At 74.7% G+C, this 44,887-nt stretch carries 30 protein-coding genes, 2 pseudogenes and 1 riboswitch; of the genes and pseudogenes, 23 read left to right on the top strand and 9 right to left on the bottom strand.

From position 1 onward, the window contains the following. Window positions 1–2,427, bottom strand: a 2,427-nt coding sequence (locus tag PUR56_RS04535; RefSeq protein ID WP_443034434.1) for a phosphoenolpyruvate carboxylase, incomplete at its 3' end; no start/stop codon positions are given. Between the two features lie 263 nt (window positions 2,428–2,690). On the opposite strand from PUR56_RS04535, the gene PUR56_RS04530 reads away from it, so the two are divergent. After that, complete coding sequence (locus tag PUR56_RS04530; protein ID WP_329947934.1) at window positions 2,691–3,953, top strand: sensor histidine kinase; 1,263 nt, start codon at window positions 2,691–2,693, stop codon at window positions 3,951–3,953. A 122-nt stretch (window positions 3,954–4,075) separates the two neighbouring features. On the opposite strand, the gene PUR56_RS04525 is transcribed toward PUR56_RS04530, so the two are convergent. Then, the gene (locus tag PUR56_RS04525; protein ID WP_329947935.1) at window positions 4,076–4,621 is read right to left on the bottom strand and encodes an SUKH-3 domain-containing protein; all 546 of its coding nucleotides are present in this window, start codon (window positions 4,619–4,621) and stop codon (window positions 4,076–4,078) included. A gap of 68 nt (window positions 4,622–4,689) precedes the next feature. Continuing rightward, a complete protein-coding gene (locus PUR56_RS04520; protein ID WP_329947933.1) occupies window positions 4,690–5,154 on the bottom strand; it encodes a YwqJ-related putative deaminase in 465 nt (154 codons plus the stop codon). Window positions 5,155–5,547: 393 nt separating this feature from the next. Here PUR56_RS04520 and PUR56_RS04515 point away from each other — a divergent pair, with 393 nt between their 5' ends. From PUR56_RS04515 to PUR56_RS04485, 7 genes are all read left to right on the top strand, one after another. After that, window positions 5,548–6,762: a Gfo/Idh/MocA family protein gene (locus tag PUR56_RS04515; protein ID WP_329947932.1), complete on the top strand. Its 1,215-nt coding sequence runs from the start codon at window positions 5,548–5,550 to the stop codon at window positions 6,760–6,762. Beyond that, on the top strand, window positions 6,759–7,739 hold the full coding sequence (locus PUR56_RS04510; protein WP_329880016.1) for an NAD-dependent epimerase/dehydratase family protein: 981 nt from the start codon (window positions 6,759–6,761) through the stop codon (window positions 7,737–7,739). The genes PUR56_RS04515 and PUR56_RS04510 overlap by 4 nt, the downstream gene beginning before the upstream one ends. Window positions 7,740–7,891: 152 nt before the next feature. Continuing rightward, window positions 7,892–9,004, top strand: coding sequence for a DegT/DnrJ/EryC1/StrS family aminotransferase (locus tag PUR56_RS04505; RefSeq protein ID WP_329947931.1), 1,113 nt, complete (start codon window positions 7,892–7,894; stop codon window positions 9,002–9,004). 183 nt (window positions 9,005–9,187) lie between these two features. Then, window positions 9,188–10,300 carry a DegT/DnrJ/EryC1/StrS family aminotransferase gene (locus PUR56_RS04500; protein WP_329880014.1) on the top strand — a complete coding sequence of 371 codons (1,113 nt, stop codon included), beginning with the start codon at window positions 9,188–9,190 and terminating at the stop codon, window positions 10,298–10,300. Window positions 10,301–10,434: 134 nt separating this feature from the next. Further along, the gene (locus tag PUR56_RS04495) at window positions 10,435–11,436 is read left to right on the top strand and encodes an SMI1/KNR4 family protein (RefSeq protein WP_329947930.1); all 1,002 of its coding nucleotides are present in this window, start codon (window positions 10,435–10,437) and stop codon (window positions 11,434–11,436) included. Window positions 11,437–11,529: 93 nt separating this feature from the next. Then, window positions 11,530–14,262, top strand: a complete 2,733-nt coding sequence (locus tag PUR56_RS04490) for an SUKH-4 family immunity protein (protein ID WP_329947929.1) — start codon at window positions 11,530–11,532, stop codon at window positions 14,260–14,262. Between the two features lie 264 nt (window positions 14,263–14,526). Next, entirely contained in the window at window positions 14,527–15,921 is a 1,395-nt protein-coding gene (locus PUR56_RS04485) for a hypothetical protein (protein ID WP_329947928.1), read from the top strand. A gap of 208 nt (window positions 15,922–16,129) precedes the next feature. Here the strand turns inward: PUR56_RS04485 and PUR56_RS04480 are convergent, their stop codons facing one another. Continuing rightward, a complete protein-coding gene (locus PUR56_RS04480; protein ID WP_329947927.1) occupies window positions 16,130–17,443 on the bottom strand; it encodes a nucleotide sugar dehydrogenase in 1,314 nt (437 codons plus the stop codon). Between the two features lie 862 nt (window positions 17,444–18,305). Here PUR56_RS04480 and mfd point away from each other — a divergent pair. Beyond that, complete coding sequence (gene mfd, locus PUR56_RS04475) at window positions 18,306–21,938, top strand: transcription-repair coupling factor (RefSeq protein WP_329947926.1); 3,633 nt, start codon at window positions 18,306–18,308, stop codon at window positions 21,936–21,938. A 116-nt stretch (window positions 21,939–22,054) separates the two neighbouring features. Here the strand turns inward: mfd and PUR56_RS04470 are convergent, their stop codons facing one another. Next, window positions 22,055–22,708, bottom strand: a complete 654-nt coding sequence (locus tag PUR56_RS04470) for a DUF4352 domain-containing protein (protein WP_329947925.1) — start codon at window positions 22,706–22,708, stop codon at window positions 22,055–22,057. Window positions 22,709–22,986: 278 nt separating this feature from the next. Between PUR56_RS04470 and PUR56_RS04465 the strand changes: the two genes are divergently transcribed. From PUR56_RS04465 to PUR56_RS04445, 5 genes are all read left to right on the top strand, one after another. Then, window positions 22,987–25,188 carry an N-6 DNA methylase gene (locus PUR56_RS04465; RefSeq protein WP_329947924.1) on the top strand — a complete coding sequence of 734 codons (2,202 nt, stop codon included), beginning with the start codon at window positions 22,987–22,989 and terminating at the stop codon, window positions 25,186–25,188. A 168-nt stretch (window positions 25,189–25,356) separates the two neighbouring features. After that, a complete protein-coding gene (locus tag PUR56_RS04460; RefSeq protein WP_329947923.1) occupies window positions 25,357–26,142 on the top strand; it encodes a hypothetical protein in 786 nt (261 codons plus the stop codon). Beyond that, a complete protein-coding gene (locus tag PUR56_RS04455) occupies window positions 26,139–27,860 on the top strand; it encodes a protein kinase domain-containing protein (protein ID WP_329947922.1) in 1,722 nt (573 codons plus the stop codon). The genes PUR56_RS04460 and PUR56_RS04455 overlap by 4 nt, the downstream gene beginning before the upstream one ends. A gap of 94 nt (window positions 27,861–27,954) precedes the next feature. Further along, window positions 27,955–29,436, top strand: coding sequence for a sensor histidine kinase (locus PUR56_RS04450; RefSeq protein ID WP_329947921.1), 1,482 nt, complete (start codon window positions 27,955–27,957; stop codon window positions 29,434–29,436). A 7-nt stretch (window positions 29,437–29,443) separates the two neighbouring features. Continuing rightward, window positions 29,444–30,169, top strand: coding sequence for a response regulator transcription factor (locus PUR56_RS04445; RefSeq protein ID WP_329947920.1), 726 nt, complete (start codon window positions 29,444–29,446; stop codon window positions 30,167–30,169). Window positions 30,170–30,358: 189 nt separating this feature from the next. On the opposite strand, the pseudogene PUR56_RS04440 reads toward PUR56_RS04445, so the two are convergent. Then, a pseudogene (locus PUR56_RS04440) lies at window positions 30,359–31,057 on the bottom strand (phosphatase PAP2 family protein); the annotation flags it as partial. A 302-nt stretch (window positions 31,058–31,359) separates the two neighbouring features. Here PUR56_RS04440 and PUR56_RS04435 point away from each other — a divergent pair. Beyond that, window positions 31,360–31,959, top strand: coding sequence for a hypothetical protein (locus tag PUR56_RS04435; RefSeq protein ID WP_329947919.1), 600 nt, complete (start codon window positions 31,360–31,362; stop codon window positions 31,957–31,959). A 116-nt stretch (window positions 31,960–32,075) separates the two neighbouring features. Next, complete coding sequence (locus PUR56_RS04430; RefSeq protein ID WP_329947918.1) at window positions 32,076–33,125, top strand: MazG family protein; 1,050 nt, start codon at window positions 32,076–32,078, stop codon at window positions 33,123–33,125. Window positions 33,126–33,183: 58 nt separating this feature from the next. Here the strand turns inward: PUR56_RS04430 and PUR56_RS04425 are convergent, their stop codons facing one another. Beyond that, the gene (locus PUR56_RS04425; RefSeq protein WP_329947917.1) at window positions 33,184–33,606 is read right to left on the bottom strand and encodes an SDR family NAD(P)-dependent oxidoreductase; all 423 of its coding nucleotides are present in this window, start codon (window positions 33,604–33,606) and stop codon (window positions 33,184–33,186) included. 157 nt (window positions 33,607–33,763) lie between these two features. Between PUR56_RS04425 and PUR56_RS04420 the strand changes: the two genes are divergently transcribed. From PUR56_RS04420 to PUR56_RS04390, 7 genes are all read left to right on the top strand, one after another. Then, entirely contained in the window at window positions 33,764–35,062 is a 1,299-nt protein-coding gene (locus PUR56_RS04420; RefSeq protein WP_329947916.1) for a cytochrome P450 family protein, read from the top strand. Between the two features lie 230 nt (window positions 35,063–35,292). Then, window positions 35,293–35,439: riboswitch (cyclic di-AMP (ydaO/yuaA leader) on the top strand. A 5-nt stretch (window positions 35,440–35,444) separates the two neighbouring features. Further along, window positions 35,445–36,398 carry a LysM peptidoglycan-binding domain-containing protein gene (locus PUR56_RS04415; RefSeq protein ID WP_329947915.1) on the top strand — a complete coding sequence of 318 codons (954 nt, stop codon included), beginning with the start codon at window positions 35,445–35,447 and terminating at the stop codon, window positions 36,396–36,398. 251 nt (window positions 36,399–36,649) lie between these two features. Next, window positions 36,650–37,936 (top strand): phosphopyruvate hydratase, encoded by a 1,287-nt coding sequence (eno, locus tag PUR56_RS04410; RefSeq protein WP_329879994.1) that lies wholly within the window; start codon window positions 36,650–36,652, stop codon window positions 37,934–37,936. 110 nt (window positions 37,937–38,046) lie between these two features. Next, a complete protein-coding gene (locus tag PUR56_RS04405) occupies window positions 38,047–38,538 on the top strand; it encodes an FtsB family cell division protein (RefSeq protein WP_329879993.1) in 492 nt (163 codons plus the stop codon). Next, window positions 38,510–39,172: a DUF501 domain-containing protein gene (locus PUR56_RS04400; protein ID WP_380355576.1), complete on the top strand. Its 663-nt coding sequence runs from the start codon at window positions 38,510–38,512 to the stop codon at window positions 39,170–39,172. Before PUR56_RS04405 ends, PUR56_RS04400 begins: the two co-directional genes overlap by 29 nt. Further along, window positions 39,169–40,110, top strand: a complete 942-nt coding sequence (locus PUR56_RS04395) for a Ppx/GppA phosphatase family protein (protein ID WP_329947913.1) — start codon at window positions 39,169–39,171, stop codon at window positions 40,108–40,110. Before PUR56_RS04400 ends, PUR56_RS04395 begins: the two co-directional genes overlap by 4 nt. A gap of 439 nt (window positions 40,111–40,549) precedes the next feature. Beyond that, entirely contained in the window at window positions 40,550–41,941 is a 1,392-nt protein-coding gene (locus tag PUR56_RS04390) for an NAD(P)/FAD-dependent oxidoreductase (RefSeq protein WP_329879990.1), read from the top strand. Window positions 41,942–42,134: 193 nt separating this feature from the next. Here PUR56_RS04390 and PUR56_RS04385 read toward each other — a convergent pair whose 3' ends face one another. Beyond that, on the bottom strand, window positions 42,135–44,693 hold the full coding sequence (locus PUR56_RS04385) for an ABC transporter permease (protein ID WP_329947912.1): 2,559 nt from the start codon (window positions 44,691–44,693) through the stop codon (window positions 42,135–42,137). Between the two features lie 53 nt (window positions 44,694–44,746). Then, window positions 44,747–44,887: pseudogene (locus PUR56_RS04380) on the bottom strand (ABC transporter ATP-binding protein); the annotation flags it as partial.

Raw genomic sequence — 44,887 nt, 5'->3', positions numbered from 1 at the left:
GCCGTACATCTCGTCGAGCACGTCGCCGAGACCGGCCTCGCGGGCGGCGGCGAGGCCGGCGCCGACGCCGTACCAGCCGGGGACGATCTGGCGGGACTGGGTCCAGCCGAACACCCACGGGATGGCGCGCAGGCCGTCCAGACCGGCGCCCGAGTCGGGGCGGCGGGACGGACGGGAGCCCAGGTGCAGCGAGGCGAGCTGGTCGACCGGGGTCGCGGCGAAGAAGTACTTCGGCAGGTCCTCCTGCTCGACCAGGGCCCGGTAGGAGGTGTGCGCGGCCTCGGAGACGCGGTCCATGGCGGCGTCCCAGCGGGCCAGTTCCTCGGGGGCCTGGCGCGGGGCGGTGTGCAGCGCGGAGGCCGCCAGGGTGGCGGAGATGGTCAGTTCGAGGTTCTCGCGGGCCAGCGAGGGCAGCAGGTACTTGTCGGAGATCACCTCGCCCTGCTCGGTGACCTTGATCTCGCCCTCCAGGGTGCCCCAGGGCTGCGCGAGGATCGCCTCGTGCGAGGGGCCGCCGCCGCGGCCGACGGTGCCGCCGCGGCCGTGGAAGAGCCGCAGCCGGATGCCGTACCGGTGCGCGACGTCGCGCAGCCGGCGCTGGGCGCGGTGGATCTCCCACTGGGAGGTGGTGATGCCGCCGAACTTGGAGGAGTCGGAGTAGCCGAGCATGACCTCCTGGACGTCGCCGCGCAGCGAGACGAGCAGCCGGTAGGAGGGGTCGGAGAGCATCTCGTCGAGGATCCGGTCGGCCTGCTGGAGCTCGTCGGTGGTCTCCAGCAGCGGCACGATGCCGATCTTGGCGATCCCGGCGTGCAGGTCGATCAGGCCGGCCTCGCGGGCGAGCACGGTGGCGGCGAAGACGTCGTCGGCGCCCTGGCACATCGAGATGATGTAGGACTCGACGATCTCGTCGCCGAAGCGCTCGAAGCCCTCGCGGATGGTGGTGAAGACGCCCAGGGTCTTGGCGCCGGCGGGGTCCAGCGGGGCCGGCGTCGGGGCGAGCGGGCGCCGCGAGCGCAGCTCCTTGGCGAGCAGCCGCTGGCGGTACTCCCGCGGCATGTCGGCGTAGCGCCAGGCCTCCTCGCCGAGCCGGTCGAAGAGCTGGCCGAGCGCGTGGTGGTGGGCCTCGGCGTGCTCGCGGACGTCCATGGTGGCGAGCTGGAGGCCGAAGGCCTCGACGGTGCGGATGGCGCGGGCGAGCCGGCCGTCGGCGATCAGCTCGCCGCGGTGGGCGCGCAGCGAGTCCTGGATCAGCCGGAGGTCGGCGATCAGCTCGCGGGTGCCGAGGTAGTCGCGGCCCTTGACGTGCGGGGTGCCGTTGGCGAGCCGCTCGCGGGTGTTCTCCAGCTTGAGCCGGACACAGGTGGCCTTGAGGCGGTACGGCTCCTCGGCGTTCATCCGCTTGTAGCGCGGGCTCAGCTCGGGGAGCAGCTGCAGATCGGCGTTGAGCGAGGCGAGCAGCTCGACCGAGGCGCCGGCCAGCCGCTCGGAGGTGGAGAGCGAGTTGCGCAGGTCGTCGACGGCGGCGAGGGCGTCCTTGATGCCGTACTCGTGCTGGAGGTTGAGGACGTCCCAGGTGACCTGCGGGGTGACGTTGGGGTTGCCGTCGCGGTCGCCGCCGATCCAGCTGCCGAAGGTCAGCGGACGGACGCCGTCGGGGAGGGCGAGGCCGACCCGGGCCAGCTCCTCGTGCAGCTCCTCCAGGACCGCGGGGACGGCTTCGCGGTACAGCTCGTCCAGGTAGTAGACGGCGTTGCGGGCCTCGTCGGTGGGCTCGGGGCGGGCGATCCGCAGCTCGTCGGTCTGCCAGAGCAGGTCGATGACCTCGGCGAGGCGGCGGTCGGCCTGGCGCCGGGCCGAGGAGGTGCGCGCCGGGTCGGCGTGCGAGAGGCCGGCGGCGATCTCCTCGCGGTGGATCCGGTCGAGCAGTTCGCCGATCCGGCGGAGCTTGTTGAGGACGCTGCGGCGGGCCGCCTCGGTGGGGTGCGCGGTGAAGACCGGGCGGACCGCGAGGTGGGCCAGGGTGTTCTGGAGGTGCTTGGGGTCCGCCTCGGCGAGCTGGTCGGCGGTCTGCTCCAGCAGCGAGCCCTCGCGGGCGCGCCGGGTGGCCAGCTCGCGGCCGCGGTGCACCTGCTCGGTGACGTTGGCGAGGTGGAAGTAGGTGGAGAAGGCGCGCACCAGCTTGGCGGCGGTCTCCAGGTCGATGTCGGAGAGCAGTTCGGCGGTGGCCTCGCCGTTGGTGCGGCTCAGCAGACGGACCTGTTCGACCAGGCCCAGCAGCTGGGGGCCCTCCTGGCGGACCAGAGTCTCGCCGAGCAGGTCGCCGAGGCGGCGGATGTCCGCGCGCAGGGCTGAGTTGTCGGCGACCGGGCCGGCTGCGCCGACTGCGGTTTGGCTGTCCGCCGGGGTGGGGACCGGAGCGGTCACGGCTGGCTCCCTCGGGGTGGTGGGGTGTTCGGCAACGGCTCATCGTCACAGGTCCGCCCGCGTGTGGCGGGTGTGACGCGTGCGGACCGCGCTGTCCGACGCGACCAGCATAGGTGTCGGGAGGGTCGCTGTCCGCGAGGTGGCCGGATGGCGGACACGGATGCCCCGGGCCCGTATGTGGTCTGGACCACTTGGGGCGCGGTCGAGGTGTCGGGGCGGAACCGGGTGGGGAAGGGGCGGTGATGCGCCGTAGTCTGTGAGCCATGAGCAAGTCGCCTGGGGAGCGCGCGCGGGACCGGTCGTTCTTGTGGTGGCGGCGTCGGCGCAGCGCCCTCCTGGACGCCGGGCTGGCCGCCCTCGCGGCACTGGAGTGTGCGGCCAGTTCGGTCGCCTTCCTGGGCGCCCGGTTCCACCTGGGAACCGCGACGATGTTCGGGGTCGCGCTGTTCGGCGCGCTGGCCGGCGCCACCCTGGTGCTGCGCCGCCGCTGGCCGGCCGTACCGGTGCTGGTCGCCCTGATGGTGATGCCCGGGATCCCCGGCATGGTGCTGCTGATGGTGGCGCTGTACACGCTGGCCGAGACGTGGGAGTGGCCCTCGCGCCGACGGCGGGTGGTGGCGCTCTCCGCGCTCGCCTACGCCGAGGTCGCCGGGGTGATCCTGCTGTCGATGCTGACCCCCGGCGACGTCGAGCAGCCGCCGTTCTGGGGCCAGCTGGTGCTGGCGCTGCTGGTGTCCGTCGGCCTGACCGTGGCCCCGGTGGTGACCGGCCTCTATGTCGGGGCGCGCCGGCGGCTGATCGAGTCGCTCAAGGACCGCGCGCACGGCCTGGAGACCGAGCTGGACCTGCTGGCCGAACAGGCCCGGGAGCGGGCCCGCCGGGCCCGGCTGGAGGAACGGACCCGGATCGCCCGCGAGATGCACGACGTGGTGGCGCACCGCGTGTCGCTGATGGTGGTGCACGCCGGGGCCCTGGAGCGGATCGTGGCCAAGGACCCGGACCGGGCGGCGCAGAGCGCCAAGCTGATGGGCGAGGTCGGCCGGCAGGCGCTCAACGAGCTGCGCGAGATCCTCGGGGTGCTGCGGATGTCCGACGAGGCGGCGATCGAGCCCGACTCGCTGGCCGCGCTGCCCCGGCTGGTCGACCAGTCGCGCGCGGCCGGGATGGCCGTCACCCTCACGGTCAGCGGCGGCCGGCAGGAGTTCACCGCCGAGGCCGAGCAGACCGCGTACCGGGTGGTCCAGGAGGGGCTGACCAACGCGCACAAGCACGCCGGCGGGGCGCAGGTCTCGGTGCTGCTCGCGTACGCGCCGAACGGGGTACGGGTCAGCGTGGTGAACGCCTGCCCGGGGGGCGAGCGGGCCGCGGCCGCGCTGCCCAGCGGCGGCAACGGGCTGGTCGGGATGCGGGAGCGGGTGGTCGCGCTGGGCGGCACCTTCTCGTCGGGACCGGAGCGGGACGGCGGGTTCCGGGTGGAGGCGGTGCTGCCGTCGCGGCTGGCGGTCCGGAGCGACCGGTTGGTCTGAGCCCCGACGCCCGTCCGCCCTCCCGCTGCCGGTCCCGGCCGGGCGCCGGTGCGGTCGGGTGCCGGGCGCGGTGGGTTGCGGTCCGGGGCGAGCCCGGGGAGGTGGCCGGGACCGGCCCCGGTCTACGGCTCGTCGGGCGCGCGCAGCCGCTCGGGGGCGGTGCCGAGTACCAGCGCGGTGATCGCCTGGTCGACGCCGTGACCGAGGAACCACTCGCCGGTGTGGTCCAGGCTGTAGACCCGGCCCTCCTCGTCGACCGCCAGCAGCGCCTGTCCGTACGCCTCCTCGCCGAGCGGGGCGAGCCGGGTGTCCAGGGCGCGGCCGAGGTCGGCCAGGGTGCGCGGCTGGTGCAGCCCGCACAGGGGGTCGACCAGGAACGGGGTCCGGGCCAGCTGCCGTCCGGGGCCGGCCAGGTCGAAGGCGAGGCCGCCGAACTCGGCCCAGGCCTCCACCGCTGCCGGGAACACCGAGTGCTGGACGCCGGCCGGGCTGCCGTACCCGACCAGGGCGTCGGCCCACTCCTCGGCCTGCCGGATCTGCCAGCGGCCGGGGTGCCAGCCGGCCGTCTTGAGCTCGGCGGCGACGTCGGCGGGGAAGCGCGGACGCGTCCGCGGGGGCGGTCCGGTGAGGGTGGACGGCGGGGGCGGGGGCGGACTGGGCGGATTCAGGACGGGCTCCGGCGGGTCGGGGACGGGGGACGGTGCGGGTGCGCGGTCGGGGACCGGGCGGTGGCCGGTCAGCTGCCGGCGGCCGGGCCGACGGCGACGCTCTGCACGGTGAAGTGCTCCAGCAGCGGCGAGCAGGAGCGGCACGGCGGGGCGTGGGTACCGTGCGCCGGGTCGTGCTCCTCCCGGATCCGTACGGTCGTCAGCCGCGCGCCCTTGAGCGCCTTGCGGGCCTCGGGCAGGCTCATCGGCTTCCGGGAGGCGCGCTTGGAGCGCCTGCCGTCCACCGCCACCAGGTACTGGGACAGCAGGACCGCCTCCGGGCAGCGTCCGGTGAACCGCTCCCGGTGCTCCGGCGGCAGCGCGTCCAGGAAGTCGCCGACCAGCGGGTGCAGCACGGGCCGGCGGGCGGACTTGTCGCCCGCCAGGGTGTGCACCTCGCCGCCCTTCAGCGACAGGGCGGCGGCGACGGCGGGCAGCAGGCTGTCGCGGTGATGGCGCAGCGGCGGCGTGCCGGCCGGTTCCCCGGTGGTCATGGCGTCGTCCTCCCTCTCGCTCCCCGGTGCTGTCGGTACCAGTGGGGCTGGCGGGGCCGGCCCGGAGCAAGCCTGTCAAATGGCACTGACAACCTCACAACCGGGGTGCGGCGCCGGGCCGGGCCGGCCCGTCGACCCTCCGGCAGGGCCCTGCGCCCGGGCGGACGGACACGCGACGTTGGCCGGATCCGCACGGCATCGTCACGACTCGTCCCCGGGTTTCCCGAATCCACCCCCGGGCGGTGGTGGCGGCCGGTAGCGTTCCAGCAGCGAGCCGAGGGGTCGTTCGGCCGGTGGGGAACCCCGTGGGGTACTGGCAACTCCTTTGCCTGCCATGATCGTTGAGGGCGCCGGGGCGGGGGAGTCGCGGCGCCGAGCAAGGGGGGTCCTGCGATGACGGCGGAATCCGCCAGCGAGGCGCCCGGCGAACACGTGCCCACACCGGGCGCGCCGCCGGAGACCGTGCCGGTGAACCGGATCGGGATCGCGGTGGTCGGGGCCGGCTACTGGGGACCGAACCTCGTCCGCAACGCACAGCAGACGCCGGCACTGAGACTGCACTGGCTCTGCGACCTGGACGAGGCGAAGTCCCGCCGGGTGCTGGGCGAGTACAGCACCGTCCGGTCCACCGCCTCGTTCGAGGAGGTGCTGGCCGACGAACGGGTCGCCGCGGTGGCGGTGGCCACTCCGGCCGCCGCCCACTACCGGCTGGTCCGGGCCGCGCTGGAGGCGGGCAAGCACGTCCTGGTGGAGAAGCCCATCACCACCTCCGCCGCGGAGGCCGCCGAACTGGTGGCGCTCGCCGAGGAACGCGGGCTGGTGCTGATGTGCGACCACACCTTCTGCTACACCCCCGTGGTGCGCCGGATCCGCGAACTCGTGCACGGCGGGGAGATCGGCGACGTCCAGTTCTTCGACTCGGTGCGGATCAACCTCGGGCTCGTCCAGCCGGACGTCGACGTGCTCTGGGACCTCGCCCCGCACGACCTGTCCATCCTCGACTTCGTCCTGCCGCCGGGCGTCGAACCGGTCGGCGTCTCCGCCCAGGGCGCCGACCCGATCGGTGCCGGACGGGCCTGCGTCGCGTACCTGACCGTCCGGCTGAGCAACGGCGCGCTCGCCCACTGCCACGTCAACTGGCTCTCGCCGACCAAGGTCCGCACCACGCTGATCGGCGGGTCGCGGCGCACCCTGGTCTGGGACGACCTCAACCCGCAGGCCCGACTCGCGGTGCACGACCGCGGCGTCGACCTCACCCCGCCCGACGAGCTGACCGACGCGATCCGGCACCAGACGCAGATCTCCTACCGGGTCGGCTCGATGGTCGCCCCCGCGCTGGTCGAGCAGGAGGCGCTGCGCAACGTGATGGCCGAGTTCGCCGCCGCCATCACCGAGGGCCGGGACCCGCTCACCGACGGCCGGTCCGGCCTGCGGGTGCTCCAGCTGCTGGAGGCGGCCTCGCTCAGTCTCGAACTCGGCGGTGCCACCGTCCCGGTGGGCGCCGGCCTCGACGGCGCACTGCCCGAAGACGGCGCACTGCCCCAAGACGGCGCACTGCCCCAAGACGACGTACTGTCCGAAGCTCAGGAAAGGGCCGCCACGCGGTGAACGCTGTAGAGATCGAGGGCTCCCGCTGCCTGGTCACCGGTGGAGCCGGCACCATCGGCTCCACCGTGGTCGACCAGCTGATCGAGGCGGGTGCCCGCGAGGTCGTGGTGCTCGACAACTTCGTCCGCGGCCGGAAGGCCAACCTCGCGTACGCCCGGGAGGCGGCCGCGCCCGGCCGGCTGCGGGTGGTGGACGGCGACATCCGCGACCGCGCCCTGCTGCGCGAGCTGCTCCGCCCCGGCACCGACCTGCTCTTCCACCTGGCCGCGATCCGGATCACCCAGTGCGCCACCGAACCCAGGCTGGCCCTGGAGGTCATGGTGGACGGCACCTTCGACGTGGTCGAGGCCGCCGCCGAGGTGGGCGTCGGCAAGGTGGTCGCCTCCTCCACCGCCTCCGTCTACGGCCTCGCCGACGTCTTCCCGACGCCCGAGACCCAGCACCCCTACAACAACGACACGCTGTACGGGGCCGCCAAGGTCTTCAACGAGGGCCTGCTCCGTTCCTTCCACGCCATGTACGGCCTGGACTACGTGGCGCTGCGCTACTTCAACGTGTACGGCCCCCGGATGGACGTGCACGGCCGGTACACCGAGGTGTTCATCCGCTGGATGGAGCGGATCGTCGCCGGACAGCAGCCGCTGATCTTCGGTGACGGCGCGCAGACCATGGACTTCGTCTACACCGAGGACATCGCCCGGGCCAACCTGCTGGCCGCCGCCGCGCCCGTCACCGACCGGGTCTACAACATCGCCAGCGCCGGTGAGGTCTCGCTGCGCGGCCTCGCCGACGCGCTGCTCGCCGCGATGGACCGGACCGACCTGGGCGTCGAGCACGGCCCGGCGCGGGACACCGCCGGCGGCGTGGTCCGGCGGCTCGCGGACATCGCCGCCGCCGAACGCGACCTCGGGTGGAAGCCCGAGCTGGGCCTCGACGAGGGCCTGCGCCGGCTGGTCGCCTGGTGGCGCGAGCAGTAGCCACCGGGCCGCCGCGTCACCGGGCCGCTTCGCCGCGGCCCGCCCGCCGCCCGCCGGGGCCCGCCGCCGGGGCCGCTCCACCGCTCCTGCGGGCTCCTCCCCGCCGTGACCGCACGGCAGTTCGGAGTACACCTGTGTCCACCATCCCCGTCATGATCCCCTGGCTCGGCGAGGAGGAGGCCGAGGCCGCCGCCGAGGCCGTCCGCTCCGGCTGGGTGGCCCAGGGCCCCCGGGTCGCCGAGTTCGAGCGGGCCTTCGCGGAGCACCTCGGGGTCGAGCACGCCGTCGCGGTCTCGTCCTGCACCACCGCCCTCCACCTGGCGCTGACCGGCGCCGGCGTCGGGCCGGGGGACGAGGTGGTCGTTCCGTCGCTCTCCTTCGTCGCCACCGCCAACGCCGTCACCTACGTCGGTGCGGTGCCGGTCTTCGCCGACGTCGACCCGGCCACCGGCAACCTCACCGCCGCCACCGTCGAACCGTTGCTCACCCCGCGGACCAGGGCGGTGGTCGTGGTCGACCAGGGCGGCGTCCCGGTCGACCTGGACGCCGTCCGGGCCGTCGCCGGACCGCGCGGCATCACCGTGGTCGAGGACGCCGCCTGCGGGGCCGGCTCGGTGTACCGGGACCGGCCCGTCGGCAGCACGGCCGCGATCGCCGCGTACTCGTTCCACCCGCGCAAGCTGCTCACCACCGGCGAGGGCGGCATGGTCACCTGCCGGGACGGCGAACTGGCCGCCCGGCTGCGGCGGCTGCGCGAGCACGGGATGAGCGTCTCCGCCGCCGACCGGCACGCGGCGGCCGGCGGGGCGAACCTGCTGGAGACCTACGACGAGATCGGCTTCAACTACCGGATGACCGACATCCAGGCCGCCGTCGGCCTGGTGCAGCTGCGCAAGCTGCCGGCCATGGTCGCGCGGCGGCGCGAACTCGCCGGGCGCTACCGGGAGCTGCTGGCCGGGACCGGACTCCGGCTGGTCGACGACCCGCCGCACGGCACCACCAACTACCAGTCCTGCTGGGTGCTGCCGCCGGACGGCGCCCCCGACCGTGCCGAGCTGCTCGCCCGGCTCGCCGAGGCCGGCGTCTCCGCCCGGCGCGGCATCATGGCGGCCCACCTGGAGGCCCCGTACGAGGGCACCGCCCGGGTGCCGCTGCCCGCCACCGAACTGCTCACCCGGCGCTCGCTGATCCTGCCGCTCTACCACGCGCTGACCGAGGAGCAGCAGGACCGGGTGGTCGGGGCCCTGCGGACCGCGCTCGGCTGAGCGGGCCGGGCGAGCGGCTCGTGGGCCCGGACGCCCGCCCGCCGTTCCACCGGGCCGGTTCCACGGCGCCCGCCCGACGGCGCCCTCCCGACGCCGCCCGCTCCGGCCAGGCCCGTTCCCGTGTCCAGGCCCGTTCCCGCGTTCCGACCGTTCCCATGTCCGACCGGCCCAGGGGAGACCACGATGACCACCGACCAGCCCGTACCGCTCGTCGACCTCAGGGCCGCGCACGCCGAGGTCGAAGCCGAGGTCCGGGCCGGCTTCGACCGGGTGCTCGCCGGCGGCGGCTACGTCAAGGGCCCCGAGGTGACCGGCTTCGAGGAGGAGTACGCCGCCTTCTCCGGTACCCGGCACTGCGTCGGCGCCGCCAACGGCACCGACGCCCTCGAACTGGCCCTGCGCGCCCTCGACCTCCCGCCCGGCGGCGGTGTGGTGCTGCCCGCCAACACGTTCGTGGCCACCGCCGAGGCCGTCCAGCGGGCCGGACTGCGCCCGGTCCTGGTCGACGCCGACCCCGACCACCTGCTGATCGACCCGGCGAGGGTCGCCGACGTCCTGCCGGACGCGGTCGCGCTGCTGCCCGTCCACCTCAACGGCCAGCTCGCCCCGATGGCGCCGCTGCTCGACCTGGCCGGAGACCGGCCGGTCGTGGAGGACGCCGCGCAGTCCCAGGGCGCCCGGCAGCACGGCCGGGCGTTCCACGGCCGGATCTCCGCGACCAGCTTCTACCCCGGCAAGAACCTGGGCGCGTACGGCGACGCGGGCGGCGTCGTCACCGATGACGACGGACTGGCCGCCGCGGTCCGGCTGATCGGCGACCACGGCTCCGCGCGCAAGTACGTGCACGAGCGCTTCGGCTTCAACTCCCGGATGGACGCGCTGCAGGCCGTCGTGCTCCGGGCCAAACTGCGCCGGCTGCCCGCCTGGAACGAGGCCCGCCGGGCCGCAGCCGAGCGGTACGACCGGCTGCTGGCCGGCCTGGACGGGATCACCCCGCCGCGTACCGCCCCCGGCAACGAGCACGTCTGGCACCTGTACGCGGTGCGGGTCGGCGCCGGCCGGGACCGTGACGCGCTGCTCGGCGCCCTGAACGCGGCCGGCATCGGCGCCGGCGTCCACTACCCCGTCCCGGTCCACCTCCAGCCCGCGTTCCGGCACCTCGGCCACGGCGAGGGGGCGTTCCCGGTCGCCGAGCGGGCCGCGCGTGAACTGCTGACGCTGCCGCTCTACCCGCAGATCGGCGAGGCGCAGCAGGAACGCGTGGTGGAGGCGCTGGCCAAGGCACTGGCGGCCTGAACCCGGTCCGGCCCCCGTCCTGTCCTGGTCCCGTCCCGGTCTCCCCGGGCGGGGGACCGCGGCCGGGACGCACCCCCTACCCTGGTGTCCAACAAGCGCACCGAGAATTTGCAGCAGCCAGTGGGGGCTCCCAGATGACGACAGGTCGGCCCAGCGTCGCCGCCGCACCGAACGCGGCGTACGCAGGTCAGGTGGTGCAGTTCCCGGACCCGGTCCGCGCGGAGCGGCACCCCGCCGGGGTCCAGGTGGACGAGTACGGCTACCCGGACTTCGGCCCGTACGCCGCCGCGGCGGCCGAGGTCGCCGACCCGCCCGTCGGCTTCGGCGTCGACGAGCTGAGGCTGACCGACTACGTGTCGGCCAACGCCGCGCTGTTCACCCAGGGCCACCCGCTCTGGGCCGACCTGGAGACCGCCGTCGCCACTCCGCCCGGCTGGACCTGGCACCACGCGGTCGGCCTGGCGGCCCCCGGCTGGCGCCGGATGGAACTGGTCCCGGTCGAGGTCAAGGCCCTGCTGCGGCACCACGGCGGCCTGGCCACCTCCTCCGCCGACCACTTCCGGCGCGGCACCCGGCCGCTCCAGGAGAAGCGGCCGGTGCACTTCTCGCTCGCCAAGGACGGCGGCGACCCGATCGGCGTCACCGAGGACCTGGTGCAGCGCGCCGAGGAGCGCCTCGGCTACCGGCTGCCCGGCGCCTACCGGACCTTCCTCAAGCTCGGCGGCGGCCACGCCCCGGTCGGGGTGGCGCTCGACCCGGAGCTGGGGCTGCTGCTCGACCAGCCGTTCCTGACGCTCAGCGAGGAGTACGGCACCGAGGACGTCGTCTACGCCAACAAGTGCCTGCGTGACCACCTCACCAAGGACTACCTGGGCATCGCCTACGCGCAGGGTGGCATCGTGGCGCTCAAGGTGCGCGGCGAGCGGACCGGCTCGGTCTGGTTCTGCCTCTACGACGACGCCCGCGACAACGGCGCCGCCGAGTCGCCGGAGGACCGGGCCGGCCGGCTGCTGCTGCCCTGCGGCGAAGACTTCGACGCCTTCCTGCTCCGGCTGGCCGGGAGCCCGCCGGAGCTGGAGACGGTCGCCGAGCTCATGGTGGACGGCGGGTTCGCGCGCGCCGTCCCGGTGGGCTGACGTGGCGGCGGTGGCGCGGCCGGGGCCGGCCCCGGTACCGGTGGTCGAAGGTGCGGAACAAGCGGGGACGAAGGGGACAGGGGTGAACCGGGCGTGGTGACGTACGCGCAGGCGCAGGAGCTCGCCGAGGAGTGGATCAACGGCGGGGTGCCGCAGGAGCGGCAGCGCGAGGTGCGGGTCCGGGAGTTCGACCTGGGCTTCGTCTGCTGGGCGGTCCAGCCCGGCGGGGGCGCGGACTCCGCGGGCCGGTCCGGGGCCGGTGCGACCGGATCCGAGGGCGAGGCACGGCTGGTGATCGCCCGGGACTCCGGCGCCAGCACGCTCTGGCCCGCGCTGCCGGTCAACGAGGTGGTCCGGCAGTACGAGGAGGCCTACGGCCGGCCGGTCGCGGCCAACCCGGCCGGGGCGGCCCGGCCGACGCCGGGGCCGGTCGAGGCGACGTCCTTCCTGCTCAGCCCGCCGCAGTGGCTGCAGGAGGCCGGTGCGGCGGCGCTCGTCGCCGAGGCGGAGCGGCTGGGTACGCCCGCCGAGCCGGTGCCGCCCGCCGAGCCCGTCGTGCCCGTCGTGCCGCCGGTGCTGCCCGCGCCGTCGGCTCCGGTGGGCGCCGAGCACGGGCCGGCGCCCGCCGTCCTGACCACGCCGCCGGTCTCCGAGCGGCCCGCCGGGGACGCCCCGACCATGCTCGCCCCGCCGCCCGTGTTCGACGACCCGGCCGACGCGCCGGTGTCCGCCGCGGGGGCCGAGGCGGCCACCGTGCTGCTGCCCGAGGGGCTGCGCACCAACGGCGCGGGCCTGCCCGGCGCGCCCAGCGCCGGTTCGGAGGCGGCCACCGTGCTGCTGCCCGAGGGCGGCCTGCAGGTGGTGGTGCCGCCGTCCGGTCCGGCCGCGGAGCCGGCGCCGACGGTGCTCGCCCCGCCCGGGGGCCTCCCCGGTCTGGCCGGTCTGCCGGGTGCGCCCGGGCCCGGCGCCGCGGTGCCGCCGTCCGGTCCGGCCGTGGAGCCGGCGCCGACGGTGCTCGCCCCGCCCGGAGGTCTCCCCGGTCTGGGCAGCCTGCCCGGCGCGCCCGCGCCGGGCGCCCCCGGTGCCCCGGTGCCTCCGTACTCCGCTCCGGGGGCCGGCCCCACCGTCGAGCACGCCCCGACGATGCTGGCCTCGCCCGACGGTGTCCCGGGTCTGGCCGGTCTGCCGGGTGCGCCCGGGCCCGGCGCTCCCGTACCGCCGCCCGTCGGCCCCGCCGCCGACGGGCCGCAGGGCGCCCGCGGCCGCAACCCGGCCTCGGCCCCGCCGCCGCCCCCGCCCGTGGGGCTGCGCGGCGGCCCGGGCGCTTCCGGCGCACCCGGTGCCCCTGCGCCCGGCGCTCCCGCCCCCGGCGCCGTCGGCCGCAACCCGGCGTCGGCCCCGCCGCCGCCCCCGCCCGCGGGGCTCCGCGGCGGTTCCGGCCCGGCCGCGTCCGGCCCCGGAGCCGGCCCCGGCGGCCGAGGTGCGGGCAGTACCCCGCCGCCCCCGCCCCCGGGGGCCCTGCGCGGCGGCGACGCCCCGGCCGGGCCGCCCGGCGCCCCCGCCCAGCCGGCCGGCGGCGTGGCGTACGAGCGCACCCAGCTGGCGGGCGCGATCGACCCCGCACTGCTCGGCGGGCTCCCCGCCGACCCGGGAACCCCGCCGTCCGGCGGCCCCGCCGTCCCGCCGCCGCCCGGTCCGGGTGGCCCGGCCGGAGCCGGGTACGGCTACCCCGGCGCGCCCGCCCCCGCCGCGCAGGCGCCCGCACCGGCCCCGGCCGGGCCGCCGGTGCCGCCGGCTCCCGTCCCGCCCGCCGCGGTGCCCGGACCGCCGCCGGGGGCCCCGGTGCCGCCCGGGGTGCCGGCGGTCGGCCCCGGCTACTTCGCCGCGCTCAGCTACCGGGGGCCGGACGGCTCGGAGCAGAAGCTGCTGCACCGCAGCGAGCCCGGCACCCCGCACCCCGAGTGGAAGATCCTCCAGGACCTCCGCCGGCTGAACGTGCCGCCGGAGCAGGTGCTGGAGCTCTACACCGAGCTGGAGGCGTGCGATCTGCCCGGCGGGTACTGCAACCGGATGATCGCGGCCTCCTGGCCGAACGTCCGGCTCACCCACACCGCCGACTACGGCCGTGACCACCACTCCCGGCAGGCCGGGATGGCCCAGCTGCTGGACCACCTGGACGAGCTGCACCAGCTGGCCTCCGGTCCGCAGCGGGTCCGGCCGTTCCGGGTGCCGCTGCCCGCCCCGGGCACCGTCCCGGTGCTGCCGCCGCTCCCGCCGCAGCAGCTCGGACAGGAACTCGGCCAGGCCTTCGGTCCGAACGTGTTCCACTTCGAGCAGCGCGCGGTGGCCCGCCAGGGCGTCCCCGAGCCGGTGGCGCAGACCCTGATGTGGGCGGGCCTGCCGCGAGAGTTCGGTCCGTTCTTCTGGGCGCAGGCCCAGGAGGGCCGCCCGATCCCGACGCTCTCCGAGCTGGCCGCCGAACGCGGCCTGCCGGGCGGCCCCGACTTCGGCGGCTACCTGGTGCTCGGCAACGACTACGGCCGCCAGCTCTGTGTGCAATACGGCACAGCGCACGTGGTCGCGGTGGATCTCGAAGGAACCGGGGAGCCGCCCCGATTCGTCAACACGGGTGTACCGGAGTTCGTCCGCTCGATGGCCCTGCTGGGCCGGATGTGGCGGCTGCGGTACGGGCTGACCCCGGATCAGGCCGGTCGCTGGACCACCGACTTCCAGGCTCAGCTCGCCGCGATCGACCCGGCTGCGCTCCAGTCCGCGGACACCTGGTGGGCCGTGCTGCTGGAGCAGTTCTGGGACGGCCTGCTCTAGCGGGCCGTCGCGGATCCGTGCAGATGGAGGGGTCGTTCCGGTGTTCGGAGCGACCCCTTCGGCGTGCTGGTGCGGCTCTGCTTCGTTGGGGTTTCGCCACGATCTGCGCAAAATAGGTCAAGAGGATGGTCGCAACCGGCCACCCTCGGTACGTTTCGATCCGTTCGATGCCTGATTCCTGACCGGATCTCCCGACCCGGTTCCGGAACAGGCCGATCCGTCCGATCATGGGCTCCGCAGCCCGCGACACGAGGGGAAGAGCCCATGAGCGACGCCGTCCCCCAGTACGGCTTCACCGTTGCCCGGCGCGGTTACGCGCCCGAGCAGGTCGACCGCGCCCTGACCGCACTCACCGCCCGGCGAGACGAGTCGTGGGAACGGCTGAGCGTGCTCGGGGCCGGGATCCGGGAGATGGAACGCCGCCTGGCCGAGATCCAGCAGGCCGCCGCCGACGCCCCGGAGCCGGACTACCAGGTGCTCAGCGACCAGGCCGCCGGTCTGGCCAGGACCGCCGAGAACGAGGCCCTGGCCGTCCGCGAGAAGGCCGAGCGCCACGCCGAGGACCTCCGCGACGAGGTCTACGAGGCCGGCCAGGCGCTCGACCGCGCCGCCAAGGAGTACGCCACCACCACCCGGACCGACGCCGACGGGGCCGCCCGGCGCACCGACGAGCGCACCCGGGCCGAGGCCGAGGCGATCCGGGCCGACACCGACCGCGAGGTCCGGTCCGTCCGCGACTCCGCCACCGCCCATGCGGCCAAGGTCCGGGTCGCGGCGGCGGAGGCCTCCGAGCGGGCCGAGGCCAAGCTGGCCGAGCTGCGCCGCAAGGCCGACGAGACGTTCGCCGAGGCCCAGGCCAAGGCCGACACCGAGGACGCGGCCGTCTCGGCCACCGCCGAGCGGCGGCTCAAGGAGGCCGAGCAGCACCGGGAGACCGTGCTCGGCCAGATCAAGCAGGCCGACGCCGAGGCCCAGGCCCGGGCGGACCAGCTGATCGAGCAGGCCCGGCGCGAGGCCGAGCGGATCAACGCGGCGAGCGAGCGCGAGCAGCGCGAGTTCGCGACCAGGCTGGAGACGGTGCAGCAGCACCTCGACCACATCAAGGGGACCCTGGCCTCGCTCACCGGCGCGGCGGTCGGGGCGATCGAGCCCGGGGCCAGGTCCCTGGCGGGTGCGGCCCTGGCCGCGGGCGTCCGGGCGGACGGCGGTGCCGACGACGGCCGCTTCGGCGCTCCGGCCGACGGCGCGGCCGTCGTCCTGGCGGACGCCCCCGCGGACGTCCCCGCGGACGCCCCGGTGGTGGACCCGGACGCGGACACCGGGGAGATCCCGCTGCCGGTCGCCAACCTGCGCAAGGACGACACCCCGGTGGTCCCGGCGGCGTCGACCGAGCCCGTTCCCGTCCCCGTCACGGCACCGGCCGTCGGTGAGGCGACGGCGGTGCTCCGGGTCACCCCGGGACCGGTGGACGCGCCGGTGGCCACCGGTCCGGTGCCTCCCCGGCCGGCCTCGCCCCCGGAGGCGTCGGCGGTCGAGGACGCGGTGGCGGGCGCCGGGCAGCCGGTCGAGGACGAGACGCGGATCATCCCCAAGATCGTGATCGTCGACGACGGCAGCGGCTACGCCACGCCCAACACCGTCTCCTACCGTCGCCGCTGACTCTGGTGCGACACCGGTCGGGGGAGGCTTCCCCGGGGCCCCGGCCCCGGCTTCGGCCCCGGCCCCGCCCCGGCCCCGACGGACCGCAGGCCCCGAGCGCCCCACCGGGCACCGGGGCCTGCGGTCCGTCGGCCCGTACGCGATCGGGGCTCCCCGCCGAGCCGCGGACGACCGTGCGCAGGGCGGTGCCCGCCGCGACGGGTCGGAGTCAGAGCACCTCGACCGTGGCGCCGGTCAGCCGGCGCCGGCAGTCCAGGACGTACCGGGCGTGCGTGGCGACCGCCTCGTAGTCGAACTCGTCGTGGTCGGCGAGCAGGACCACCGCGTCCGCCGCCGCCAGCTCCTCCGGGCTCGCCTCCACCCGGTGGACGGCGGCGAACGGGTCGCCGTGCCGGTCGTGCTCGGCCGCGCGCTGGCCGGGGATCACCGGCTCGGGCACGTGCACCCCGACCACCACGTGGGGGTCGGCGGCCCGGACCTCGGCGCCCATCCGGACCAGCAGCTCGGCGACCCTGGCGGCCGGGGTCTCCCGGGCGTCGCCGGTGTTCTTCTTGTAGGCGAGCCCGAGCAGCAGCACCCGGGAGCCCTTGACGGAACGCTGCCGCTCGTTGAGTGCCTCGGCGAGCCGCCGGACCACGTAGTCGGGCATGTGGCTGTTGACGTCGTTGGCCAGCTCGACGAACCGGAACGACTGGCCGAGCGCCCGTTCCACCCGCCAGGACAGGTAGGACGGGTCGATCGGCAGGCAGTGTCCGCCCACGCCGGGCCCGGGAGTGAAGCGCAGGTAGCCGAACGGCTTGGTGGAGGCCGCGTCGATGGCCTCCCAGACGTCGATCCCGAGGTCGTGCGCGAACATCGCCAGCTCGTTGACGAGCGCGATGTTCACGTGCCGGAAGGTGTTCTCCAGCAGCTTGGTCAGTTCGGCCTCCTTGCAGGAGGAGACCGGCACCGTCCGGTCGACCAGCTCGCCGTAGAAGCCCTCGACCGCGGCCAGCGCCGCCGGGTCGATCCCGGAGACCACCTTCGGGGTGTTCTCCAGCCGCCAGGTCGGGTTGCCCGGGTCGATCCGCTCGGGGCTGTAGCCGAGGTGGAAGTCCCGGCCCGCGGTCAGCCCGGAGCCCTCCTCCAGCAGCGGCGCGAGCAGTTCCTCGGTGGTGCCCGGGTAGGTGGTCGACTCCAGGACGACGGTCGCCCCCGGCTTCAGGTGCTGGGCGAGCAGGGCGGCCGAGGCCTCGATGTAGGAGAGGTCGGGCGCGCCGTCGCGCAGCGGTGTCGGCACGGTGATCACCGCGATGTCGAAGCCCGCCACGTCGGACGGATCGGCGGAGGGCAGGTAGCTTCCGTTCTCCAGCAGCGGCCGCAGCCGCTCGGCGGGGATGTCCTCGACGTACGACTCGCCGACGGCCAGCCGCTTGATCCGGCGCTCGTCCACGTCGTAGCCGACCACCCGGTGCCCGACCTCGGCGGCGCGGACCGCCAGTGGCAGTCCCACGTAGCCCTGGCCTGCGATGACAACGCGCATGACGAAGAACCCCCTCCATCGCGACGCCCCTGGGCCCCTCCGGGCGTCCCCACACGGTCTTCACCACAGGGTAGGGAGCGGCGCCGGACCGCGTGGGTTTTCCCGGCATCGCGCCGGGAGGTACGGAAGGTGGCCCTCCGGGGCGGATCGCGGAGCGGTCCCGCCGGGAGGAGGCGCCGCACGTCGCTCGCAACGGCCCGGAAGCGGCTGGTGAACGGTTCCGGGGAGAGGACGCGGGGAGCGGCCACGGGGAGCGGAGCCGGGGAGCGGACTCGCAGACGGTCGCGGCCTGCGGACCCCCGAAACACTGGAGGCCGAGACCCGTGGCGCCCTCCAGGAAAGGGCGCCACGGTTCCCGGCGCTTGGGCGGGCGCCCCCACCCAGGGTCGCCCGGCCTCGCACTCCCGACCCCCATCGGGTGTGCGACCGTGCCTTCCGCAGCCATCCCCCACGGTTGGGTGCGGCGGGCACATTCACCATGGTGCGCGATCTCCATGGACGGGCAGTGACAGGAGTATGTCCAGTTCGTGGCAGATCGCGACGGCGAGGGAACAATGCGGCGAAACAGCCGGAGCGGCAGCGTGCGGCCGGTGGTTCGTCCGCGCCCGGCCGTCGGGCGGCCCCCGTTCCGGATCCGGACCGTCGACGCCCCCGTCGACGCCCCCGGCTCCGTCCGAACGCCGTCGGGACGGCGTCCGGTGAGGGCCGGTCGCGACCCCCGGCCGTGCGCCGCGTGCGCGTCTGCCGCGCGGCGTAGTCTGGAGACCCCCGGCCGCTCGGCGCGCCGGGCCGTTCGCGTTGCCCGGGCGGGCCTTCGAGGCCCCGGGGCAGCACCAGCCACGGGACGAAGAAGAGACTCCAGATGAGCCTGACCGGACTGCTCGATGTCGTCGCGCGGGACGCGGCGCTCGCCGAGGCGATCGAGGCCGCGACCGCCACCGGCACCGCGGCCGGAGGCCGCCGCCACCTCGACCTGGTCGGGCCGCCCGCCGCCCGGCCGTTCGCGATCGCCGCGCTGGCCCGCGCGCTCGCCGGGCAGGCCGCGGGGGAGCGGGGCCGCCCGGTGCTGGCCGTCACCGCCACCGGCCGGGAGGCCGAGGACCTCGCCGCCTCGCTGCGTTCGCTGCTGCCGCCGGACGCGGTCGCCGAGTACCCCGCCTGGGAGACACTGCCGCACGAGCGGCTCTCGCCCCGTTCGGACACCGTGGGCCGCCGGCTGGCGGTGCTCCGCCGGATCGTGCACCCCCGCGCGGACGACCCGGCGGCCGGTCCGGTGCAGGTGATCGTGGCGCCGGTCCGTTCGGTGCTCCAGCCCCAGGTGAAGGGGCTGGCCGAACTGGAGCCGGTGGCCGTCCTGCGGGGCGAGTCGCACGACCTGGAGGAGGTGGCCCGCAAGCTCGCCGGCGCCGCCTACTCCCGGGTCGAACTGGTCGAGAAGCGCGGCGAGTTCGCGGTGCGCGGCGGCATCCTGGACGTCTTCCCGCCGACCGAGGAGCACCCGCTGCGGGTGGAGTTCTGGGGCGACGACGTCGAGGAGGTCCGCTACTTCAAGGTGGCCGACCAGCGGTCGCTGGAGATCGCCGAGCACGGCCTCTGGGCGCCGCCCTGCCGGGAGCTGCTGCTGACCGACGAGGTCCGGGCCCGGGCCGCCGCGCTGGCGGCCGACCACCCCGGGCTGGCCGAGATCCTGGACAAGATCGCCGAGGGCATCGCGGTCGAGGGCATGGAGTCGCTGGCGCCCGTCCTGGTGGACGACATGGAGCTGCTGCTGGACGTGCTGCCGCTCGGCTCGGTCGCGGTGGTCTGCGACCCGGAGCGGGTCCGCACCCGGGCCGCCGACCTGGTGGCGACCAGCCAGGAGTTCCTGCACGCCTCATGGGTGGCGGCCGCGGCCGGCGGGGACCGGCCGATCGACCTGGAGGCGATCGACGTCTCGGCCGCCTCGCTGCGCTCACTCGCCGAGGTGCGCGAGCACGCCGCCGAGATCGGGCTGCCCTGGTGGTCGGTCAGCCCGTTCGCCACCAGCGAGTCCTCGGTGCACGAGGTGCTGGAGTTCGACGCCAACACCCTGACGCTGGGCATGCACGCGGTCGAGGCGTACCGGGGCGACACCGCCCGGGCGATCGCCGACGCCAAGGAGAGGCTGGCCGCCGACTGGCGGGTCGTCATGGTGACGGAGGGGCACGGACCGGCGAGCCGCCTCGCCGAGGTGCTCGGCAACGAGGGCATCCCGGCCCGGCTGGTCGCCGACCTCGCGGAGGCGCCGACCCGGGACGTGGTCTACGTCGCCTGCGGCTCGATCGAGCACGGTTTCGTCGACGAGACGCTCAAGCTGACCGTGATCACCGAGACCGACCTGTCCGGCCAGAAGTCCTCGACCAAGGACATGCGGCGGATGCCGTCCCGGCGCCGGAACGCGATCGACCCGCTGGCGCTGGCCGCCGGCGACTACGTCGTCCACGAGGCGCACGGCGTCGGCCGGTACGTCGAGATGGTGCAGCGCACCGTGCAGGGCGCGACCCGCGAGTACCTGGTGCTGGAGTACGCGCCGGCCAAGCGGGGCCACCCCGGCGACCGGCTCTTCGTGCCCACCGACCAGCTGGACCAGGTCACCAAGTACGTCGGCGGCGAGGCCCCGACGCTGCACCGGCTCGGCGGCGCGGACTGGGCGAAGACCAAGCAGCGCGCCAAGAAGGCGGTCAAGGAGATCGCCGCGGACCTGATCAAGCTGTACTCGGCCCGGATGGCCGCGCCCGGCCACACCTTCGGGCCGGACACCCCCTGGCAGCGCGAGCTGGAGGACGCCTTCCCGTACGCGGAGACGCCCGACCAGCTGACCACCATCGCCGAGGTCAAGGCGGACATGGAGAAGTCCGTCCCGATGGACCGGCTGATCTGCGGCGACGTCGGCTACGGCAAGACGGAGATCGCGGTGCGGGCCGCCTTCAAGGCGGTGCAGGACGGCAAGCAGGTGGCGGTGCTGGTGCCGACCACGCTGCTGGTGCAGCAGCACTTCTCGACCTTCGCGGAGCGGTACGCCAACTTCCCGGTCACGGTGAAGGCGCTGTCCCGCTTCCAGAGCGACTCCGAGGCGAAGGCCGTGCTGGAGGGCCTGTTCGAGGGGTCGGTGGACGTGGTCATCGGGACCCACCGGCTGTTCTCCTCGGAGACCCGCTTCAAGGACCTCGGACTGGTCATCGTCGACGAGGAGCAGCGGTTCGGCGTCGAGCACAAGGAGCAGCTGAAGAAGCTGCGGGCCAACGTGGACGTGCTGACGATGTCCGCCACCCCGATCCCGCGAACCCTGGAGATGGCCGTCACCGGGATCCGCGAGATGTCCACCATCACCACCCCGCCGGAGGAACGGCACCCGGTGCTGACGTTCGTCGGCCCGTACGACGAGAAGCAGATCTCGGCCGCCATCCGGCGTGAACTCCTGCGCGAGGGCCAGGTGTTCTACATCCACAACCGGGTGGAGTCGATCGACAAGGCGGCGGCCCGGCTGAAGGACCTCGTGCCCGAGGCGCGGGTCGCCACCGCGCACGGGCAGATGGGGGAGACCCAGCTGGAGAAGGTGGTCGTCGACTTCTGGGAGAAGGAGTTCGACGTCCTGGTGTCGACCACGATCGTGGAGTCGGGCATCGACATCTCCAACGCCAACACCCTGATCGTCGAGCGCGGCGACACCTTCGGCCTCTCCCAGTTGCACCAGCTGCGCGGCCGGGTGGGCCGTGGGCGGGAGCGCGGGTACGCGTACATGCTGTACCCGCCGGAGAAGCCGCTGACCGAGACCGCCCACGAGCGGTTGGCGACCATCGCCCAGCACACCGAGATGGGTGCGGGCATGTACGTCGCGATGAAGGACCTGGAGATCCGCGGGGCGGGCAACCTGCTCGGCGGTGAGCAGTCCGGGCACATCGCGGGTGTCGGCTTCGACCTCTACATGCGGATGGTCGGCGAGGCGGTGGCCGAGTTCCGGGAGTCGCTGACCAACGGTGGCGAGCCGGAGGAGGAGCCGCTGGAGGTGAAGATCGAGCTTCCGGTCGACGCCCACGTGCCGCACGACTACGCGCCCGGCGAGCGCCTGCGGCTCCAGGCGTACCGCTCGATCGCGGCGGTCAACTCGGAGGAGGACATCACGCAGGTCCGGGACGAGCTGGTCGACCGGTACGGCAAGCTGCCCGACGCGGTGGAGAACCTGCTGATGGTGGCGGCGCTGCGGCTGTACGCCCGGCGTTGCGGGATCTCGGACATCACGTTGCAGGGCTCCAACGTGCGGTTCGGTCCGGTGGAGCTGAGGGAGTCGCAGCAGCTGCGGCTGAACCGGCTCTACCCGCGGAGCCAGGTGAAGGCGTCCACCCGGCTGCTGCTGGTGCCGCGGCCGGCCACGGGCCGGATCGGCGGCAAGCCGCTGGTCGGGCGGGAGCTGCTGGCGTGGTGCCGGGAGTTCCTGTCGGCGATGTTCGACGACCTGGCGGGGGCGAAGAAGCAGTAGCCGGGGATCCCCGGTGGGCGGCGGTCTCGGGCGGTGACGCCCGGGGCCGCCGTTCGCGTTCGCGCCGTGCCCGCCGGGCCCGGACCGATGCCGCCGCGGGGCTGTGCACAGGGCCGTCAGCCGATCTTCCACTGGCCGACCTGCTGGGCGAAGCCGTTGTCGAGGGAGAACTGGACCTTGTCAAGCTTGGTGCCGTTCGGGACCTCGAAGACGACGAAGCCCTTGCCCGTCTCGCCGCCGGCGATGTTGGTCGGGGTCTGGAAGGACTGGCCGGCCTTGGTCTCGGCGAGCGTCGGGCCGTAGGACTGGCCCTGGGCGTCGACCACCTTGGCGCTGCTCCACGGCGCCTCGCTGTAGGTCTTCGAGCCGGTCGGCTTGATCTGGAACTGCACGGCCACGTAGTGCTTGCCGTCCTCGGCCTTGAGGTACGCGTTGGCGCTCTCGGCAGGGTCGACCACCTTCACCGCGGTGACGTCGGCGGTGTTGCCCTTGTCCAGGCTGCCCTTGAGCCCGATCGTGTCGCCGATCTTGGCGGGGGCCTTGGCCGCGTCGGGCGCCTTGGCGGCCTCGGCCGGCTTGCTCTCGGCGGCGGGCTGACCGTCGGCCGGCTTGGCCGGGGCGGAGCCGCTCTCGGCGGCCGGCGTCGCGGCGGCGGTCTGCTTGGCCTCGGTGGAGACGGAGGCGCCGCCGCCGGCGTCGCAGGCGGTCGCGGTCAGGGTGACGAGCACGGCGCCGAGCAGCAGGGCGGCGGTGCGACGGGTGGTGGACATGAGGCTCTCCTGGTCTTCCGGTGTGCCGCCCGGTGCGGCGGTGACAGGAGAAATCACACCACTGACTGTGAACAATGTCAACGACGATTCGTGGAACCTCTCTGTTCACGTGTGAACGGCTCGGAGGTCGGTGCTGGCTATGCTGTGTGATCACACCGGCCGGCCCGGTGCCCCGCCCAGCCCGCCCCCGCCCAGCCCGCCCCCGCGCGCGTCGCAGCCCCGGCGCCGCCGAGGCCGTAGTAGCCGTAGTAGTCGTGGCCGTCGCCGAAGGAGCCCCCATGCCGGACCGTCCCGAGGTGACCGCCGTCGAGATCGCCCGGCTGGCCGGGGTGGGCCGGGCCGCCGTCAGCAACTGGCGCCGCCGGCACCCCGACTTCCCGCGACCGGTCGGCGGCACCGACAGCAGCCCGGCCTTCGCCCTCGCCGAGGTCGAGACCTGGCTCCGCGCCCAGGGCAAGATCGCCGAACTGCCCCTGCTCGAACGCGTCTGGCGGCTGGTCGAGACCCTCCGCGACCCCGCCGGCCACCCCGCCGCCCCGCTGGTCCAGGCCGGCGCCGTCCTCCTGCTGCACCACCGCGAACCGGGTCGCTGGACCGCACTCGCCGCCCAGTCCGAGGCCCGGCTCGCCACCGGCCTGCCCCGCGCGCTGGTCGACGCGGCCGACACCGCCCTCGGCCCCCACGGCGCCGCCGACCTCCACCTGCCCGGGCTGCTCGGCTCCACCCAGCTGGACCTCGCCCGCCTGCTCGCCGAACTCTCCGCGGCGGCCGGACCGCCCGCCGCCTTCGAGCAACTGCTCACCCGCTACGCCGAGGCCAACACCCGGCAGCTCAGCCCGACCCCGCCGGAGGCCGCCGGCCTGCTCGCCGCCGTCGCCGGTGTGCCCGCCACCGTGCTGGACCCGGCCACCGGCCTCGGCGCGCTGCTGCTCGCCCTGCCCCCGACCACCGGCCGGTACGGCCAGGACGCCGACCCGGTCACCGCCGCGCTCGCCCGGCTCCGGCTCGCCCTGCACACGCCCGCCGCCGACCCCGGGCCGCTCCCGCTCGACCTGCGCGCCGGCGACGCCCTGCGCGCCGACGCCCACCCCGGCCGCACCTTCGACGCGGTGCTCTGCCAGCCCCCGTACAACGAGCGGGACTGGGGCCACGACGAGCTGCAGTTCGACCACCGGTGGCCCGGCGGTCTCGTGCCGCCGCGCGGCGAGTCCGAACTCGCCTGGGTGCTGCACTGCCTCGCCCACACCCGCCCGGGCGGCCTCGCGGCCCTCCTCCTCCCCCCGACCGTCGCGACCCGCCGGGCAGGCCGCCGGGTCCGGGCCGAACTGTTGCGCAGCGGCGCCCTGCGCGCCGTCGTCGCGCTCCCCGCCGGCGCCGCACCCCCGTACGGCGTGCCGCTGCACCTCTGGGTGCTGCGCGCCCCGCGCCCGGGGGACGACTTCCGGCAGGTGCTGCTGCTGGACGCGACCTCCGCCCCGCCCTCCCCGGCCGACACCGCGGAGGGCGGCCGGGACAAGGTCCGCTGGCCCGACCTGCACCGGACCGTCCTGGACGCCTGGCGCGCCTTCGACCTCGCCGCCCGTGAGAGCCTGCCGCTCCCCCCGGACCGCCCCGGCGAGTACCGGACCATGGCGGCGATCGACCTGCTCGACGACGAGACCGACCTCTCGCCCACCCGCCACGTCCCGCCCGCCGCCCCGCTCGGCGGCGCGGCCGAACTGTCCCACCTCAGCGGCCGGCTGACCGAGATGCTCGACGCCCTGGGCGACCCCGGCGCGCTGCTCCCGGAGCCGACCGGCTCGGGCTTCGGGACGGGCTCCGAAGCGGGCTCCGAAGCGGGTTTCGGGGCCGGTTCCGGGGCGGGCACAGGCGTGGGCACCGGCGCGGTCGTCACGCTGGGGGAGCTGGTCCGGGCCGGCGTCCTGGAGGTGTACTCCTCCGGCAGCGGCGCACCCGGCCGGCCGGTCGACGCCGACCCGACCGGCACGCCCGTGCTCACCGACCAGGACCTCGCCGCCGGTACCCCGCCCGGTGCCGTTCTCGACCGGTCGGCCGCGACCGCCGACGGCCCCCCGCTGACCAGGCCCGGCGACGTCGTCGTGCCGGCCCTCGGCGGGGCCGGTGCCCGGGTCGTCGGCCCCGCGGGGCCGCCGGCCGGCGCGGCCCTGGGTCGCCAGCTCCACCTGCTCCGGCCCGACCCGGACGCCCTCGACCCGCACTTCCTGGCCGGCCACCTCCGCTCCACCGCGGCCACCCGGCGGGCCGCCAGCCACGCCTCCACCACGACCCGCCTCGACATCCGGCGCGTCGAGCTGCCCCGCCTCCCGATCGCCGAACAGCGGCGCCTCGGCGAGGCGTTCGCCCGCCTCGCCGCGTTCGACACCACCCTGCAGCAGGCCGCCGTGCTCGGCCGCGTCCTCACCCAGGCCCTCACCGACGCCCTCGCCACCGGGACGGCCGCGCCGCCGCACACCCCCTGACGTGCCGTCCGGCGGACCGGCCGCGGCAGACCGGGGCGGGTGGGAGGTCCACTGCCCGGGCTGCGGAGGCGGTCCGAGGGATCCCGGCCCGTCGGGTGGGGGCGGTACGGTGTGCGGGGTCGCTCCGTGACCCGGACGGCCGCCGTACTCACCCGCTCAGGAGCGCGCATGTCAGGGCAGTACCCCGGGCAGTTCGGCCCACCGCCCGGCGGCGCCTTCCCTGGCGGTGGGCCCGCCGGGGGCATACCGGGCGCGGTGCCCTACCCCGGGCCGCCGACCGCCATGGGCCCGGTGCCGTCCGGGCCGCGGCCCGCCGGCCCGTACGGGGTGCTCGGCCGGGTGCTGGTGGTGCTCGCCCCGCTGCTCTCGATCGGCCTGCTCGGCATGGTGCCGTCCCTGCTGCTGGCGGTCCGCCGGCGCCGGGCGTACGACATCGTCGGTGCGGTCGCCTTCGCCGGGCTCTTCCTCGCCTACATCGTCGCGATCGGGGTCGCCGGCAACGGCCCCAAGGGCAGCGCCCCCACCGCCGACACGGTCGGCATGGTGATGATGGTGCTGATGTGGTTCGTCCCGCCGGCGCACTTCCTGGTGATGGACCGGCGTGCGGTCTGGGAGGCGGGCCGCCCGCACCCGGCGGCGCCGGGCGGTCACTACGCCCCGCAGGCCGTCACCGCCCCCTACCCGGCCCAGCCGGCGTACGGCTACCCGGCCCCCGCCGCGCCCACGGCCGCCCGGCCCTTCACCGCCCCCGCCCAGCCCTTCGGCGCCCAGCCCTTCGGCACTCCGGCGCCGTTCGGGACTCCGGCCCAGCCGTTCGGCACCCCCGCCCAGCCGTTCGCCGCCGCCGCGCCGTACCCGCCCGCGCCGGCCCCGGACGCCGGCCCCGCGACCTCCGACGAACTGCGTGAGCTGGGCGAACTGCTGCGCCGCCAGGCCCGCGAGGGCCGGCCGTGACGGTGGCCCGGGTGATCGGGGGCCGCTACCGCCTCACCGAGAAGATCGGCCACGGCGGCATGGGCCAGGTCTGGGCGGGCCACGACGAACGGCTCTTCCGCCCGGTCGCCGTCAAACTGCTCCGCCCCGACCGGCTCCTCGCCGCCACGGGGGCCGACGCCGGGCGCGGCGGGGACCACCGCGCGCCCGGCGACGACCTCCGCCGCCGCTTCCTCCGCGAGTGCCGCACCACCGCGGCCCTCGACCACCCGGGCCTCGTCACCGTCTTCGACGCCGGCGAGGACGGCGGCGAGCTGTACCTCGTCATGCAGCGGGTCACCGGCGTCAGCCTGGCCGACCTGATCGCCGAGGACGCGCCGTTCCCGGTCGAGCGTGCGGTCGCCGTGGCCGCGCAGCTCTGCACCGCGCTGGCCGCCGTCCACGCGGTGCCGGTCGTCCACCGTGACCTGAAACCCAGCAACGTGATGGTCCGTGAGGACGGCCGGACCGTCCTGCTGGACCTCGGCATCGCCACCGCACTCGACCCCGAGGCCACCCGCCTCACCCTCACCGGCGTCCCGATCGGCAGCCCGTCGTACATGGCCCCCGAGCAGGCCCTGGCCGCGACCGTCGACCCGCGCAGCGACCTGTACGCGCTCGGCTGCCTGCTGCACGAGATGCTCGCCGGCGAGGGGCCGTTCCGCGCACCCACCGCGCTGGGCCTGCTGCGCCGTCACGTCGACGACCCGCCGGTGCCGTTGCGCGAGCTGCGCCCCGAGGTGCCGGCGCCGTTGGAGCGGCTGGTCCTCGACCTGCTCGCCAAGCGGCCCGAGGAGCGTCCGGCCGACGCGCAGGAGGTCTACGGGCGGCTGCTCCCGCTGCTTCCCGCCGCCGTCCCGGTGCCGCAGCCCCGGTACGGAGCGCTGCCCGACCCGTCCCGGCCCTACCGGCACCCGCTCCAGCCGCAGCCCCGGGCGGCGGAACCCGCGCCGCAGCCGGGTGGGGCGGCGGTGCCAGCGGCGCCGCCCGCTCCGCCGCGTGCCGAGCCGTCGCCGTTCCTGATGGCCGCCGTGCCGATGCCGCCCACCTCGCAGGGCCCGCCGCCGGCCGGCCCGTTCGCCCCGCCCGGTCCGGTCTCCCCGGTGGAGGGCGACCTCGCGGCAGCTTGCGCCCGGCTCTCCGACCTGGTCGACGCCGGACGGCGTGCCGAGGTGATCGACCTCGCCGCCCGGCTGCTGCCCCGGGTCCGGGCCGAGCTCGGCGACGGCTCCGGGCTGGCCGGCACCGTCCGGGCCATCTACGCCCGCACCCTCCTGCAGGAGCGGCGCCACCGCGAGGCGCTCCCGGAGTACCGGCAGCTCGCCGCCACCGCCGAGGGCGGTCCGCGCGGCCGGGCGGCCGTGGAGTACCGGTACCGGGCCGCCGAGTGCCTCGAACAGCTCGGCCGGGGGGCCGAGGCACTCGCCGAGTACCGGGCGCTGCTCGCCGACTGGCCGGACACCGACCAGGAGCGGGTGCTGGACCTGCGCGAGCGGATCGGCGGACTGCTCGCGGCGCTCGGTGAGGCCGAGGCGGCCTGGTCGTGGCTGCTCCAGCTGCTCTTCGACCGTGAGCGCCGCGAAGGCCCGCACCACCCGGCCGTGCGCAGGCTCCGCCGGACCCTCGACTCGCTGCAGCCCCACCACGTCACCACCGCCGATCCCCGCGCCACGCCCTGGCCTCCGTCGCACCGTCCCTGATCGCTTCCGGGGGCGTCCGCCGGTCCGACTTCCTGCGTGCGGGCATGACTTTCGACAGATCCGCAGCCCCCGCGTGTTCCGTAGGGTCGTGCGGATGTGGACGAGCGCGCGATGGGCGGACCGGGGGTTGCTGGCGGTGGCGGCGGCCGGGATCGGGCTGAGCCCGGTGGCCCCCTGGTGGGTGGTGCCGGCGATCGGGGCGGCCTTCCTGGCCGGCCGGCGGACGGACCGGGCGCGCCCGGCGGTGGTGGTGCTGGCCGTCCTGGTCGCCGCCGGGGTGCTGGCCGCGGTGGCGGTGCCGGCGTGGATGGTGGCGGGGACGTCGTTCGTGTCGCTGCTGGTCTGCGCCGGGATGGCGCCCTGGATGGTGGGCCGGTTCTGGCGGCAGTCGCAGGAGCTGGTGCGGGCCGGCTGGGAGCGGGCGGAGCGCCTGGAACGTGAGCAGCGGCTGGTGGCCGAGCAGGCCCGGATGCGCGAACGGGCCCGGATCGCCCAGGACATGCACGACGCCCTCGGTCACGACCTGAGCCTGATCGCCCTGCGGGCCGGCGCCCTGAAGCTGGCGCCGGACCTGGCCGGGCCGCACCGCGAGACGGCCCAGGAGATCAGGGCGGGTGCGGCGGCAGCGGTCGAGCGCCTCGGCGAGGTGATCGGGATCCTGCGGGACGAGGCCGACGAGCACGACGCCCGGGGTCCCGCCGACGCGGGTGTCCCGCAGCTGGTGGCCGAGGCGGCGGCGGCCGGTCTGGAGGTCCGGCTGACCGTGACCGGCGAGCCGGACGGCCTGTCGCGGGCGGCCGAGCACGCCGCGTACCGGGTGGTCCAGGAGGCGCTGACCAACGCTGCCAAGCACGCGCCGGGGGCGCCGGTGGAGGTGCGGGTCGCGTACTCGGCGGACGGCGCCCGCGTCCTGGTGGCCAACGGCCCGTCACCGTCGGCCCTCGCGCCGTCGCCCCTCCGGTCCTCGCCCCTGCCGTCGTCAACACGTCCGTCGTCGGCACCGGGGGCCGTGCCCGGGAGCGGTGGCCGGGGTCTGATCGGCCTGGCCGAGCGGGTCCGGCTGGCGGGCGGCACCTTCGACCACGGGCCGTGCGCCGCAGGCGGGGGCGGGGGCGGGGGCTTCGAGGTGTCCGCCTCCCTGCCGCGGTCCGGCGCGCCGGCCGTTCCGCCACCCGGGCCGGTCGTCGTGTCGCCGGCCCGCGAACTGCGGCACGCCCGCCGGCGGGTGGGCCGGATGATGGCGGCGGTCGTCCTGGCGCCGCTGGCGACCGCGCTGGTGCTGACCGCGGGCCTGCGCGCGTGGACGATCTACTCCACCGGCCGCGCCGTGCTGGACCCGGCGGACTACGCGTCGCTCCGGGTCGGCCAGGACCGCGCGACCGTGCAGCGGTTTCTGCCGGACCGTCAGGTTCCGTACCATCCGTCCGTGGGCGATCCTCCGCCCCGGGGAGAAGGAGTGACGTGCGAGTACTACGCGATCACGGCCGAGCCGTTCAACAACGACCGCTCCGGGGACGCGTACCGGCTCTGCTTCCGGGGGGACGTGCTGATCTCCCTGGACGCCCTCGTCTCGTGAGCGCCGGATGAGCGGCCCGGAGCCGGCCACGACCGGTCTGCCGATCCGGGTGGTGATCGCGGACGACGAGCCGATGGTGCGGGCCGGTGTGCGGGCGGTGCTCACGACCGACCCGGGGATCGAGATCGTCGCCGAGACCGGGGACGGCCGGGAGGTGGTCGAGCTGGTGCGGCGGCACCGGCCGGACGTCGCCGTGCTGGACATCCGGATGCCCGGTACCGACGGCATCACCGCCGCCGCCGAGATCCGCCGGACGGCCGTGACCACCCGGACCGGGTCCGCGACCGGGATCGTCATGCTGACGACCTTCGGCGAGGACGACTACATCCTGCGGGCCCTCGGCGGCGGCGCCAACGGGTTCCTGATCAAGTCGGGCGAACCGGAGGAGCTGATCGCCGGCGTCCGGGCGGTGGCGGACGGCGCGGCCTACCTCTCACCCCGGGTGGCCGCCCGGGTCGTGGCCCACCTCGCCGCCGCCGGGTCCGGCGGGCCTGCCGACCGGCGTGCCGCCGCCCGTGAACAGGTGGCCGGACTCACGGCCCGGGAGCGGGACGTCCTGGCGCTGGTCGCGGCCGGGTTGTCGAACGGCCAGATCGCCCGCCGGATCGGTGTGGTGGAGGGGACGGTGAAGGCCCACGTGAGCTCCGTCCTGGCGCGGCTGGGGGTGGCCAACCGGGCGGCCGCGGCCGTCCTCGCCCACGAGGCCGGTCTGACCGCGGCCTCCGGAACCTGACCCCGCCGCCGGGTCCGTGTCCGGACCCGGGGCGGCGGCCGGCGTCGTGGCCCGGGCCAGCAGCAGCGGCCCGAGCGGCCGGACGCCGTTCTGCGAGTCGACCAGCGCCGTCGCCGAGGGCAGCAGCGCGACGACCAGCGCGGTCGTGACCGTTCCGCCGAGAGCGGCCCCCGCGACCACGTCGTGCGGGTAGTGCACGCCGGCCGCCACCCGCAGCGCCGACGTCCCGAGGCCGACCGGGACGACCAACCAGGCCCGGCGCGGGCTCAGCAGCACGAGGCCGGTGGCCAGCGAGACGGCCAGGGTCGCGTGGTTGCTGGGGAACGACCAGTCGCCGGGCGGAGGGCAGTCCGCGAGCACGGTGGCCGGGAGCCCGACCAGCGCGCGGCAGGGCCGCTCCTCGTCGATCACGGTCTTCAGCACCTCGCTCGCCCCGTACGCGAGCACCGTCCCGAGGCCGGTGAGCACCACCCCCGCGACCGTGCGGGCGTCCCGTCGCCCCCGCGCCGTCCACCAGCCGAGCGCCAGCAACAGGCCCAGCACCAGCAGTCCGGCCTCGGTCGCGGGCTCCACCAGCTCGGCCGCCGGGCGCGGCGCGTCGGCGACGGCCTCCACCACCCGCCGGTAGCCGGTGGCGGACGCGCCGGCGACCACCCGGACCGGTCCTTCCCCACCCCCGTGCGCGGGGGCCAGCAGGCCGACCAGACAGGCCCCTGCCGCCGGAAGCACCACGGCGAGGGTCACCCGCAGACCCGCCGTCCGTCCTGCTGTCCGTGCTCCCGCCCTCCGTCCGTTCCTCGTCCGCCCACCCGATGCCCGACCGCTCCCGGTTGCCCGGCGCTCGGCCGTCCGCCTCCCGGCAGCGTTGTTCCTGACCGTTTTCGACATGATCGGGACGGTAGGAGCAGCAGGTGGGCCACGACCTGACCCGAAAGGCAGACGGCGACCTGGACGATCGTCAGGGTTTACGCCCGAAGCCCGAAGCCCGAAGCCGAGGCCCGAAGCCCGAAGCCCGAGACACGAGGCCCGAAGCCCGCGCCGCCCCGTGTGACCCGTTCGGGCCACGGTCCGCGCCTGGCCGCCCGCCCCGGCCTAGGCTCGGGAGGAACGCCCGGCCGCCCCCTCGCCGCCCAGCCCCGACCCCGCCGCGCGCCTTCCCCCGTAGCCACGGAAGCCTCCCGGAGATCGCCATGCACCGTCGTCGGACCGCCGCCGCCGGTGCCCTGCTGGCCGTTGCGGGCCTGTCCGCGTGCGGGAACGCCGGGCTGACGGCGGGCACCGCGGCGGTGCTGGACGGCCGGCGGATCCCGGTCGGGGCGGTGGAGGCGCGGGTGGCCGCACTGCGGCACGTGTCCGGCGGCGCGTCGGCCGATGCCCGGCAGGAGTCGGACGGACTGGTCAGGCGGGCCGTCACCGATCTGGTGCTCGACGCGGTGGTGGCCCGGGCGGTGGCCGACCGGGGGCCGGCGGTCGGTGCGGCCGAGGTGGCGGCGGCCCGCGCGGCGGAGGAGGTGCGTTACGGCGGCGCGGAACCGCTGGCCGGGGCGCTCGCCGGGCTGGGCGTGCCGGGCGGGGCGATCGACGACCACCTCCGCCGCCGGCTGGGGATCCACCGCCTCGCCGCGGCCGCCGGCCAGGACGCCGGCACCCCGACGGGAGACAGGGCGGTCCGCCGGGCCCTGGCCGCCGCCGCCGTCGCCCTCCACCTGCGGGTCAACCCCCGGTACGGCACCTGGGACCCGGACCGCGTCGGCCTCGCCCCCGCCGCCCACCCCTGGCTCGCGCGCTGACCGCTCCGGACGGCGCGGGCGGGGTGCGGAGCGGCGGACGGCGGCAGGCACTCCCGGGCGGCCGGGCGCCGAAACCCGCGAGCGGGGAGACGACGGCGCCGGGTAGGTTCGGGGATGTGACGACGAATCCTCCGGGCGCGAAGCTGATCCTCCTCACCACCACCCACCGGGTGGCCCCCGGGCTGCTGTCCTGGTCCGCGTGGGAGGCCCTGCGGTCGGCGGGGCGGGTGCTGGCGGGGGACGCCGGGCATCCGCAGCTCGCCCCCGTACGACAGGCCGGCGTCGAGGTGGAGGTCGTGCCGGCCGGCTCCGCGCCGTCGCTGGCCAGGCTCCTGACCGGGCAGCAGGCCGGGGAGGGCCCGACGGTCTGGCTGGGTGGTCCGGACGGGGACCCGGGGCTGACCGACGCGCTGGCGCGCCTCGCGGTGGAGCACGCGGGCGAGGTGCCGGAGATCGAGGTGCTGCCGGGCTCGTACGACCTGCCGGGCGCCCGCCTGCTGGACCTGGCCTCCGTGATGGACCGCCTCCGCTCGCCGGGCGGCTGCCCGTGGGACGCCGAGCAGACCCACGCCAGCCTGGTGAAGTACCTGGTCGAGGAGGCCTACGAGCTGGTCGAGGCGATCGAGGAGGGGGACCGCGACACGCTCCGCGAGGAGCTCGGAGACGTCCTGCTCCAGGTGTTCTTCCACTCCCGCATCGCCGAGGAGCACCCCACCGACCCCTTCTCGGTGGACGACGTGGCGGGCGACATCGTCGAGAAGCTGATGTACCGGCACCCGCACGTGTTCGGGGACGCCGAGGCGACGGGCGCCGCCGAGGTGGAGGCGAACTGGGAGACGCTGAAGGCCGCCGAGAAGTCGGAGCGCGAGTCGGTGCTGGACGGCGTGCCGGCCGGGCTGCCGTCGCTGGCGTACGCGGCGAAGCTGGTGTCGCGGGTGCGCCGGTCCGGGTTCGCGGGCGTGTCGGACGAGCCGTACGAGCTGCCCGCGGAGCTCACGCCGGAGTCGGCGGGCGGGCTGCTGCTCGCGGTGGCGCAGCGCGCGCACGACGCGGGGGTGGACGTGGACGCCGCGCTGCGGGCGGCGGCACGCGGCTACCGGGACGCGGTCCGCGCGGCCGAGGGCCTCAAGCCCGAGCAGTCGGAGCAGCCCGAGCAGCCGGAGTAGTCGGAGCCGCCCGGGCCACCCGCGCGGCGGACCGGGGCGCCCGGCCCGCCACCGCGAGTCAGACCCGCGCGACGTCCCTCGCCGGCCGCCGCTGCGCCGGGACGACCTCGCCGATCGCCTCGCCGACCAGCGCGACCAGTTCGGCGAGCCGCTCCAGGTCGAGGTGGTCGGGCAGGTCGGCGAGCGACACGATCCGCTCGCCGTCCGGTCCGGCCACGCAGAACAGGTCGATCGGGCCGAGGTGCTTCTCGGCGGTGTCGACGAGGGCGGCGACGTCGCTGGGGCGGCGGATGTCGCCGCAGACGCCGACGACCGGGCAGCCCGGCCGGTCGAGCTCGGTGGCGAGGTCCTCGGCGATGCCGACCTGCTGGTCGGCGATGAGGATCCCGGCTGCTCCGGCGGCGGTGAACCTGCGGGCGAGGTCGGCCCCCGACCCGCCGTGGAGTACCGCGATCACGACGACCGAACCGGTGTCCCGCATGGTGTTGCTCCTCCCTGTGGGCGGCCCCGCACCGGCGCCCACGGACATCTTGCGGAGGATCGTAGGCACGTCCTGACCCTCCGCAACAGGGAATACCCCTCAGGTGACCAGACTCACGCCTGTCGTGTCCGACTTGCACCCGGGATACCGTCGTTCCATGCCAGTCCAGCCCGCCTCCGCCCGCCCTCCGCTCTTCACCTGGGACTTCGCCGCCGACCCGTACCCGGCGTACGCGTGGCTGCGCGAGCACGAGCCGGTGCACCGCACCACCCTGCCGAGCGGCGTGGAGGCGTGGCTGGTGACGCGGTACGCGGACGCCCGGCAGGCGCTGGCGGACGGCCGGCTCTCCAAGAACCCGGCGAACCACAGCGAGCAGGCGCACCGCGCCGGCCGGGTCGGCATCCCGGGCGAGCGCCAGGCCGACCTGATGACGCACCTGCTGAACATCGATCCGCCGGACCACACCCGGCTCCGCCGTCTGGTGTCGAAGGCGTTCACGCCGCGCCGGGTGGCGGCCTTCGAGCCCCGGGTGCAGCAGCTGACCGACCGGCTGATCGACGGGTTCGCGGAGCGCGGGAGCGCCGACCTGATCCACGAGTTCGCCTTCCCGCTCCCCATCTACGCGATCTGCGACATGCTCGGGGTGCCCGCCGAGGACCAGGACGACTTCCGGGACTGGGCCGGGATGATGATCCGGCACGGCGGTGGCCGGCGCGGCGGTGTGGGGCGCGCGGTGAAGCGGATGCGCGAGTACCTGGCGGAGCTGATCCACCGCAAGCGGGCGGACCTCGGGGACGACCTGATCTCCGGGCTGATCCGGGCCGGTGACCACGGCGAGCACCTCACCGAGAACGAGGCCGCGGCGATGGCCTTCATCCTGCTCTTCGCCGGGTTCGAGACGACCGTGAACCTGATCGGCAACGGCACGTACGCGCTGCTGCGCAATCCCGGCCAGCGCGCCCTGCTCCAGGAGTCGATCGCCCGTGGCGAGAGCGGTCTGCTGGAGACCGGGATCGAGGAACTCCTGCGCTACGACGGGCCGGTGGAGCTGGCGACGTGGCGGTTCGCGACCAGCCCGCTGACCATCGGAGGGGTGGACATCCCGGCCGGGGACCCGGTGCTGGTCGTGCTCGCGGCGGCGGACCGGGACCCGGCGCGGTTCGCCGACGAGAACACCCTCGACCTGGCCCGCGCGGACAACCCGCACCTGGGCTTCGGGCACGGCATCCACTACTGCATCGGCGCCCCGCTGGCCCGGTTGGAGGGGCGGTCCGCGCTGGCCACGCTGCTCTCCCGGCTGCCCGACCTGCGGCTCGCCGAGAGCCCGGAGAACCTGCGGTGGCGCGGTGGTCTGATCATGCGTGGACTTCGTGAACTTCCCGTGGAATTCACCCCCGAGAAGATGCCCGAAAGGGCCTCTTCCGGGCAGTCGTCCGGTGCTCCGTCCGATCGGTGAGGCGACCCGCGACACGCTGACGGAAGGTCTCCGACCAGGCAGGACGGCGAGATTGAACCGTCACCAACCCGGACATAGCGCCCCCGTTGGTGGGCGATCCATCACCTGACGTGATTTCCGTGTGATACCGACGATATGAGCTTGTGATTGCTCTACGGATCTGTCTACTCTCCGTGGAGTTCGCAGCTGCGAGCCCCGAGCACGGAACGCCGAGTCCTGCCCGTCGTGCCCCGGGAAACCGACCAGACCCTGGGCAGGGGCGGGGGAACCAGGTTTGTTGCCGTCCCCCACGGCTTGGGGTGAAGCCGCCTCGCGCGGCCGGGCCACCTCCCGGTCCGAACCCGACAGCTCACCTCGCAGGCGTGCGGAGAGGGACCTCTTCATGCTGTTCGTCGGAACCGGCCGTCATCGTCGTCGTACCCAGACCGAGAAGGCCATCGCCGTCGCCGGCGTCGCCGGTGTCGGGCTGGCCCTGCCGATCCTCAGCGCCACCGGTGCCTCCGCCGCCCCGGTCTCCACCTGGGACGCGGTCGCCCAGTGCGAGGCCGGCGGCAACTGGAGCATCAACACCGGCAACGGCTTCTACGGCGGCCTGCAGTTCACGCCCAGCACCTGGAAGGCGTTCGGCGGCACCTCGTACGCGCCGCAGGCCAACCAGGCCTCCAAGGCGCAGCAGATCTCGGTGGCCGAGAAGGTCCTCGCCTCGCAGGGGCCGGGCGCCTGGCCGGTCTGCTCCAAGAAGGCGGGCCTGAGCAAGGGCGGCGCCCCGGCGGCGGTCGACACCTCGGCGGACGCCAAGCCGGCCGTCCCGCAGGCCGCCACCCAGCCGAGCGCGCCGCAGACCACCGCCCCGCAGACCACCGCGCCGAAGCACGCCGCGCCGAAGTCGGCCCAGCAGGAGAAGCCGGCCCAGGCGGCCAAGCAGGCCCCGAAGCACGCCGCGCCGAAGCCGCAGGCCCAGCAGGACCGGCCGCAGGTGCAGCAGTACGGGCAGGCCCCGTCCTTCTCCGGCACGTCCGGCTGGGACGCCGACGCGAAGGTGTTCTGGTACGAGAACAACGGCGGCTGGTACTGGACCAGCCACCAGAGCGTCTACCAGCAGTACGCCGGTCAGGCCGCGGTCCAGGACGCCCGTCCGGCCGCCGCCCAGAGCGCCCCGGCCGCCCAGCAGAGCGCGGGCCACGGCTACACCGTCCGGGCGGGCGACACGCTCGCCGGCATCGCCGCCGGCCAGGGTGTCTCCGGCGGCTGGCAGGCGCTCTACGACGGCAACCGCGGCACCGTCGGCGGCGACCCCGACCTGATCGTCCCCGGCCAGGTGCTCACCCTCGGCTGATGCCGTTTCGCCGGTGGATCGCGAGGGGGGCCGGGTTCGACCGGGTCCGGCCCCTTCGTCCCGATCCGGCCCCCCTCCGTGGGGCAACCAGGTGAACTACCGGCGGGTAGCCGTGCCACACGCTGAGACGGGACCCGGGCCGACGTGGCCCGGAGAGCCCGTGCGGTTAGGCTCTGGTCGTAACGACTCCGCAATCGTCCGGCCGACAGCACCCACCGTCAGCCGAACCTGTTTCCGCTAGGAGATGCCTCGTGCCGTCCATCGATGTCGTCGTAGCCCGTGAGATCCTCGACTCGCGTGGCAACCCCACGGTCGAGGTCGAGGTGGGCCTCGACGACGGCAGCACCGGCCGCGCCGCTGTCCCGTCGGGTGCCTCCACCGGCGCCTTCGAGGCGCTGGAGCTCCGCGACGGTGACAAGAACCGCTACTTCGGCAAGGGCGTGGAGAAGGCCGTCCTGGCCGTCATCGAGCAGATCGGCCCGGAGCTCGTCGGCTACGACGCCACCGAGCAGCGCCTGATCGACCAGGCCATGCTCGACCTGGACGCCACCCCGGACAAGTCCTCGCTCGGCGCCAACGCCATCCTGGGCGTCTCGCTGGCCGTCGCGCACGCCGCCTCCGAGGCCAGCGACCTGCCGCTGTTCCGCTACCTGGGCGGTCCGAACGCGCACGTCCTGCCGGTCCCGATGATGAACATCCTCAACGGCGGCTCGCACGCGGACTCCAACGTCGACATCCAGGAGTTCATGATCGCTCCGATCGGCGCGGAGTCCTTCTCCGAGGCCGTCCGCTGGGGCGTCGAGGTCTACCACACCCTCAAGGGTGTGCTGAAGGAGCGCGGCCTCTCCACCGGCCTGGGCGACGAGGGCGGCTTCGCCCCGAACCTGGACTCCAACCGCGAGGCCCTGGACCTCATCGTCGAGGCGATCCAGAAGGCCGGCTACGTGCCGGGCAAGGACGTCGCGCTGGCGCTGGACGTCGCCTCCTCCGAGTTCTACGAGGACGGCGCCTACCAGTTCGAGGGCAAGGCGCTCACCTCCGCCGAGCTCATCGAGTACTACGCCGGCCTGGTCGCCGCCTACCCGCTGGTCTCCATCGAGGACCCGCTGGACGAGTCGGACTGGGACGGCTGGAAGGCCATGACCGACAAGCTGGGCGACAAGGTCCAGATCGTCGGCGACGACCTGTTCGTCACCAACCCGGCCCGCCTGGCCCGTGGCATCGAGACCGGCACCGCCAACGCGCTGCTGGTGAAGGTGAACCAGATCGGCTCGCTGACCGAGACCCTGGACGCCGTCGAGCTGGCCCAGCGCAACGGCTACCGCTGCATGATGTCGCACCGCTCCGGCGAGACCGAGGACGTCACCATCGCCGACCTGGCCGTCGCGACCAACTGCGGCCAGATCAAGACCGGTGCCCCGGCCCGCTCCGAGCGCGTCGCCAAGTACAACCAGCTGCTGCGCATCGAGGAGATCCTCGACGACGCCGCCGAGTACGCCGGCCGCGGCGCCTTCCCGCGGTTCAAGTACGAGGGCTGACACACACAGCTCCCGCCGGTGCCCCGCCTGTTCACCCCGTAGGGTGGACGGCGGGGCACCGTCGCGACCAGGAGGGGACACCGGAGATGGCAGGCTGGAGGATCCCGGGCTTGGCGGCCCGGCCTCGGTTCACGAGCCGGGCGACCGTCCTCGTGCTGGTGCTCTGCTCGCTGGTGGCGATCCTGGCGTACCCGACGCGGCAGTTCATCTCGCAGCGTTCCGAGATCTCCTCCCAGCGGGCCAAGGCCGAGCACGCCCGGCAGCAGGTCGAGCAGCTCCGCCGGGAGAAGGCCCGCTGGCAGGACCCCGAGTACGTCAAGGTGCAGGCCCGCGCCCGGCTGCACTACGCGATGCCGGGGGAGACCCCGTACATCGCGGTGGACCCGGCCGCCGGGGAGGCGACCAGGTCGTCCGTCGGCGCGCCGCCGCCCGCACAGGGCCCGGCCACCGGGCCGGCCAAGGCGGCCAGGCCCTGGTACGCCGGCATCTGGGACTCGGTGGACGCCGCCGCAGCCCCTGCCGCCGCCCCGGCCGCCGCCTCCGCCCCTCCCTCACCACCCGCCCCCGCCCCCGCTGGAGACAGCTCCTCCCATGACCACTGAGAACCACCCCACCGTCTCCGACGAGGACGTCGCGGCCATCGCCGCGCAGCTCGGCCGGGTCCCGCGCGGCCTGCGCGGCGTGGCCCACCGCTGCCCCTGCGGCAACCCGGACGTCGTGGAGACGGCCCCCCGGCTGCCGGACGGCACGCCGTTCCCGACCCTGTACTACCTGACCTGCCCCAAGGCCGCCTCGCTGATCGGCACCCTGGAGGCGGACGGCGTGATGAAGGAGCAGAGCGCCCGGCTGGCCGAGGACCCGGAGCTGGCCGCCGCCTACCGGAAGGCGCACGAGGACTACATCGCCCGGCGCGACGCCATCGAGGTGCTGGAGGGCTTCCCGAGCGCCGGCGGCATGCCGGACCGGGTCAAGTGCCTGCACGTGCTGGTCGGCCACTCGCTGGCGGCCGGCGAGGGCGTCAACCCGCTCGGCGACGAGGCGATCGGCCTGCTGGAGGACTGGTGGGCCAAGGGCCCGTGCGTCTCCCCCGCCGAGGTCACCGCGGCCGGTGAGCGGGTGGCCCGCAACCGGGCCAAGGCGAAGGACGACGCGGCCGTGATCGCGGCCAAGGAGCAGAAGACCGCCGAGCGCGCCGCCAAGCGGGCCTCCCAGGAGGCCGGGGAGGACGGCGCGTGACCGTCACCAGGGTCGCCGCGATCGACTGCGGCACCAACTCGATCCGGCTGCTCGTCGCCGACCTCGACCCGGAGACCGGCGCGATCACCGACCTCGACCGGCGGATGGTGATCAACCGGCTGGGCCAGGGCGTGGACCGGACCGGCCGACTGCACCCGGACGCGCTGGCCCGCACCTTCGCGGCCTGCCGGGAGTACGCGGAGGTCGTGTCCGGCTTCGGGGTGGACCCCGGGCGGATCCGCTTCGTGGCGACCAGCGCCTCCCGGGACGCCGAGAACAGCGCCGAGTACATCGAGGGCGTGCGCGCCGTCCTGGGCGTGGAGCCCGAGGTCGTCAGCGGCGAGGAGGAGGCGCACCTCTCGTTCGTCGGCGCCACCAAGGAGTTCACCGGCGGTCAGTTCCCGGCGCCGTACCTGGTCTTCGACCTGGGGGGCGGCTCGACCGAGTTCGTGCTCGGGGACGAGGACGTGCGGGCCGCGCGTTCGGTGGACATCGGCTGCGTCCGGCTGACCGAGCGGCACTTCGGCGGCGCCGAGCTGCCCTCGGCGGAGCAGGTCGAGGAGGCGCGGGCGCACGTCCGGGCCGAGCTGGACCGGGCGGCGGAGAGCGTCCCGCTGACCGGTGCGGCCACCCTGGTCGGCCTGGCGGGCACGGTGACCACCCTCTCGGCCATCGCCCAGGACCTCCCCCGGTACGACTCCGAGGCGATCCACCACTCACGGATGAGCCGCGCCGAGGTGGCCGCGATCGCCGAGCGGCTGCTGCGCGCCACCCACGCGGAGCGGGCGGCCATTCCGTCGATGCACCCGGGCCGGGTGGACGTGATCGCCGCCGGAGCGCTGGAACTGCTGGAGATCATGGAGCGGACCGGCGCCGCCGAGGTGGTCGTCAGCGAGCACGACATCCTGGACGGGATCGCCTGGAGCATCGTTTCCTGACCGGGCCCCGCCCCCCCTGCCACGCCGTTTTCCCGGCCCCGGCACCCCGTTGCGGGTGCCGGGGCCGGGGCGCGCCCGGGGCCGTGCGGGAAAGTTCGTGAATTTCTTCACATGGAGATCCCGCCATTCGCCCCGGGGACGGGCCCGGTCCGTCCGATATGTGGGACCGAAGGCCCGCCCGGCATGACAGCCGCTGGATCGCAGGTCCCGTCCCGCCAGAGGTTTGAAAATCGAAATCCTGTGGGGGAACCCGGGCCCCGTACGGATCGTTGCTGCTCAGCGGGGCCGTTCGAACGGACGTGCTCACGGAGGGGCCGGACGGGCCGCGAGGAGTCGACCGGGAAGCGATTTTGGGGGCGCGAAGTGTAGCACGGGGTGTCCAGAAGCTTGTGAGCGGGCTCACGAAGGCTGCTCCGAACGGTGCTGGATACTTTCGGATATGAGCACCACGGAGCGTCCTCGCATCCTCATTGTCGGCGGTGGTTACGTCGGCCTGTATGCCGCGATGCGCATCCTCAAGAAGATGCGTTACGGCGAAGCGACCGTCACGGTCGTCGACCCGCGGTCGTACATGACGTACCTGCCCTTCCTCCCCGAGGCGGCCGGCGGCAACGTCGCGCCCCGCAACCTCGTCGCGCCGCTGCGCAGCGCCCTCAAGCAGGCGGAGGTGCTCACCGGTGCGGTCACCGGTGTGGACCACGCCCGTAAGGTCGCCACCATCCAGCCCGCGGCCGGCGACTCGTACGAGCTGCCCTTCGAGTACCTGGTCGTCGCGACCGGCTCGGTCTCCCGCACCTTCCCGATCCCGGGTCTGGCGGAGCACGGCATCGGCATGAAGACCGTGGAGGAGGCCATCAGCCTCCGCAACCACGTCATGGCGCAGCTGGACAAGGCCGAGTCCACCACCGACGAGGCGATCCGCCGCAAGGCGCTGACCTTCGTCGTCGTCGGCGGCGGCTTCGCCGGCGTCGAGACGATCGCCGAGATCGAGGACATGGCGCGCGACGCCGCCAAGATCTACAAGACGGTCAGCCGCGACGACATGCGCTTCATCCTGGTGGAGGCGGCCAACCGCATCCTCCCGGAGATGGGCCCGGACCTCGGTCTGTGGACCAAGGAGAAGCTCGAAGAGCGTCAGATCGAGATCTACATCGAGACCTCGATGGACTCCTGCGTCGACCAGCACGTCGTGCTGAAGAACGGCGTCGAGGCGGACGCCTCCACCATCGTGTGGACCGCCGGCGTGAAGCCGAACCCGGTGCTGGCCGAGTTCGGTCTGCCGCTGGGCCCCCGCGGCCACGTCGACACCGCGCCGACCCTGCAGGTCCAGGGCTTCGACTACGTCTGGGCCGCCGGCGACAACGCCCAGGTGCCGGACCTCGCCGCCGGCGAGGGTGCCTGGTGCCCGCCGAACGCGCAGCACGCCGTCCGCCAGGCCGCCGTCCTCGGTGACAACGTCATCTCCGGCATGCGCGGGTTCCCGCAGCAGGAGTACAAGCACAAGAACCTGGGTGCGGTCGCCGGTCTCGGCCTGCACAAGGGCGTGGCGATCCTCTTCGGCAAGTACAAGCTGAAGGGCCGTCCGGCCTGGTGGTTCCACCGCCTGTACCACGGCGCCATGGTCCCCACCATGAACCGCAAGGTCCGCGTCTTCACCGACTGGACCCTGGCCGTCTTCCTGAAGCGCGAGGCCGTCGGCCTGTCGCAGATGGAGAAGCCGTTCGAGGCGTTCCAGGAGGCCGCGGCGCCCGCGCCCAAGCCGGTCGAGGCCGCCAAGCCCGCCGAGGCCGCCAAGCCTGCTGCCGACAAGGAGCTCGCCGGCAGCAAGTAGGCGACTGCGGACCCCGGTGTGGGAGCACCGGGGTATGAGTCGGAGGCCCTCCGCCCGGCAGCGTTGCCGGACCACGACCTCCGTGGTGCTCAGCCGGCTGTGCGAGTCGGGCGGAGTACGAGAAGTACGAGAAGGCCCCCGCCGAACCCTCTGGCGGGGGCCTTTCCGTGTCCGGTGCCGAACCGGCCCGGGGTCAGTCCGTCTTGATGCTGGCGAGGATGTCCAGCTTGGACGCCCGGCGGGCGGGCCAGAAGGCGGCGACCAGGCCGACCAGGCCGGCCAGTACCAGGAAGACCAGCAGCTGGCCGAACGGGAGGACCGTGGTCAGCCCCTGCAGGTTGGACTTCAGCGTGCCGTTGATCGCCCAGGCCATGAAGGCGCCGAGCAGGACGCCGATGCCGGCGCCGAAGACCGAGATCACCATGGACTCCAGGCGGACCATCCGCTTGATGCCGCCGCGGTCCAGGCCGATCGCCCGCAGCATGCCGATCTCGCGCTTCCGCTCGAAGACCGACATCGCGAGGGTGTTGATCACCCCGAGGACCGCGACGATCACGGACATCGCCAGCAGGCCGTACATCATGTTCAGCGCGAAGGTGATCATCTGGCTGAAGTCGTCACGGACGTCCTGCTTGGACTTGATCTCGATCACCGGGTTGGCGCCGGTGGCGCTCTTCAGGGCCTGCTTGAGGCTGTCGCTCTCCCCGTCGGCGCCCTTGACCAGGACGTTGTTCAGGTACGGCTGCGGCTCGTGCTTGACGATCTCGCTGTTGGCCAGCATGACCGGACCCAGCAGCCCGGCCTTGGTGTAGACGCCGCCGACGGTCAGGGCGCCGGTGGTCTCGTCGGGGAAGGTGACGTTCATCGTCGAGCCGGTGGTGACGCCGAACTTCTTCGCGACGTCCTCGTCGACCAGCAGCTGTCCCTTGCCGACGGCGGCGACGGAGCCGCTCTTCAGCTCCACCGAGACCAGCTTGTCGAAGGTGTCCGCGTTCAGGCCGGTGATCGCCTTGGAGGTGCCGTTGAGCTCCCAGTAGACGGTGGTCAGCGGCGACGAGGCGGTCACGCCCGGGGCTTTGGCGATCTCACCCGGGACCTTGTCGGACAGGCTCATGCCGTTGGCGGCCGAGACCAGGAAGTCCGCCTTCATCGAGCTGGTGACGGCCTTGTCGAGCGTGTCGGAGACCGAGGCGCCGATCACCGTCAGCCCGGTGACCAGGGTCATGCCGATGGTGAGCGCGGCAGCGGTGGCCGCGGTGCGGCGCGGGTTGCGCACCGCGTTCTGCCGGGCCAGCTTGCCCGGCGTGCCGAACAGCCGGCCGAGGACCGGGCCGACGAGCGCGATCACCGGGCGGGAGAGCAGCGGCAGCAGGATGAAGACGCCGAGGAGGGCGAGCACGGCGCCGATCGCGACCGGGACCCAGCCGTCGGAGTTGCCCTTGGCCGCGCCGAAGGCGGCCAGTGCTATGCCGCCGGCGGCCAGCAGCGAGCCGATCACGTTCCGGACCACCAGCGACTTCTGGGAGGCGGGCTGGTCGCCGCTGCTCATCGCGGCCACCGGGGCGATCCGGGAGGCGCGCATGGCGGGCATCAGGGCGGAGAGGACCGTGACCAGGACGCCGACGACCAGGGTGACCACCACGGTCAGCGGCTTGATGACCAGCGAACCGGTCGGCATGCCGTCGCCCAGCGAGGCGATCAGGGACTGCATCCCGGCGCCGATGCCGACACCGGCGACCAGGCCGGCCAGCGCCGACACGGTGCCGATCGCCAGGGCCTCGACCAGGACGGACCGGGTGACCTGCTTGCGGCTGGCGCCGATCGCGCGGAGCAGGGCCAGCTCCTTGGTGCGCTGGGCGACCAGCATGGTGAAGGTGTTGGCGATGATGAAGATGCCGACGAAGAGCGAGATCGCGGCAAATGAGAGCAGCATCATGCGCATGCCCTCGGTGCCGCTGGTGATCATCCGCTCCTCCTCGGCCTTGAGCTGCTCGCCGGTGCGGACCTCGATCTGCTGGCCGGGCTTGAGCTTCTCGTCGACCTGGGAGAGCAGGGCGTCCTGGGCGGTGCCGGGCTTCGCGGTGAGCACGATGCCGCTGTAGCGGCCGGGCTCCAGCAGCAGCTGCTGGGCGGTGGCGCGGTCGAACAGGGTGAGCGTGCCGCCGGTGCTGACCACCGGGTCGTCGGTGGTGAAGACGCCGGTGAGCTTCGCCTCGACGACCGGGCCGTTGGAGCCGACCCGGACGGTGTCGCCGACCTTGTAGCCGGCCTTGTCGGCGGTCTTCCGGTCGAGGGCGATCTCCTTGGCCGTCTTCGGGCCCTGGCCCTCGACCATCGGGTACCGGGTGTCCTTGCCGTCCGGACCGGGCGCGAAGTTGCCGCCCTTGGCCGACCAGGCCTGGCCGATCAGGGTGCCGTCCTTGTCGGCGACGCCGGTGAAGCCGCTCACCACGCCGCGGGCCGAGGCGGCGCCGGGCAGCGCGGCGAGCTGCTGGACGGTCGCGTCGGTCAGGGTCGCCGGGCTCTTCTCGCTCTTCTCCCGGGCGCTGGCGGTGGCTCCGGCGGAGTTGTCGACGACCTGGACCGCCACGTCCGAGTAGCTCTTGGAGTTGCTGTCCCGCATGGCCTTGCCGAAGGTGTCGGAGAAGACCATGGTGCCGGCGACGAAGGCGGTGCCGAGCATGACGGCGAGCGCCGTCATCAGCAGTCGGCCCTTGTGGGCCAGCACGTTGCGCAGTGCGGTGCGATACATGGGGTTTCCCGGGTGTCCTGGGGTCGGTGAGGGGGCGGTCGGCTGTCGCGGTGTCAGCTGGTGCGGCCCTTGGCGTCGAAGCGGCGCATGCGGTCCAGGACGGTGTCGGCGGTGGGCTGGTGGAGTTCGTCGACGATGCGGCCGTCGGCGAGGAAGACGACGCGGTCGGCGTAGGCGGCGGCGACGGGGTCGTG

Source organism: Streptomyces sp. BE303, from assembly GCF_036290945.1.
Classification (GTDB): Bacteria; Actinomycetota; Actinomycetes; order Streptomycetales; family Streptomycetaceae; genus Kitasatospora.
This window is presented reverse-complemented; position numbering and strand designations above follow the sequence as displayed.

What these genes read in the sequence shown, in the direction of transcription:
- PUR56_RS04420 (WP_329947916.1), top strand. Translation starts at nt 33,764, where the DNA reads ATGCCAGTCCAGCCCGCCTCCGCCCGCCCTCCGCTCTTCACCTGGGAC.
- mfd (WP_329947926.1), top strand. Translation starts at nt 18,306, where the DNA reads ATGAGCCTGACCGGACTGCTCGATGTCGTCGCGCGGGACGCGGCGCTC.
- PUR56_RS04500 (WP_329880014.1), top strand. Translation starts at nt 9,188, where the DNA reads ATGACCACCGACCAGCCCGTACCGCTCGTCGACCTCAGGGCCGCGCAC.
- PUR56_RS04425 (WP_329947917.1), bottom strand. Translation starts at nt 33,606, where the DNA reads ATGCGGGACACCGGTTCGGTCGTCGTGATCGCGGTACTCCACGGCGGG.
- PUR56_RS04520 (WP_329947933.1), bottom strand. Translation starts at nt 5,154, where the DNA reads ATGACCACCGGGGAACCGGCCGGCACGCCGCCGCTGCGCCATCACCGC.
- PUR56_RS04515 (WP_329947932.1), top strand. Translation starts at nt 5,548, where the DNA reads ATGACGGCGGAATCCGCCAGCGAGGCGCCCGGCGAACACGTGCCCACA.
- PUR56_RS04530 (WP_329947934.1), top strand. Translation starts at nt 2,691, where the DNA reads ATGAGCAAGTCGCCTGGGGAGCGCGCGCGGGACCGGTCGTTCTTGTGG.
- PUR56_RS04385 (WP_329947912.1), bottom strand. Translation starts at nt 44,693, where the DNA reads ATGTATCGCACCGCACTGCGCAACGTGCTGGCCCACAAGGGCCGACTG.
- PUR56_RS04450 (WP_329947921.1), top strand. Translation starts at nt 27,955, where the DNA reads ATGTGGACGAGCGCGCGATGGGCGGACCGGGGGTTGCTGGCGGTGGCG.
- PUR56_RS04435 (WP_329947919.1), top strand. Translation starts at nt 31,360, where the DNA reads ATGCACCGTCGTCGGACCGCCGCCGCCGGTGCCCTGCTGGCCGTTGCG.
- PUR56_RS04495 (WP_329947930.1), top strand. Translation starts at nt 10,435, where the DNA reads ATGACGACAGGTCGGCCCAGCGTCGCCGCCGCACCGAACGCGGCGTAC.
- PUR56_RS04415 (WP_329947915.1), top strand. Translation starts at nt 35,445, where the DNA reads ATGCTGTTCGTCGGAACCGGCCGTCATCGTCGTCGTACCCAGACCGAG.
- PUR56_RS04390 (WP_329879990.1), top strand. Translation starts at nt 40,550, where the DNA reads ATGAGCACCACGGAGCGTCCTCGCATCCTCATTGTCGGCGGTGGTTAC.
- PUR56_RS04460 (WP_329947923.1), top strand. Translation starts at nt 25,357, where the DNA reads ATGTCAGGGCAGTACCCCGGGCAGTTCGGCCCACCGCCCGGCGGCGCC.
- PUR56_RS04470 (WP_329947925.1), bottom strand. Translation starts at nt 22,708, where the DNA reads ATGTCCACCACCCGTCGCACCGCCGCCCTGCTGCTCGGCGCCGTGCTC.
- PUR56_RS04505 (WP_329947931.1), top strand. Translation starts at nt 7,892, where the DNA reads ATGATCCCCTGGCTCGGCGAGGAGGAGGCCGAGGCCGCCGCCGAGGCC.
- PUR56_RS04485 (WP_329947928.1), top strand. Translation starts at nt 14,527, where the DNA reads ATGAGCGACGCCGTCCCCCAGTACGGCTTCACCGTTGCCCGGCGCGGT.
- PUR56_RS04445 (WP_329947920.1), top strand. Translation starts at nt 29,444, where the DNA reads ATGAGCGGCCCGGAGCCGGCCACGACCGGTCTGCCGATCCGGGTGGTG.
- PUR56_RS04480 (WP_329947927.1), bottom strand. Translation starts at nt 17,443, where the DNA reads ATGCGCGTTGTCATCGCAGGCCAGGGCTACGTGGGACTGCCACTGGCG.
- PUR56_RS04465 (WP_329947924.1), top strand. Translation starts at nt 22,987, where the DNA reads ATGCCGGACCGTCCCGAGGTGACCGCCGTCGAGATCGCCCGGCTGGCC.